The sequence below is a fragment of the Rhizobium sp. SG741 genome (genome assembly GCF_012275435.1).
Taxonomy (GTDB): Bacteria; Pseudomonadota; Alphaproteobacteria; order Rhizobiales; family Rhizobiaceae; genus Rhizobium; species Rhizobium lusitanum.
This window is the reverse complement of record NZ_JAAZQP010000011.1, coordinates 1-56,516: the sequence shown is the minus strand read 5'-3', so window position 1 is coordinate 56,516 and position 56,516 is coordinate 1. Positions and strand designations below refer to the sequence as shown.

The following is a 56,516-nucleotide window of genomic DNA, read 5'->3' as shown; positions in this document are numbered from 1 at the left end:
CCCTATATTTGGTCGGGTGAAAGTCAATATATATGTACTATTTATTTCTATGGTTCGCTGGATGTATTCCGCTCAAATCCTTTCAATGACAGGAAAATGAGGCATTTTCCTCAAGATTGACCGCTAGAAACCGCGATTATAACCAGAAAAATCATACACAAATATTGACTGGTATGATGTTTCTTTTTATTCAATATCGGCTGCCGATGCGTGGCAGACCGAGATTTTCAGGGAGAGAGACATGCGTTTGTTCAAAGCAGCCATCGTGGCTGGCACGTTAGCCGTTTTGGCGGCTGGCTCCGCTTTTGCAGAGGACGTCAAGATCGGCTTCATCGTAAAGCAGCCGGAAGAGCCGTGGTTTCAGGACGAATGGAAGTTCGCCGACCAGGCCGCCAAGGAGAAGGGCTTTACCCTCGTCAAGATCGGCGCCGAGGATGGTGAAAAGGTCCAGTCGGCAATCGACAACCTCGGTGCGCAAGGCGCCCAGGGCTTCATCGTCTGTACACCAGACGTTAAGCTTGGCCCAGGCATTGTCGCCAAGGCCGCGGCCAATCAGCTGAAGCTGATGACGGTCGACGACCGCCTGGTGGATGCCAACGGCAAGCCGCTCGAAAATGTTCCCCATATGGGCATTTCGGCCTCGAAGATCGGCGAAACTGTGGGGCAGGCAATCGTGGACGAGGTAAGGAAGCGCGGCTGGGATTTGAAAAGTGTCGGTGCGATCCGCGTTTCCTACGACCAGCTTCCGACGGCAGTTGATCGCGTCGAAGGCGCCATCTCCGTGCTGAAGGCAGCAGGCTTGCCGGCTGCGAACATCTATGACGCCCCGCAGGCGAAGACTGATACCGAAGCGGCTCTCAATGCTGCCACGACGGTTCTCAACAAGCATGCCGACGTGAAGTATTGGGTTGCTTTCGGCCTTAATGACGAAGCCGTGCTCGGCGCCGTGCGCGCGTCTGAATCGGTCGGTATCGCGGCCGACAACATGATCGGCGTAGGGATCGGCGGCGCGGATTCGGCGATCAACGAATTCAAGAAGCCTTCGGCTACGGGCTTTTTTGGCACCGTCATCATCTCGCCGAAACGCCATGGCTATGAGACTGCGCTCGACATGTACGACTGGATCGCCAACGGCAAAGAGCCGCCGAAGCTGACGCTGACCTCCGGTTCCCTAGCGCTACGCGGCGATTACGAAAAAGTCCGCAAGGGTCTCGGCATCGAATAATCATCCACACAAGATGATTTTTAATCCCGGCGGCGTCATCAACACCGCCGGGTTCTTCCCCGATGGAGCGATGATGGCCTTCCTCGAATTCAACAATATTTCCAAAGGCTACCCCGGTGTCCAGGCGCTTTCCAACGTCTCCTTCGACGTGGAGAAGGGTGCGATCCACGGATTGATGGGCGAGAACGGAGCCGGCAAATCCACGCTGATCCGTATTTTGTCCGGCGATCAGGCCGCGGATCAGGGTAGCATTCTCATTGGCGGCGAGGAACAGAGGTACGGGTCGACCCGCGATGCGTTCCATGCGGGCGTCATCGTCATCCATCAGGAGCTTCAGCTGGTTCCGGAGCTCACCGTTGCCGAGAATCTCTGGCTCGGGCGCTTTCCGAGCAGAGCTGGGGTGATCGACAGCAAGACACTGATCCAAACCGTTCGCGCCAAGCTCGACGAGATCGGCATCGATGTCGATCCTTCTGCCAAGGTTTCCGCGCTTTCGATCGGCGCCCGCCAGATGGTCGAGATCGCCAAGGCGGTGATGTTGGATGCCCGGGTAATCGCGTTGGACGAGCCGACGTCGTCGCTGTCGTCGCGCGAAAGCGAAATTCTGTTTTCCCTGATCGACAGGCTGAAGGCGAGGGGCGCGGTCATCCTTTACGTTTCGCACCGCCTGGACGAGATTTTCCGGCTTTGCGACAGCCTGACTGTCCTGCGCGACGGCAAACTTGCCGCTCATCATCCCGATATCGGCGAGACGACACGTGAGCAAATCATCGCCGAAATGGTTGGCCGCGAAATCACCAATATCTGGGGCTGGCGCGAACGGCCGCGTGGCGATATCCGCCTCGACGTCAAGACTCTGTCCGGTTCAAAATTACGCAATCCGATCAGCTTTTCTGTCCGCAAGGGGGAGATCCTCGGTTTCTTTGGGCTGATCGGCGCGGGGCGAAGCGAGATGGCGCGGCTTCTATACGGTGCCGATCATCGCCATCAGGGTACCGTCACTATTGACGGCGTTACCGTTTCGCCCGGCAATCCGAAGGCGGCGATCAATGCAGGCATGGTTCTGTGCCCGGAAGACCGCAAGTTCGACGGCATCATCCAGGGTCGGTCGATCGAAGAGAACGTCACGATCTCGTCGAGGCGACATTTCTCTCCCTTCGGGATATTGAACCCGAAGAAGGAAGCCTCCGTCGCCGATCAGTTCATCGCCAAGCTCAAGGTTCGCACGCCGTCCCGCAAGCAGGACATCATCAATCTTTCGGGCGGCAATCAGCAAAAGGTCATCCTCGGCCGCTGGCTTTCGGAGCAGGGCATCAAGGTGCTGGTGATCGATGAGCCGACCCGCGGCATCGATGTCGGCGCCAAATCGGAGATCTATGAGATTCTTTATGAGCTGGCGGCCGGCGGAATGGCGATCGTCGTCATTTCGAGCGAGCTTCCCGAAGTCATGGGTATTTCCGATCGCATCATCGTCATGTGCCAGGGCCGCGCCGCGGCCGATGTCGCGCGCGCCGATTTCGATGAGCGCAGAATTCTGACTGCCGCCCTCCCCGATAAGAATGCCGCCGGCACAATTTAATTCAGGAATTATAACGATGAACTCGTTGAAAAAAATCCTTCTCGGCGAACAGGGCCTCGTGGTGATCTTCGCCATCGCCTTTGTGATCGTCTCGATGTTCGTTCCGAGCTTCCTGACGGAGCGCAATATGCTCGGTCTGCTGCAGTCGGTGGTGACGATTGGCATCGTCGCGTGCACGATGATGTTTTGCCTGGCGTCGCGTGACTTCGATTTGTCCGTCGGTTCTACCGTCGCCTTCTCGGGCATGATTGCCGTCATGGTATCGAACTCGACCGGCTCGATCCCGCTCGGCCTCGTCGCAGCACTGATCTGTGGCAGCATTGTCGGCGTCGTCAACGGAGTTGTTATCGCCAAGTTCCGCATCAACGCGCTGATCACGACGCTCGCCACTATGCAGATCGTCCGTGGGCTGGCGCTGATCGCTTCCGATGGGCGGGCAGTCGGCATCAACGATCCGGCCTTCTATCAACTGGCTCTCTCCCGCTTTCTGACGGTGCCGACGCCGATTTGGATTATGGTCGTCCTCTTCGTCATCTTTGGTTTCGCTTTGAACCGCACCGTCTTCGGCAAGAATACGCTGGCGATCGGCGGCAATCCCGAGGCCTCGCGCCTTGCCGGCGTCAATGTCGTCAACGTGCGCATCTGGATCTTCGCATTGCAGGGCCTTGTGTGTGCCATTGCCGGCATTCTGCTTGCCTCACGCATCACATCGGGCCAGCCGAATGCCGCAACCGGGCTTGAGCTTTCGGTCATCTCGGCTTGCGTGCTCGGTGGCGTGTCGCTCGCGGGGGGCAGGGCGGCGATGACCGGCGTGATCGTTGGGGTCCTCATCATGGGTATCGCCGAAAACGTCATGAACCTGCTCAACATTCAGGCTTTCTATCAATACCTGGTGCGTGGCTGCATTCTTCTGATTGCCGTCCTTCTCGACAATTTGCGGTCGTCGGCCGCTGGGCGTGGTGCTCGATTGTGACGAACGATCAGATTCCTTGGGAGAAGTCCGCAGACCTTGCAATTGCGCATTGATGCCGGAGCGTGGCACCGCTCATGATCTTGGTCGGGCCAGCGGAAGGGAGTGCAGGTGAAGAGTACGCGTTTTGGATCTCCGCGAGCGACGCATGTTGATACGCAACCTGCGCAGGGAAGGCGTAGCGTGCGGGAGGAGCTGCTGAAGAAATTGATTGGACAGATCGTCTCCGGAGATATTGTCGAAGGTTCCCTGCTTCCCAATGAGGCGGAGCTTTCCGAGGTGTATGGTGTCAGCCGCACCAGCCTGCGGGAAGCCATGCAGTATCTGTCGGCATTGGGAATGGTCCGGTCGCGCACGCGCGCTGGGACCAATGTTCTGCCTCGTGAGAACTGGAACTATCTGGATCCGCTGGTTCTGGATGCGACGCTGGAGCTCAGCAATGATCGTAGCTTTTATGAATCATTGCTCGATGCTCGACAGCTGCTGGAGCCGGCCGCGGCAGCGCAAGCCGCTGCGAATGCCACGGCAAAGCAATTGGCACAGATTGCTGAGGCTTTCGAGGACATGGTAGCCGCAAACGCACGCGACAATGAAGCATGGAGCCAGGCAGACCTCGAGTTTCATACCGCGATCATCAATGCCAGTGGAAATTGGGTCTTTCGCCAATTCGCGACTGCCATCCGGGCCGCGCTGCTTGCGAGTTTCCGACTGACCAACCGCGCCAGCCAGTCGCATGAATATGCGATTGCGCGGCATCAGGACGTGCTGGATGCGATCCGAATGCGAAGGCCGGATGCTGCTCGCATCGCCATGGAGCAGCTAATCGGCACTGCGCGGATTGAACTCAGTGATGCACTGCGCGAGAGTAGGCCAGAGGGAAAATAGGAGCGCAAGCGCCTTAGCCAATTTCCTCTCCTCTCGTCACGCTGTTAAGTCTTGTGTTTTCTTGACCCATTTCGATCGAGTGAACCGCGAGCCAGTTCAAAGCTCCTGCGCCGGATGGGTTAGCAAATGTTGACGAGGGCGCTTTAAACACTGGAAGGCGACGGCACGGGTCGAAGCCCCGTTCACTAAAGCGGATCACGCGCGAAACTGGCCATGCCCGTTCATTACACCTTCACATCGACCCTTGGTGACTGTTACGATGCCGTCCGCATGACACATCTTTTTGTTGCATCGCATCATCGAATACTGATTTACAAAAGTATTACTATATGATTTTTTGACTGCGGGCCTGAGAAGATGGGCCTTTGGGAGGATATCATGAAGTTGAAGACTGCACTGATCAGTGCCACGATTCTTGCTACCTGCATGTTCACAGCCGCATCGGCAAAGCAGCTGGTCGTCGGCTTCTCGCAAATCGGTTCGGAGTCCGGTTGGCGTGCCGCTGAAACGACCTTGACCAAGCAGGAAGCCACAAAGCGCGGCATTGATCTCAAGTTTGCCGATGCGCAGCAGAAGCAGGAAAACCAGATCAAGGCAATCCGTTCCTTCATCGCACAGGGCGTTGACGCAATCTTGCTGGCGCCAGTCGTCGAAACGGGTTGGGATGCCGTGCTGAAGGAAGCCAAGGAAGCCAAGATTCCGGTTATTCTGCTCGACCGTACGGTCAACGCGCCGAAAGACCTTTATCTGACCGCTGTCACGTCCGACTTGGTTCACGAGGGTAAGGTTGCCGGCGACTGGCTCGTCAAGACGGTCGGCGATAAGAAGTGCAATATCGTTGAGCTGGAGGGCACGACTGGCTCCTCGCCGGCCATCGCCCGCAAGAAGGGCTTCGAGGAAGCCATCAAGGGTCACGACAACCTGAAGATCGTTCGCAGCCAGACGGGCGATTTCACCCGCTCCAAGGGCAAGGAAGTCATGGAAAGCTTCCTGAAGGCTGAAAACGGCGGCAAGGACATCTGCGCCCTCTACGCCCACAACGACGACATGGCCGTCGGCGCCATCCAGGCGATCAAGGAAGCAGGCCTTAAGCCGGGCAAGGATATCCTGACTGTCTCCGTCGACTCGGTTCCGGATCTCTTCAAGGCGATGGCCGCCGGCGAGGCGAACGCGACGGTGGAGCTGACACCGAACATGGCTGGTCCGGCCTTCGATGCGCTCGATGCCTATCTGAAAAACAAGAAGGAGCCGCCAAAGTGGATCCAGACCGAGTCCAAGCTCTACACGCAGGCTGACGATCCACAGAAGGTCTATGAGCAGAAGAAAGGCCTCGGCTACTGAGACGAGGGGCGACCGTACCGGGCGAACAATTCAGCCGATGCAGTCTCTTACATCGAATGCCGGCGCATCATCTGTATGCGCCGGCTATCGCTTTCGAATATTGGCTCAACCCAAGGACATTCACGCTTCATGGCTCACGACGTCGAGCGACTTCTGACAGCGACAGGCTTTTGCAAATATTTCCCAGGCTCGACCGCCCTCGATCATGTCGATTTCACTTTGATGCGCGGAGAAGTCCATGCGCTGCTCGGTGAAAACGGAGCGGGTAAATCGACCTTGATCAAATGCATGACCGGCGCCTATCGCCGAGATGCAGGCACTTTGGTACTCGATGGCACTGAGATTGATCCGCATGATACGCTCGCAGCCCAGAAGCTCGGTATTGGAACGGTTTACCAGGAGGTGAACCTGCTCCCGAACCTGAGTGTGGCGGAGAATCTGTTTCTCGGTCGCCAGCCGAGGCGCTTCGGCTTGGTCAGCAACCGCGTCATGAACGGCATGGCCAGGGATCTGCTGGCGCAATACGGCATAGACATCGACGTTGGCCGTCAGCTCGACCGGTTCTCGGTCGCCATCCAGCAGGTGATCGCGATCGCCCGTGCCGTCGATCTCTCCGGCAAGGTCTTGATCCTGGACGAACCGACCGCAAGCCTCGATACGCAAGAGGTCGCCATGCTGTTCGGCATCGTTAGGCGGCTGAAGCAACGTGGCTTAGGGATTGTTTTTATTACGCATTTTCTCGAGCAGGTTTATGAAATCTGCGATCGAATCACCGTTCTCCGCAACGGCCGCCTGGTCGGCACGCGGGATGCGGAAGGACTTTCACGGCAAACCCTGATCGCCATGATGCTCGGCCGTGAGCTTGCGCAGGCGGAGAGCGCCGCAAAGCAGGTTACCAACGAAAGCGGGCCGGTAAAGTATCGCTTCGCGAATTTCGGCAAGCGCGGCAAAATCAAGCCCTTCGATATGGAGGTGCGTGGCGGCGAAGTGGTCGGCATCGCCGGTCTGCTCGGGTCTGGCCGCACCGAGACCGCGGAGGTACTCTTCGGCGTCGAGCGGGCCGATAGCGGCGAGGCGACGGTCGAAGGCAACAGCGTTACGCTTTCCAGTCCGCGCGCCGCCATCAAGAACGGTTTCGGCTTTTGCCCGGAGGACCGCAAGACGGACGGCATCATCGGCGATCTTTCCATCCGCGAAAACATCGTCATGGCCCTGCAAGCGCGTCGTGGCTGGGCGAGGCCTCTGGCGCGCAGCGAACAGAACGCCATCGCCGATCGCTACATCAAGGCACTAGATATCCGCACGACCGACCGTGAGAAGCCGATCAGGCTTCTGTCGGGTGGCAATCAGCAGAAGGCGATCCTTGCGCGGTGGTTGGCGACCAATCCGAATTTCCTCATTCTGGATGAGCCGACGCGCGGCATCGACGTCGGCGCGCATGCGGAAATCATCCGCCTCATCGAAGATCTTTGCCAGCAAGGCATGTCGCTGGTAGTCATTTCATCCGAACTGGAGGAACTTGTCGCCTATAGCTCGCGCGTCATCGTCCTGCGGGATCGCGAGCACATTGCCGAGTTGACCGGCAGCGAGATAACCGCCGGAAATATCGTCGAGGCCATTGCCACCACTCAAAATACCCGTGAGGACGCATGATCTCGCAAATTAAGGCATCCCTGTTTCGCTTGATGCCGCAGCTCATTGCGCTGGCGGTCATTCTTCTGTTGAATTTCATTATGTTCCCGCAGTTTTTTCATCTGGAAATTCAAAATGGCAGACTCTACGGGAGCGTGATCGACGTGCTGAATCGCGGTGCGCCTGTCGCGCTGCTGTCCATCGGCATGACGTTGGTCATTGCCACCAAGGGGATTGATCTTTCGGTCGGTGCGGTCATCGCGATTTGCGGCGCGGTAGCCGCAGCTTCAATCGTTGCAGGCTATTCGCTTGCCTATACCCTGTTGCTGACGATCGGCGTGGGTTTGGCGTGCGGCCTCTGGAATGGCTTTCTCGTGGCTGTGCTCGATATCCAGCCGATCATTGCAACACTGGTGCTGATGGTGGCTGGCCGCGGCATAGCGCAATTGATTACCGAGGGCATGATCCTCACCTTCAACAATGACGGGCTGATCTTCCTAGGCAGCGGCGCCTTTGCTGCGTTGCCCATGCCCGTGGTAATCTGGGTGCTCGCGGCGCTTCTCGTCATCCTGTTGGTCAGGCGCACGGCGCTTGGCATGCTGGTCGAAGCGATCGGCATCAATCGGCGGGCAAGCACGCTCTCCGGCATCCAGACGCCGGTGCTGCTGATCGCCGTCTATGCGCTGAGCGGCCTTTGTGCTTCCATCGCCGGTATCATCGTTTCGGCCGACATCAAGGGCGCGGATGCCAACAATGCCGGTTTGTGGCTCGAGCTGGATGCGATCCTCGCCGTGGTCGTCGGCGGCAACTCGCTGCTTGGCGGTCGCTTCAGCATTGTCGGTTCGTTGATTGGGGCGATGATTATTCAGTCGGTCAATACAGGCATCCTTCTGTCCGGTTTTCCACCGGAGTTCAATCTGGTCATCAAGGCAATCATCGTTATCGTCATTTTGGTCATCCAGTCTCCTGCCCTGCAGTCCGCCACCGCGTTCTTCCAGCGGCGCCGAGGCGAGGGACAGATGGTCCATAAGGAGCAGGCGAAGTGAATTCGAAATATCTTCCACTGCTCGCGACCATCGTCATCTTCATCCTGGCCTATGCGGGTTGCGTGGCGGAGTATCCCAACATGCTGTCGACGCGGGTGGCCGGCAACCTGTTGACCGACAACGCCTTCCTGGGGATTGCCGCGGTCGGCATGACATTCGTGATCATTTCGGGCGGCATCGACCTGTCGATCGGTTCGGTCATCGCCTTTACCGGCGTTTTCCTGGCGATCATCCTGCGGGACACCTCGATCCATCCGCTGTTGGCTTTTGCTCTCGTGTTGCTGATCACTACGGTCTTCGGCGCCGGCATGGGCGCCATCATCCACTATCTCAGCATGCCGCCCTTCATCGTAACGCTGGCCGGCATGTTTCTGGCGCGCGGAATTGCCTTCGTGATCTCCATCGACAGCATCCCGATCGAGCATGATTTCTATTCGCGGCTCAGCGATCTCTATTGGCTGATGCCGGGCGGCGGTCGATTGACCTTGATCGGCGGCGTCATGCTGCTCGTCTTTGCCGGCGGCATTGTTCTCGCGCATCGCACGCGCTTCGGCGCCAACGTCTATGCTATGGGCGGCGGCGTGCAGACGGCCGAACTCATGGGTGTTCCGGTTGGCCGCACGACCATCCTGATATACGCCTTGTCCGGCTTTCTCGCCGGTCTGTCCGGAATCGTTTTTTCTATCTATACATCAGCAGGATATTCGCTTGCCACGGTCGGTGTTGAGCTAGACGCTATCGCGGCCGTGGTCATAGGCGGAACACTGTTGACGGGAGGCGCGGGGTTCGTTGGAGGAACCCTCATCGGAATCCTGATACAGGGCCTGATTCAGACTTACATCACCTTCGACGGATCGCTTTCCAGCTGGTGGACGAAGATTTTGATCGGCTTATTGCTGTTTGCATTTATTCTGATGCAGAAAGGCCTTCTTCTGCTTTCCCGATTCAATCGACGTTACGTCTAAGGGAAGGGCGGTGCGGTAACATCAGCGGAGGGTAGATGTGGAATGCGTTGTCACGGAAGTTGACTCGCAGTCCGGCGTACAAAATCCGTTGCCGCTGGTTCGACTCCGCTCGAGAGCGCCGATTGTGGCTTTTGATCCGCTCGACAAGGCGTTGCGCGAGACCTTTGCGGCGCCTCTGCTGGCTGAAGCTCGAACCGAGCGATGAGGTCGCGGAGATTCACAATTTGGTTGACCAAGCCGTTTGTGGCTACGGTCAATTCCGGGGGGCGAGGAAGCAGAGCCTAGCCTTTATCCCACCTCTGAAAGTTCTTTATCCTTCGGGCGGCAAAATTCGATCAACTGCTTTGAGCTCATTGGTCGTGCCAGAGCGTATCCCTGCAGTAAGTGGCAACCAAGATCTCTCAGGATCTTCACGTGCTCCATTGTTTCCACGCCCTCGGCAACGATGTCGATGTTCTGCGACCGGCCGATTTCGATAATCGAGGAGACCAGACGCCGTTGAGATGGAGACGCGACAATCGGCTTGATAATTTCCCGGTCGATTTTAAGCCTTCGCGGCTCGAGCCTAAGTAAGCTTATGATGCTGGCATGCCCGGTGCCGAAATCATCGATCTCGATTTCAATTCCAAGCTCTTTGAGAGCTGGAACTATGTGATTGAGAACAGGCTGAAGATCATCGAAGGAGATTGTCTCCAGCAGCTCGAAACATAGGCGACCTTTCGCGAAGGGAAGTTCGGATAGCTCGGCAAGCAGATTTGCCTCCACCAGCCGACGCGCAGAAATATTGACCGAAACACGCGGGATGCGCATTCCCAGGCTGTCCCATCTTGTAAGCTCGAACAGAGCCTTCTGCAGGATTAGCCTATCCATGTCGCCGGAACGTCCCAAATTTTCCGCGACAGCGAGAAATTTATCCGGGGCGAGCAGACCGTTTCGCGGGTGATCCCAGCGCGCAAGTGTCTCGACGCCGGCGATATCCAATGTGCTTGCATTGAACTGCGGCTGGAAAAATGCAACCAGTTCGTCGCAATCGAGCGCATGATTGAATTCATCCGCCAATTCCTTCGAACCGATTGCGGCGCTACGAAGCGCTTCGGTGAAAATGGCCGCGCGACCGCGGCCCACCTTCTTCGCCTCGTACAGAGCCAAATCGGCATCCAAAAGCAATTGGCTCAGGTCCTGCCCACGAGCATATTCAGTTTCCCAGGCGACGCCGACGCTTGCGCCGACCACACACTCCGAGCCATCAACGAATAGCGGCTGCTTGAGTGTATCGACAATCTGTTGGGCCAATTCGTTTGCCTTAGGCGCGGGATCGGCGCTCCAGGTTGCGAAGATGAACTCGTCTCCACCGATCCGAGCCGCTACGTCGTTTGGGCCGGCCAAATTGACAAGGCGCGAAGCCACTGCCTGCAAGACCGTATCACCTCCGGCATGCCCTTTCGTGTCGTTGATCTCCTTAAATCGATCGAGATCGATATGAATCAGTATCAGACAATCTTCTGGATCGGGCCTCGGCGATTGCGAGATCATCTGATCAATAAATCGGCGATTGGGGAGCCCCGTTAGTGCGTCATGCAATGACAGGTATTCGAGCCTTTGCCGCGCTCGAACGAGCTTTTTCTTGTGAAGGCGAAGTTTTTCAATGGTTCTTTGGCGTGATTTGGTCAGAAAGCCTACCCAAACAATTGGCGCAACAACACACAAAGACAACAGGCAAGCATAGAGCTCAAAAGTGGCCATGCCGCTGTTTTGGCCCCATCCGCCCTTAGGCACTGCGACAAGGGTCCATCGGCCATAAGTCATATCAACGGATGCCACGACCGGATTCTTCGAAAAAGTTTCCAGGTTGCCGAGAAAAACCTGTTTGGCCAACTTCGGTTCCGCTACGGCGCTGACGGCAATCTCAAGGTCGGTCGATTCAAGGCCACTATCTTGGTAGAGCCTTGGTATGTCTACGATTCCAGAAATAAGACCCCAGAAGATCTGGCTTGTTCTGTCATTGACATAAACCGGGCACCTGACCACGAAAGCCGTTCCGCCCTGCACGAGCTCCACAGGGCCCGTCAAAACGATATTGTGGGTGTTGCGCGCCAGCATTGCGCTATCCCGTTGCCTTTCGTTCGTTCGATAGTCGAGTCCGATCGCTTTTTCGTTTCCCTTTTCTGGATAAACCCACTTGACCACCATGCCGGGAGCTGCGGCGAAGCTTCGCAATTGTGAATCCGGCTGCAAGATCTCCGCGGCGAGTTTGGAGAAAGCGCTTTGGTCCATCGCCGGGTTGACTGTGATACCGGCCGCCAGGCCTTGCAACAGTTTCACGTTGCCATTGAGGTTCGTCTGAAGCCGAGATGATATGGTGGCAAGCTCACCGGCAACAATTGAGCGTTCGTCGGCTAGCGATCGTTCCAGCCTCCAGTTCGTTGCAACACAGACGACGAATACTGCAATAGTCGTCGCAAATATTGCCGGAGCAAATGCGCTGGTATGGCTTACTGCAGAATTCGCGAAGCCACGCAATATTTTTTGTTTTCTTCGAAACTTCATCAGATTGCCGGTATAGGAAACGGGCCTGCATCCTTACACAGTTTCTTTAAAGCAACGCTAAGTCCGCTAACCAACCTGCTATTGATGAAAGCTGTGTGTGTTGTTGAGAAATCGCCGTAAAGTTATCGGCCTCGGGTTAAAGTGCCCTCGCAAATTCTCTCGTCCGAACGAGAGCCGCAACGTCGCGTGGGGTAAATATCAAGCTGGCGTGCGATGAGACTCCGCACGCCTTTGCTCGCGCAGACGTTCGAGATCAGTTTCCCAAAAGCATCGTGGCCATTGCGTTTGCGATGGCGTGATCGCCGTAAGGCTTCGAGAAGAATTGGCTTCCCTCAGGAAGGCTGCTCTCTTTGAGGATGGCCCTGCCGGAAGCAACGATCAATTTTACCGGCGGCCATCGGCTACGGATGTAGTGGGAGAGCTTGATGCCGTCCATCGTTCCGGGCATTTCCACGTCGGTGAAGACGAGGTCGATATCGGCCCTCGATTCCAGAATGCGAATTGCCTCGTCGGCGTTGCTTGCCTCGAGCGCCTCGTAGCCGGCGGATCGGACCAGGTCGATGGCGCCCATTCGAATTAGCGCGCTGTCTTCGACCACCAGGATGACCGCCTTGCCATTAAACATATGTCACTCGGTTTTGTGTGAGCCGGGAACCCTGGACTCAGTTGATAACGTTTCGGTGAAAGGTCAGTTCTTATGCGGCCGCTGGGATTCTGGTTCGACGGTCGGCTTCCCCGCGATGACTTATGATCACTGCGGTTCCTGGGCTTGCGTCGTTCAACTTAATCTCACCCTGTAGGTTCCGGGCGAGGGCCTCGACGATGCCTGTGCCTAGTCCAGCCTTGGCAGCAACGCTGCCAGTGGGCATGCCTACGCCATCGTCAGCTACCGAAAGTGTCCAGTCGCTGCCGGTCGAGCGATAGTCGATCGCGATCCTTCCCGTCTGCTGGTCAATAAAGGCGTGTTTGAGAGCGTTGATCACCAATTCGGTCACGATAAGCCCCAGGCTGACGGAGACGTCCGCTTCGACGGCGCTGTCATCCACCGTCACCGATATCGAGAACCGGCTCTCGTCAGCAATCATCGATGCGCCGAGGCTCTCGCAAAGCTGGGTGAAATAGCTACGAAGTTCGACATTGCCGCCGCTCGATGTCGAGAGTTGTCGCTGAACCGCCGCAATCGACATCACTCGATGATGGGCGTTGTGAAGATGTCCGCGCGCTTCCTCCGACTGCACCCGACGTGCACTCTGCATAAGGACGCTCGCAATGATCTGAAGGCTATTTGCGACGCGATGCTGAACTTCCTGTATCAGGATGGCTTTGTCCCGGACGAGGTCATCTTTCAGTTTTGCTTGGGCGCGCGCGTCGGTCACGTCGGAGAGGGCCACCAGCAGCCGGATATGGTCCTTGTTGCCGTCGTCAAGGATTTGCGCATTGACGACCAGTTGGCGTGTCTTCTGGTTTGGCCGCATAAGGTCAATTTCGTAGGCCTCAATCATCGCACTTCCGGCTGCCGTCGCCTTCAGAAGAGAAGTGAGCTTGGGCATGGCCCATTCGCCGTTTCCAAGTTCGCTCAGCGCTCTTCCGGGAATTGTCGCAGGATCGATCTCGAAGGTTCGGCAGAACGATGTGCTCGCCGCAATGACCTTCTGGTCTGCAGACAGGAACAGCAACGGCTCGTTTGATGAAACCACGACGGCAAGCGTACTCGCTGCCTCGAAATGGGCAATCGGTTCTTTGGACATGAAAATGGCCCTCATGGGCCGAAAACTCGCGTAGCGAATCATCACTCGGCAGGAGCGCCCTCAATGCAAACCTTGGAATGACGCTCTAAAGCACGCTAGCACATCCGCTTCCGATCGGCATCACACTTTATTGCCGTAGCAGGATCTTAAGCCAATCGCGACTGGTTCGCCTCCTGCCGGGAAATCGACCACAAAGATATTCGATGGGACTGGGTCTACTTGCCGGAATGTTGAACGTCGTGCACCTTGCTTCCAACATTTGTTGCTGCGCTGGACTGGAGATCAGCCATCTGCATCGCAGCCGACAGAAGTTCCTCTCGGCTATGGAGACCACTGTTATAAAGCCTGGCAACCGCCATTGTCAGCTTGCCGACGGCGACTGGATCTTTCGAGATACCCCTCGCACTGGAAACCTCCCTTACGACGCCTGCGCAAAGCCGGGCATCCTCCCGCGACAACAGTTGCGTTGAATTCATCTTCCCCTCCGAAAGTGGCCCGCCCCTTGATGGGGCGGGCTAAGCGTATCACTCTTAGAAGTCCATGCCGGCACCGGCGGGGATCGCCGGAGCGGCTTCCTTCTTAGGCTTTTCGGCGATCATGGCTTCCGTTGTTACGAGGAGGCCGGCGACAGATGCCGCATCCTGAAGCGCCGTGCGCACGACCTTGGCAGGATCGATGACACCCTGGGCGTAGAGATCCCCGTATTCACCCGTCTGGGCGTTCCAGCCGTAGGAGAATTCCGTCTTCTCGCGCAGCTTGCCGACGATCACCGAGCCTTCGGCGCCGGCGTTTTCGGCAATCTGGCGCACCGGCGCTTCGATTGCGCGGCGAACGATCTCGACGCCGACACGCTGATCCTGGTTGGCCGTACCGAGATTGTCGAGTGCCTTGACGGCCCGCAGCAGCGCCACGCCGCCGCCGGGTAGAATACCTTCCTCGACGGCCGCTCGGGTGGCATGCAACGCGTCGTCGACACGATCCTTCTTTTCCTTGACCTCGACTTCCGTCGAGCCGCCGACACGGATGACGGCGACACCGCCGGCGAGCTTGGCAAGGCGTTCCTGCAATTTCTCGCGGTCGTAATCGGAGGTGGTTTCCTCGATCTGCGCGCGGATCTGCGCAACGCGGTCGTCGATCTCGGCCTCGGAGCCGACGCCATCTATGATCGTCGTATTCTCCTTCTCGATCGCTACCTTTTTGGCTCGGCCAAGCATGGTCAGCGTCACGTTCTCCAGCTTGATGCCAAGATCTTCGGAGATGACAGTACCGCCCGTGAGGATGGCGATGTCTTCAAGCATGGCCTTGCGGCGATCGCCGAAACCAGGAGCCTTGACGGCAGCGATCTTCAGGCCGCCACGCAGCTTGTTGACGACGAGCGTTGCAAGAGCTTCGCCTTCGACGTCTTCAGCGATGATGAGGAGCGGCTTGCCGGACTGGACCACGGCCTCGAGCACCGGCAGCATGGACTGGAGGTTCGAGAGCTTCTTCTCGTGGATCAGGATATAGGGATCCTCAAACTCGACCCGCATCCTGTCCTGGTTGGTGACGAAGTAGGGCGATAGATAGCCACGGTCGAACTGCATGCCTTCGACGACTTCGAGTTCGGTTTCGGCGGTCTTGGCTTCTTCAACCGTGATGACGCCTTCGTTGCCGACCTTTTCCATCGCTTCCGCGAGATAGCGGCCGATCTCCTCGTCGCCATTGGCCGAGATGGTGCCGACCTGGGCAATCTCGGAATTGTTGGAAATCTTGCGGGCGTTGGTCTTCAGTTCCTTGACGACTGCGTCGACAGCCACATCGATACCGCGTTTCAGGTCCATCGGGTTCATGCCCGACGCCACCGCCTTGGCGCCTTCCCTGACGATCGCCTGGGCAAGAACTGTTGCGGTCGTGGTGCCGTCGCCGGCAATGTCGTTGGTCTTTGACGCGACTTCGCGCAGCATCTGTGCGCCCATGTTCTCGAACTTGTCTTCGAGCTCGATTTCCTTGGCGACAGTGACGCCGTCCTTGGTAATACGCGGTGCGCCGAAGGACTTGTCGATAACCACGTTTCGGCCTTTGGGACCGAGCGTCACCTTGACGGCGTTGGCGAGTACATCGACCCCCCGCAGCATGCGGTCACGGGCATCGGTGTTGAATTTTACGTCTTTCGCAGCCATTCTGTTCACTCCTTTAATAGGCAGCAAGTTCGACTGGTGATTGGAAGCGCCTTAAGCGGCCTGCTTCTGCGTTGCCTGGGCCTCGATGACGCCCATGACATCGCTTTCTTTCATGATCAGAAGGTCTTCGCCGTTGATCTTGATCTCTGTGCCCGACCATTTGCCGAACAGGATGCGATCGCCGGCCTTGACGTCGAGTGCCTGCAACTGGCCGGCATCATTGCGCGCACCGGGGCCGACAGCGATGACCTCGCCTTCCTGCGGTTTTTCCTTGGCGGTATCGGGAATGATGATGCCGCCTTTGGTTTTCTCTTCGGATTCAACCCGGCGGACGAGAATGCGATCATGAAGCGGTCGGAACGACATGTTTTCCTCCAATGGACAAACAATGATGACGTTGTTCCCCGGCCGGACCGGATGACCAGTCCGGGCGGGCGCAAAACCTCGATCGAGCGTCTTGCGCGAAATGATCTGGTTTGTCGGATTTTCGATTTCAAGAGGTCAAAATAAAAAAATTAGCACTCTTCAGGAATGGCTGCTAACACACTGGAAAGGAACAACAACCTGGCCTCGAGCGTTCAAAAAATCATTGATGGATGCAAAAATTTACGCCACCTTCAGATTGTTACGAAACGGAGATGAAGCATGCGATTTTCATCGGATCTGGAGCGTCAGCTCAACGGTTATGGCCTTACCACCGCGCATATCCTCTACCGCATTCCCGATTTCGAATCCGTCCTTCAGACTTATGTCTGGCAGGACTATGATTTGGCTCCCGATTTCCCTGAGATGCAGAAGTTCCTCAACTACTGGCAGGCGAACCTTGACGGGCCGCTGCATTCAGTGCGCTACACCCATCAGCGTCTGATCGGACCCAGCGAATGGCGCCGCGTTGAAGGCGAGTTCAAGCTGCATTGAGGCTCGAGGGTCTCCATCCAAATCCGGACGTTATGGAGGCCCAAAGAGCTCAGTCGCCAAGGAATATACAAGCAAGAAAAAATTTTCAGACGAGGCTCTTGAACTCAAAAATCCGAAAAACCAAATCGATTGCCGCCAGCCGCTGAGAAAAGGGCTGGTCATGCTGGGAGCGCTGTCTTTCGGCGCTTCCGTATCCATGTTGCTTCAAGGAGGATATGGCTATGGCAACGACTTATAACTATGCACCCCTGTTCCGCTCGAGCGTCGGCTTCGATCGGGTCTTCGATCTTCTGGAAAATGCCCAACGCGGTCGTTCGATCAGCGATTGGCCACCCTATGACATCATCAAGACCGGAGACGACAGTTACCGAATTACGATCGCGGTGGCGGGCTTTGCTCAAGACGATCTCGACATCACCTTCCAGTCCAACCTTCTAACCGTGACGGGCAAGAAGGAGGAGACCCCTGGTGAGGGCTACCTGCATCGCGGCATCGACGGCCGGCCGTTTGAACACCGGTTTGAGCTTGCCGACCATGTTAGCGTGAGCGGAGCCGATCTGAAGAACGGTCTGCTTTCGATCAACCTTGTTCGCGAGATCCCGGAGGCGCTCAAGCCGCGGAGAATCTCCATTGAAGCCGCGCCCGCTTCGACATCGACTGCACCCGCACAGATCGACGCGCAGAAGGCAGCTTAATCCGCATTCTGTTGAGCAAGGGCGCCGTCATGACGGCGCCCATCAACATCTGGGTTGGGAAGGAGAGCATGATGAAACCCGATATGTTCCAAGAGCCCGTTTCTATTCTTGTCGGCCTCGGCTTTCCGGCCGAGATTCGTTCGGTGACGGAAGCTTATCGACATCTCATGGAATGGCCGGCCTCTTCTAGAGACCCCGCGCATTCAATCGCGCTCAAGGCCTGCGATGCGGCACTACGAGGTGAAATTGAAGCTGAGACCGTGCGCGGCCTATTTGCCGCCTTCGCCGAGAAACACGATCTCCTGGCGCCCGACGGCGATGTCATCGTCGCGTCCCGGCTGCGGCGGGACAGAGATCCGCACGTGCGTTGAGAGGCGTCGATGAAGGAGAATATCTTGAAACAAGCCGTCAGCGATGCCGTGGCGATTGGTCTGGCTGTTCTGATGTCGCGAACGTCAAGTTTCGGCGTCTCATTGACGTCGTGACGACAGTCCGCGCTTCCGAAGATGACAATCGGACGAACTTGGCGGACTGAGCGTTGGATATCCAGGGATCGATTCGAAGACGGTTTCGTACGGGGAGCGCTTAAACCGGTTCGATCCACGGGGTGCGTTTGCCTCGGTCAGCGCTTTGGCAGATGACGAACCATAGTCTCGATCCAGCGACGTGTTTCGTCGACTTGGTAACTGCCATAGCACCTCGACCAACGCACAAAATTTCCACGTCGTGAACGCTCACCGGGAAATGGATAGCCGCGAAGTTGGGGCAAACCTTTAACTCCGATCAATTTCGCGCCGGTTGCTGTCTTTTGCGCGAGATTGATTGTAGCGAGCTTCAATACCGCCGCCGGGTCCGGTAATCGGAAAGCTTTCAGAAGGTCTATCGAGGTAACGAAGCTAGGCCGGTGGATGGCGGTTTGCTCCGTCGACGCGACAAGCTCTATCGGCTGAGCCAGCCCGTGCGGTTCATGATCGGTGCCTGTTTCGGCAGGGTTGCTGCTGCTAGTGATGTTCGAGCGCGATTTGCCGGCAATGTTCGAGATAGGCTTTGTCATGGATCGACAAGAGCTCGGTTACGCACGTCCAGAGCCACGACGGTGCATCCGGCTTCCTCTTGCGCCCGCTGGTAAGTTCGCCCGTCCACGAACGCCACTCTTGCTCGCCCATCTGCCGGGCGTGAGCAAGGCCCACGACCCCGCCGAGATAGTGGCCGATTTCGCAGAGTTCTTTTGCGCCAAGACGTCCGAGGTCGATTTTCATATCCTGGGGCGCGATCTCGCGAACGAACACAGCCTTGTCCATCACCCTTGCCGCAACCATGCGATTGCCGAGATTGGGCGACAGAGCCTTTGCTCCCGCAACGACCCTTTCGGCATCGTCGCGCGGCATTCCGGATCCGGCCGCCGAAGGGGCGGCGGCACCCATTGCCTCCTTGATATCAAGCAACGAAACCGGCCGGTGCTTGCCGTCACCAACCAAAACAGCGCATCGCAGATGGCCGAGCGAACTGCAGCCCTTGACCCAGTAAGCTGCGTCAAGCACGGTCTGATCGCCCGATTTTTGCAGTTTTTCCGGCTCAAGGACGATTTCCCCCAGTTTCCTCTGCCGGCAAAGCGCAAGAACCGCGGCGCGTTCGGACCTGTGCAGCGGCCAAAGGCGCTTGTTGCGGGGGAGCAAGGGGTGTTTTGTCTGAAAATTCTCCATTGCGAGATCTCGCCAGCGCCTACGCAATGAATGTCTAACAAGCTTTCTGATGTCCTTCGGTTGGCGCAGGTGCGGTGTGTGCGCCTGACTTTCCCCGGATGCGGATTCGTATCCACCAATCAGGGCATCCAGCATTCTCGCAGTGGTCACACCAGGAAGGTCAGAATCCCGCGCGGCGGAGGCGAGAGAAAGCCCCAGCCTTATGAGATCGTGAGCGGGATTGCCAATGACAGCCTGATCAAAATCCCTAATCTGAACGGCAACGTCGCCGTTGCGATCCGCCAATGCCCCGAGATTGCCCAGATGACAATCACCACAGATCCACACGGCGGGTCCGTCAGGGACTGAGAAAGAGTGTCGGGCGAGCCAGTTGTAAAACAGTCTGGTGGTCCCCCTAATGTAGGCTTCCGGGGACCGTGCCATCTTGAGGTTTCGTCGGGCGATCAGGAGAGAATCGCGGTCCTTGGCGCTCATCCGTTAGCCCTCGCGTCGCACATCGTAAGGCGCGGCGTGCATCCTGATAGGCGGTAATTCAAAATGAGTGTCCGCTGCACGGCCATCCTCGCGAACGCTTGGAATAATTATCATAACGCCGCCTCATCGGAACAGTTCCGCAGGCCGACCGGCGTTGCCTCCGACCCCACTTCAGCGATCGACCGGCTGGGCGTTGCCTTTCGCTGACGCGGTAGGACATTGAAACTCACTTGTGAGCGTGGGCACGGAACAAACTTCGTTCGCTTCGGTTACCCCTCCTCAGGAAACAAGGAGGATCACCAATGGATCATACAAATCATGTTCGCCTCGCCACGACTGAACTGACGCCTGCCGTGCTTGAAGGAGCGACCATTTACGGCGCGGACGACCACAAAATAGGCACGCTGGATCACATCCACGGCTCCGGCGTCAGCGGCACCGCCGTCATCGACGTAGGCGGCTTCCTCGGCATCGGAGCAAAGCCCGTAGGCGTTGCGCTGACCGATCTGCAATTCATGCGCGACGAGGATGGCGATGTCCATGCCGTCACAAACTGGACAAAGGATCAGCTCAAGGACATGCCAGAGCACAAAGACTAGCGTTCTAAGCTCACGAACATCAAAGCCCGGCCATCGCGCCGGGCTTTTCCGTATCTCGGCGGCCTTGTAGAGCTCGGCGATCCGTAGGCAATTCCTGGGCGAAACAATTGAACAACCGCATTCAGTCGCAACTGTCGCTGATCGCGGTGATCGAAGCCGCGATCAATCCGTATTGCGTGGCGAACGCGGAGAAGGCTTCTTCGTTAACATCGAGCAGGACGATGTCGGTCTTTTGCCCGCTTGCTTCATTGATTTTCTGGAAATTCCTCACGGGGAGGCTCATCGTTCGCAATGAATGATAAGGCCTCCGGTCCCCTCCGAATGGCGATCCTTGGCGTCAAAGGATCGGTCTGCCGCCGGTAACCGCGATCGTGGCGCCAGAGACATAGCTGGATAGAGGATCGGCCAACATCACCTACGCCGTCGCTGAACCGCCGAAGAGTTCCGGTTCGATAACAGATCGCAGGACCCAGCAGCCACCACTTAGGCCAGATGGCGGCCACCTTCATCTTCAGACTACTACCAGGCGATTTCATAGAACGACGCCCCGCGGCTCTCTGGGTCACAGGAAGGGATATTCCTGTGTGGGACAACGTTGGCAACCAAGTGTCGTGGATCTATTTAGACGTTGAAGTTCGGCATTATGCCACGCATCGTTAGCGCATTTTCGCAGGCCGCTCCCGACGCAGTGTTGTCGAAAACGCACCAGCTGTCGGCGGCAAGCAACCCCGCAAAGGAAAGGATCTCCTGGTCGTCGTAGCTCGAATAGAGGATTTTTGGTTTGCCGTGCAGACGAACATAACGAGGCGGATGCAGAAAATCCGTAGTCCGCCAGACAGGAGCGGGATCTGCCAGTACCCGGTCAAGCGAATATCGGTCAATCAGAGCCCTTGCTTGGGCCGCCGCCCAACTTTCGTGTCGAACCTCAAGAACGATTGGGCCGGGATGCGCACTTCGCATCGTCTCGAAGGCGCGCTCGGCATCATACGGATCGAACATTAAAGTCGGTGGTATCTGGCAAAGCAAAGGCCCGAGTTTCTCGCCCAGCGGCAAGATCTTCTGGAGAAAGATTTCGAATGCTCCGCCGATGTCTCTTAGCTTGCGAACATGGGTGATCTCTTTCGGAATCTTGATCGCAAACCGAAAATCTTTCGGAACTGAATCAGCCCATCGACTGAAGGTGGCTGCTTTATGCTGCCTATAAAACGTCGAACTTATTTCGACGCCCTTAAACACCGCCGCGTATCGGCTAAGTCCACTTCCTTCTTCGGGAAAGCGGTCGGCGACTGCTTTTGGAATTGACCAGGCGGCTGTGGCAATGATCGGCAAGTTCCAGTTCCTCTCGATGGGCGGAAGCGCTTGAAGAAATTGCGTGATGCCTGTCAGTAACCGAGAAGCCGGGGCCGTTGTTCCAACTGTCCATCGCCGGCAGGCGGGCCTGAACACGGCGATACACCGCTCGGGCGACCTGGGCAGCCCGCGGACTCGCATCGATCTAATGCGACTGGCCGACAACAACGCCAGCTTCTCGAGAGGGCAGATTTACGGAGCCGCCGGCCTGAAGCGGCCGACCCTAATCCGACGTCGTTTATGGCAAACGACCATTCAGCAGATGAAGCGCCCCGGTCCTTACAGTCCGTAGTTGGGCAAAACCGTACGAAGCTCGAGATCGATAGCCCGCCATGACTTCAAGAAGGAAATTGGCTCCGCACTCCCGTGATCACAATACGTCGCTCGAGCAACATCGCCCCGACCAAGTGTCGGCTCAGTGCCGCGTTTTTGTGACGCTTCCAGATGGCCACGTTTAAACGGCACCGGGAATTTCCTCTGTCACAACTTCGAAACGCGACAGGGTTGCAGGGCCGAAGGCAGTTGTGAGCGCAACGTCGGTGGCGTCCCGGCCGGTCGCCATCAAGATGCGGCCAATGCGCGCCTTGTTGTGCCGGGCATCGACGGTATGCCAATGGCCTCCGAGATAGACTTCGAACCAGGCGCTGAAATCCATCGGGCTAGGATCCCTGGGGACGCCGATGTCGCCTAGATAGCCTGTGCAGTACCGTGCCGGGATGTTCATACAGCGGCAAAGCGTGATGGCGAGATGTGCGAAGTCGCGGCACACGCCGACGCGGTCATTGTATCCGCCAAACGCCGTCCGGAGGGGATTCGCCTTCTGATAGTCGAACGTGATGTGATTGTGTACGAAATCAAGGATTGCCTTCACGCGTGGCCACCCGAGGGGCGTGGACGAGAACTGCTTCCAGGCGAAGTCCGTCAGTTGGTCGGTATCGCAATAGCGGCTACCCAGCAGATAGACAAGCACCTCGTCCGGCAGATCCTTGATATCGTGCTGAAATGCATGTTGCGGCACCGGATCTGGAAGACCTCCGTCATAGATCTCGAACTCTGTTGAGATCGTGGTTATTCCGGGCGGTGCGACGATTCGGCTGCAAGCATTACCGAAGCCGTCAATGTAGGACCAAGCCTCGATTGGCCGATCGAAAATCACGACCTGTTCCGTAAGAAGATCCACGCGGCGGGAGGGGTGAATATTGAGGACCAACAACATGGGGGTGGCCTGCTGGCATTCATAAGCGAGGTGAAAGCCCGCGCGTATCTTCATCATTGTGTCCTTCGTACGAGATATCCGCCAGAAGCGATCATTTAGCGGTAACGCGCGGGCAACGAAGGTGTTCCGCTCACTCGTGGAGTCCTAATGCTGCGATCATCGGTCGTGACTTTCACCTGTACGGACATGTCGGCAAAATCGTGTGGACTTCCGGCGCAGCTTAATTCCCCACCAAACAGCTCTTGTCGCTCATCCTAGCTTCAAGGATCTGGGAGCCGGCGCGGATCTCAGTTGAGGACATACGCCGAAACAAAGAGAGAACATAGTCAATCTTCGCGGCGGTATCAGCAAGTCCAATTATATGGCTCCTGCACACTGGGAAACTACTAGCCCGCCAGGGCGTTTTGATTCTGTGAGGTTAATAGCAGGAGAAGGGCAATGGCAGACGACAGTACCACGACAATGTGGGCGACGTTTGACTCCCGCGAGGCGGCCGAGCTTGCCGTCGAACATCTGGTTGAGCTGCGCGGTATCTCAAGGCCGGACATTTTCATCCAATCTGCCACGACCGAAAATACCGCAGGCTCGGCATCGTCCGGTAGTGACGCCTCTCACGATGGAGAAGCGCGCACCGACGCCGCGCTCGAAGGTGAGATCGTGGTCGCCGCCGATCAGATCGCCTTCGTTCAACGCAATCACGGTGATGCCGGCGCGATCCGTGTATTGGGTCGCTAGGTCGCCAATGGAAGCCGGCGGGAAAGCCGGATCCCTTCTTTTGCCAGAATTGGAGGAGCTTGGAGTTTATGACCGACAATCTTTCGATGTACCGTGCAAAGCGCGATTTCAAGAAGACCGGGGAACCGAGTGGCGAAGCTCAAGTCAAGCCATCGAACCGCCGGCGATTCGTGATCCAGAAGCACGATGCTACCAGTCTCCACTATGACCTTCGGCTTGAACTCGACGGCGTCTTCAAATCCTGGGCCGTGACGAAGGGGCCTTCGCTCAATCCGCACGAAAAGCGGCTGGCCGTGGAGGTGGAAGATCATCCGCTGGACTACGGCGACTTCGAAGGCACGATCCCAAAGGGGCAATATGGCGGCGGTACGGTCATGTTGTGGGACCGCGGCTATTGGGAACCGGAGGGCAGCAAGTCGCCAGAAGAGGCTCTGAGGAAGGGCGACTTCAAATTCACCCTGGAAGGCAAGCGCCTCCATGGGAGTTTCGTCCTCGTTCGCATGCGGCATGACCGGGATGGCGGCAAACGGACCAACTGGCTGTTGATCAAGCATCGTGACGACTTTTCGGTCGAGGAGAACGGCGCCGCTGTCCTTGAAGAAAACGCTACGTCGGTGGCGTCCGCGAGGACGATGGAGGCAATCGCATCCGGAAAAGGCAGGAAGCCGAAGCCATTCATGCTGCAGAATGGCGAGGTCGAGGCGGATGCAGTATGGGACAGCAGTCACGGTCTTGCCGTCGAGGGACGCCACACAAGGACCAAGACCGCGAAAAGGCCGGCCGCCGCCAAGCGGATGAAATCCGCCATGCCGGATTTCATCCCGCCGCAACTGTGCGAAACCCTGGCTCGCCCGCCATCAGCCGACGGTTGGATCCATGAGATCAAGTTCGACGGCTATCGCATTCAGATGCGAATTGAGGATGGTGAGGTGACGTTGAAAACCCGCAAAGGCCTGGATTGGACAGGCAAGTACCCGGCCATCGCCAGGTCGGCTTCCGCTCTTCCAGATGCCATTATTGATGGAGAAATCTGCGCACTCGACGAAAACGGCGCCCCGGATTTCGCCGCTCTGCAAGCCGCGCTGTCGGAAGGAAAGACCGACGCTCTAGTCTACTTCGCGTTCGACCTCCTTTTCGTCGGGGACGAAGACGTGCGCGAGCTCCCGCTCACCGAACGAAAGGAACGGCTTGCGGCGCTCTTGTCGGGCGCCGGCGAAGATCCGCGTCTGCGCTTCGTCGAGCATTTCGAAACCGGTGGCGATGCCGTTCTCAGATCTGCCTGTCGTTTGTCGCTGGAAGGGATTGTCTCCAAGCGGGGCGATGTGCCGTACCAATCGGGCCGCACGGAGACCTGGGCGAAGTCGAAATGCCGGGCAGGGCACGAAGTCGTCATCGGCGCCTACGCAAAAACCAATGGCAAGTTCCGATCGTTGCTCGTCGGCGTCAATCGCGGCGACCACTTCGACTATGTCGGGCGCGTCGGCACGGGCTATGGCGCCAAGACCGTCGAGACGTTGCTCCCCAAACTGCGGGAGATGGAAACATCTAAATCGCCGTTCACGGGGATTGGCGCGCCGAAGAAAACTTCCGATATCGTTTGGCTGAAACCAGAACTCGTTGCCGAGATCGAGTTTGCCGGCTGGACGGCCGATGGCCAGGTGCGTCAGGCGGCCTTCAAGGGCTTGCGGGAAGATAAGCCGGCCGCAGAGGTCGAGGCCGAGAAGCCGGCCTCACCCGCCAAAACCGAGGTGCCCGACCCCGAGACGTCGAAACCTGCGCCAAAGCCCTTTCGGAAGGGCGGGAAGGTGGAGGTGATGGGCGTGATGATTTCCAGTCCGGACAAGCCGCTATGGCCGGATGCCGGTGATGGGGAGCCGGTGACCAAGGTTGATCTGGCGCGCTATTACGAAGCCGTCGGCTCCTGGTTGATCGACCACATCAAGGGGCGACCTTGTTCCATTATCCGCATACCCGACGGCATTGGGGGAGAACAGTTCTTTCAGCGACACGCCATGCCGGGAACAACGAACCTGCTGGAACTGGTTACGGTTCTTGGCGACAAGAAACCATACCTACAGATCGATCGGGTCGAAGGTCTTGCTGCGATCGCCCAGATCGGCGGTGTCGAGCTACACCCGTGGAACTGTGAGCCTGGTCAGCCGGAGGTGCCCGGCCGTCTGGTGTTCGACCTCGATCCCGGTCCCGATGTCAAATTCTCCACCATCGTCGACGCCGCCCGCGAAATCCGCGACCGGCTGGACGACCTCGGGCTCGTCAGCTTCTGCAAGACGACGGGTGGCAAGGGACTGCACGTGGTGACGCCGCTTGCCGTGCCGAAAGGCAAGAAACTCAGCTGGGACATAGCGAAGGGCTTCGCCCATGACGTCTGCGAGCAGATGGCACGTGACAATCCGGGTCTCTACCTGATCAAGATGGCCAAGAACCAGCGTGAAGGGCGCATCTTCCTCGACTACCTGCGCAACGATCGCATGGCGACGGCTGTCGCACCTTTGTCTCCACGGGCGCGGCCGGGCGCCACGGTGTCGATGCCGCTGACATGGACCCAGGTCAAAGCGGACCTCGATCCAAAGAGATTTACGGTTCGCACAGTTCCTGGGCTGCTTGCGACAAGCTCGGCATGGCAGGATTATTGCGACGGTCAACGGCCGCTTGAGCAGGCTATCAAGCGCCTCGGGAAGTCCAGACAGGTAGCTTGAGCGTTCGTGGCGGCCTGGCGACTGAACAGGATTTCGAATTCGTGCGGCAAGGCACCATGGAAAAGGAACAGAACGAAGCCACCTCAACTGAGCCGCGCGTTGGCGCAACGACAGACTTGCCTCACGATCGGATTACCGTGCAGCGCTTTCGTGAGTCTTTCCCGCGTGCACGCTGGAGTGACACCTTAAATGCCTGGTTTGTGCCCGGCCGGACCGCCGAGAGGCGAATTGGACGCTGGCGCGCCGAGATGGAAGCGGAGGCGGACGCTTTTGCCGACGAAAAGGGCAGGGATGCTTTCGCATTCGATCCAATCGAAAGCCGCTATCTCGAAGCGACGCCTTCGGCCTTTCAAATCCGGACACCCTACTCGCGCACTGTCGTGAACGAAATACGAGAAATCCCGTTCGCGCGCTGGGACGCGGATCGCCGGCTGTGGACTGTCCCTTACCGATCATACGACGAACTCCGCCGACGATGGTCCGCAATCGAGGCGGCAGCCGCGCGCAACGAACCCGAGGTTAGGAAAGCGCGCCGCGAGGCCACTAAGGGCACGGAGGAAGAGGAGATATCGAAGGCGAAATTGAAGGAGCGTAGGCGAAAACGCTATCCTGTTCCCGCTGACGATGTCCCGCCGTTCGAGCGTGCGGTCGGTACGCATGCCGGTGTCGTTATCTTCATCGGCACGGATGCCGAGCTGGCAGACCCCGCGACTGTCAGTGCGTTCTATTTTCCTGCAGGGCAGAATGAGGAGCATGTATGGGCGCGGTGGCGGCTCGGTTCTTTGGAGGAGCTGGTGATGACCTGGCCGGCACGAATGCGATCTGGAGAGGAAGAACTCATTCGAGGTTGGTGGTTCCCGGATCTGGAAGAATTGCGAACCGCGCGGCAAAAGGCCAGATCAAGACGGCGCGCCCAGTAGCGCAAGGAAGAAAAGCATGGCAAGTAAGTGGTGATAGCTGGGAGAGAAGCGCCCCGATTGGGCAGGCGGCAGATGCTGAACGAGCTTGAAAAGCTTCGAGCTCGCCGCAGATCTACCCGCGTGAAATGGTCAGGCTACCGTCCGGTCGGGGCATCCCGTTCGGCCACCGTTGAAACGGGGTTTTGGAAAATCTCGGCTGGTTCGGCAAGCGACTCACACCGGAAATGTGCGCGGATGAGCGTGTTGGCGATCAGGCCCTTAGCATGTGGGCGAATGAGAACGGTGGGCATCCGTCGGAACAGAATAGTCCGGGCAAGGGCCGCGACCTTTTTCATTTTATGCCGTCCCGCAGCCTATCGCTTAGTCTCGACTAAGTGTAGCCATTTCAATTGTCTCGATCAGATCTGTGGTTGGCGAAGGCTTTGACAGCCATACGCCGATGCGAGGGCTGGCTCCCGGTCGGCGACAGCGATGACGTCGCGGAGTAGACCATAAATGGGACGTTTCTCTTTACTAACATCTGAGCATTCCGTCTCGCAGGCGCGGATCGACGATGGCGAATACAGGGCTGCTTCGCTTGAGCCAGGCTTCCGCGTCTGCGCAGGATGAGATGGTTCGAATTTCTTGAAAGCCCACATTGCCGAGAGCGTCCTCAACGTCGAGCGCTATTAATGGCTCGTCTTCTAGCAGTAGGACAACCCGACCGCCACCTCTCCCAAATACCGCACGAAAGTACTAATGACACGCGTTGCCGAAATGAGGAGCGCGCTTGAAACAAGATCAACGTCGACGAAAATCACTTCTCGCCAACCCTTTGGAGGTCCAGGCATTTTGCGTTGGCATTGACGCTGGAAGGAATAGCACCGGACGAAGCCTCTTCTGTCCAAGATAATCTAGATCGATCGGCGTTCTCAACGCGTTGCGCCGAAGACCCAGGCGAGGGCGGCGACGACCGCCACTGCTGTTAATGGTTGCTTGCGGATCCGATCTTCGATTTTACGAACCGCGCTCCAACCATCAGCCTTGGCAGTACGTGCCGTCTTCGAAACTAGCGGTGAGCCGAACGCCGCCTGCTGCCGCATCGCGCTGTTGGCCGCCTCGGCATCGACCCGCACGACCGAAACCGCACTACGCGTGGCCGAAATCGGGTCGGACGCGGGAAAAGTGCCCTCGAGCCCGGTATCGAGCTCGCTCATTCGGGCGCGGGTCCGCTGCTCCTTTTGTTCCTTACGCATGGACTGGACCGCAGGCGATTGTTTGGACGTCGGCATAAATGTTTCCTCCATAACGTTTAGGTGGTCAGGGTAGCGATCGCGAAAGACGGCCCCTGCCGATGGGGGCGCAGATTTGCCGGTTTCGGAAACCGGCTTTCTTGGTTGTATGGCCATGGGACGGCCAGGCAATCGAGGAAGATCGCAGTACGCTGAACTTCGCATAGCCGCCCTCATGATCAGAGCCGTACCTCCTTACCGGGGTAAGCTGTCCCGATCGCGCTGACGACCAGTAGTTTTGCCGCCAATGCGATAAGACCCAGTGGTAAACGATGGATAAGTCTTCCGGCCACAAAGGCCGCACTAGCTGCCGCCGAAAGCTTCAGCCATGGATGTGAACCCATCTGCGCATGCGCGCAGCCATCAACCCATTCAACTTTGGCGTCAACGACCCTCGCCGCCTGAATGAGGATTGTGTTGACGCGCGCTCGGACAATCGCAATGTCGGTCTCGAGAGCTTGCAAACGCATTTCCAGTTCTTCAAGAGCGTGGGGCTCGTCTACGACATCAGCACCCTCCCCAAAAGAACGGTATTCGTCGAGAATTGTCGGTGCGCCGGCAATTTTGTTGCCTCCAATGCTGTCAGATTCGATATCGTTCGGGTTCATTGTGAATTCCTCAACATCTGGAGGGGTCTCGCACGACATATGGTGGCTCATCGCCAGGAATTGTCACGAAGTCTCCCGGCATCGATCAGCTAGCAAGGAACTCGTGCAGACCAACAATGTTCCGCCAATGCAAGAGTGCCCTTGCCCGCCGCCCACGAAGTCTGGCGATCGGTGGTGTAGAGCAAGCGCGCTACAGAACAGAAATTGGGTTACGTTTGCAACAGCGTAGCCCGGCGCATATCAGCGAAAAAGATTTTCCAGGCCGCTGTGATCCTCTACCGTACATCCATTTCTTTTGTTAGCTCGTTGATCGATGGGGCTCGTCGTTTCGCTGCCATCAGCAGATCCAATTCGATTGATGAGGGTCCGAACCGGACGAACAGGCTTTTGGCCGTTTCCGCCGTAAGTCCATACTTTTTCTGAAATTCTGCCAGAGAATAGGGAATACCGCGTATCGGCCGACGCCGCTTGCAAAGCTGCGCTTCCATCTGTAACCATCCCGTTCGTTTCACTCATCTAATGGATGGCCACATAGAAAGTTCCGTTCACCGCAGTGTTAAAAGTCTCCCTTTGAGGATGTGAACCGAACGTTTTTGGCCGCATGACATCACTGGTTGCTTGGCAGGGACCATACCATCGACAAAAGTAGCGAATTCAGGTCCTTCTCCCGCTCACAGTCCTCTCGAGCCGATCGATCCAATCATGCTTTTGAGAGTTTTTCTTGAAGGCAACATGGAAGAGCATGATGGACATCGATCCTCCAGTCGTCATTGGGGCCGGTCTCGGGTTGATGGCACCAACGCTTACATCCAGCTCTTTGGTGAGCGTCAAAAAGCGCGCTCAGGCATTGCAACTGGGTCTTCAATTCGGCGCGGAAAACGGCACCGTTCTGGGCATGGCGCTCGTCGGTTCGCTGGTGGTTCGTTCCGACGCCTTCGTCACTGGCGCGCATGCCGCGCTGATCATTTCAGCGTGTCTTCTTTTGGCGGCAGGGGTAGCTATTCTGTAGTGGTCACGTTTGGCTCTTGCAAGCGAACCGGCCGTGCTGACATTCCAGAAATTGGGCTTGTCGCTTCTGTAGCGTCGACCAAAAATCGTCCTCACCGCAACTTGTAGAAAACAGAAAACCGGGACCCTCCCATTCCAGGCCGGTTAATGCCCCGGTGGGATACACAACGACCCGCCTGGTAGTGCGATCCACCCGGCACAAGGCTAGAGTCAAGTGCAATGCAAGGTAGAAACTGCGAGCCCAAGCTCAGCTTTCTGCTATGCGTCCGGCGGTATATGGGACTCCACGCCAATAGTTCGCAGATTGTTGCGAACTTCGACGACGCTGGGCACGGACAGGACGAATACTTCAATGTCTCGGAACATTGACCTCGTTTCGACGCTGCCGTCCAATGTCACGATGCCGTTGTTGGCATGCACATCGATGCTGTCGGCATCGATCTCGTCGTCCTGATGGAGCCATTCGGTAATTGCCGCTTCCAATTCATCGCTGCCGATGCGATCCGTTGATAGAGGGCCGGCGGTGTGGGCGGAGTTTTCCTCAAGGCCCGTCGCGTTGGCTGCGTCTACGATGAGATACGTGTCGGCCTCTTCGTCGAAATTCGGCGGGTTGGCGCCATATCCCCGATTTTCCGTATTGGCCGAGCCGAGCCCACCTTCGTCAGGATACGGCCAGCCATCACGTTTGTCGCGGTCTTGATAATCGCGATAATCCTCTTCCCGTGACAGATTTTTCGATTTTCGAGACTGCGTCATGATTATCTCCTTTGTTCTGATCAGTTAAACAAAGGAGCCCCGATTTTGTTTCAATCATATCTGTCACGTGATGGCCAAATGGATGAATGATCAAGACCTGACATCCGACCTTCCAGGCTGACGCGAGGTCCGCTCATTCTGCGCCCCTGGCGCGCGAAACGGGATCATTTGTTCGTGCGGTCGAGCAGGATACGCATTTCGTCGAAGCGCCGCTTCCGGTCGGCATCGGCATCGCTTGCGGAATAGCAGACCTGGGACACGCAGAACCGCGTGAGATGGTAAGGTGGGTCGGACTTATCGAATTCACATTCGAAGCTGTCGATCATATCTGACTTGCTGGTTCCAGGTCGGGTGGAGTACGTCAAACGAGCTCCGGGCGGCTTCAATTCTGGAAAGGATTGGATGATTCCGACGTTGAGATGATCAGTCAAAAGGAAATTCTTGGCAACGACCTGGCATATGTTTTCGAGCTGAGGTGATTGAGCCTCTGCCACGGCTGGCGGCAACAGGAGGGTGGCCGCCACGATCAACGTCTTCAATGCTTTTTCTCCGATGTTCGGGCGTTCGGTCATTCTCTGGCGGGGCCAAAAATCGCTGCTAGTGCCTTGAATAGTACCCATGGATGATGGCCTTTCCGCAGTTCTAAAATGACTGCATATCGACGTTGAGCGCGCATTTTATAGTCTTTTCAAATGTCTGCTGTTGGAGCAGCTGTGCCGGTGATTGCGTTCAATGGTAATTGATGAGCGTCACCACTCCCGGAGATTCGCCTATGAACCGATGAAAGAACGATCCAACGTTCTTTCGGTTCCGGAGAAGCGGACGAAGACCGGGTTCTTTTCGCCCTTCCGCTGGAACAGATCGGCCGATGATCTCGTCAGAGGTGTCGCCATCAGGACATCCCTCCAAATACAGCATGTCTGCGCCAGTCGTCCGCGGAGTGAGCGAAAGCTTTTGGGGTCGGCGAGCACAATCGGAACAATGCTCCACAAATTGAGTTAGTCACGAGGCAACGGCACCAAGCAAGAGAAGTTGCGAAACACGTTCAATCCTTGCGGTGCGCGAATTGCCCAGTTGGATCACGGGGAATTATGGCTACTGACAAACATGAACAAATCCGCCGCCGCGCTCACGAAATCTGGGAGAACGAGGGTCGCCCCGATGGCGCTGCGTTGCGCCATTGGCTGCAAGCCTGCGATGAACTGGAGGAGGACAATGAGCACGAGACATTGCAAGACCTGCTAGATGCAGACGATCATGACGCTGAAGCCCTTCTTCATGCCGCCGGCGAAGCGTCGTCAAACCGGACGCGTAAAAAGACCGCAGGGCATTGATCGTCATGCAACATCTTGACCACGCGATCCAAATCGCACTCGAGGCCCATGAGGGACAGGTCGACAAGACAGGCCGGCCGTTCTTTGAGCATTGTCAGCGGATCGCGCTTGTCGTTTCCGGCAGTGAAGCTCGGACGGTCGCATATCTTCATGACGTCGTCGAGAAGGGAAGAGGTTGGACGCTCGACCGCCTGAGGGAAGAAGGCTTTCCGCCAACGATTGTGTCGGCTGTAGATGCAATGACGCGACGGATGGGGGAAACAGATGATGAGTTCGTGAGACGGGCAGCATCAAATCCGCTTGCGCTGCCCGTCAAGCGAGCGGATCTCGAAGATAATTTGTGGCAGGCAGAGCAGACCGGCATGAACCCTGAGAAATATCAACGGGGGCTAGATATCCTGTTCGGCGTGATAGACGGCTAAACGGCGCCTTCGCCCGCCTAAAGCACCCGGCAGCCCATACCTCAACGAAGGCGGGTTCCGTTGGAAAACATCGCCGGGCTCCATATTCGCGGACGTGAAGAGCTTCTCGCGGACGATGCCTGGCGAGTGCGAAAAGATGCGCGGTTGCTGACTGCCGACGATCGAAGAACATTGCGATGCGCCACGCGGCCAACGGAGCGAAGCTCGGCCCCATCAGCGTTAACCAGAGCTAGGTGCCACACTTTCCTCACCAGCCTCTGGCAGCGTGCCTACGCCCGGTGTCTTTGTCTCGTCGATCAGATGTTCGGATGTTCCGCCGAACTTGCTGGCTTTTTCTCGTTTTGTGCCTCAATTGCCTGTTGCGCCTTCTTGTCTTCTTTCGCCATTCCTCTGATCCTTCCTATTCGTAGCCCCTATTGGCCATCATCGATTTTCGTCTTCAGACCGGTTCGTCTATCTCGATCATGACGGGGGCGTGGTCGCTGGTGTGGTCCCAGCTTCTCGGATCTCGATAGACGTTGGCTGACCGTAAGAACGGCGCAATGGTGGGACTTAAGAGAAGATGGTCGATACGCAGTCCGGCATCGCGCTCAAAGGAATTCCGCCAGTATTTCCAAAAGGTATATATCCGCTCGTCCGGATGAAGATGCCGGATCGCATCTGTCCAGCCCTGTGCGACGAGGCCCGCATAGGCCTGACGTACTTCTGGGCGGAACAGTGCGTCGTCCCGCCAGCGCTCCGGGGCATAGACATCCATATCCGTCGGCATGACATTGAAGTCACCCACGAGCAGCGCGGGAACCTCAAGCTCGAGCAGGTCCGCGGCGTAGTCATGCAGGCGTCGGAACCAGGCGAGCTTATAGTCGAATTTCGGGCCGGGTGCGGGGTTGCCATTCGGCAGGTAAAGGCAACCCACGAGCAAACCTTTGACGGCCGCCTCGATATACCGGCTGTGGGTGTCTTCCGGATCGCCTGGAAGCCCACGCCGCGTGAAAACAGGCACCGTGCCCTTGGCGAGGATTGCCACACCGTTCCAGTTCTTTTGGCCGTGCCAGATCGCGCCGTAGCCGGCGCGCTCGAGCTCGCGATGAGGAAACCTGTTATCAGGTGCCTTGAGTTCCTGAAGGCATGCAACGTCCGGGATATCCTCTTCCAACCACCGAAGCAGAACCGCTAGACGCCCATTGATGCCGTTGACGTTATAGGTGGCTATCTTCAGCATGTTTTCCTCGTGCGTGACGCAGGGCCGTCGCATCCGCAGGTCCGTGTTGCGCGGCCCGCACTCGACAAGAAAAGGCGAGCGGGTGGCAATTTGTTCCGAGCGAAGGCACATCGTCGCGCCGGTACAAAGTAAGCGTCAACCGATAAGCCCTGAAGTGCTGCTATCACGAATTGCCGGTGCCGAGAGCAGATTGGACAGCTGCTACCAAGGAAGCCATCGAGTAGGGTTTAGTAAGCCATGCGATCGGCTGTGCCGGAGCGGCGCGAGCGCGGATCTCCAGATCCGAATGGGCCGTTGAGAAAATCGAGCGGAGGCCATATGTTTTAAACAGTTCGAGCGCGGTATCGACCCCGTCCAACGCTCCGGGGAGACGAACGTCCATCACCACCAGCGTAGGAGTTTCCCCGCCAGCAATTTGCAAGGCCTCTTCGGAGGAGCTTGCCAGCGTTACCTCGAAGCCGGCTGTTCTCAAAGCTTCCTCCATTTGGATTGAGATCAGGAAATCGTCTTCAACGATCATAATCCGGGTCGGCACGCCGGGGCTGCGATCGAGGGCCGGCTTGTCGACCCACTGTTTTGCCGGCAGTTTCTCGTGCGCGGGCATCAGGATGAGATCCAGCATGCAACGATGATGGGGTCCGAAGCCGTCGAATAAGCTTTCAGGAAAAATAAATGCTGCATCGTGTCCTCGGTTCAGTTGTGACAGAAAACTGACCACGCAACTGTCGTGCGAGGCCTTGAACCAGCTTCAATCCGGACGAACGGTGTCGAACAGATTCCCAGTCAAAGCCGGGACCATCGTCTTCCACAAAAAGGCAAATCTTGCCATCTGCCCTCAGGAGGCCCGCCTCAAGTGTTCTTTCGCGCGCGTTGCCACCGTATTTCAGGGCATTCGTCAGAAGTTCGTTCAATATGAGGGCGAGCGGCATTGCCGTATCGTTCGCCAGTACCGTATCATCGATCGAATATCGAATGGTGACCTGTCCTGGGAACGTCTGACGTGCGGTTTCGCAGATTGACTCTAGAAGTTCTCTGGCGGAAAAATGCGCGGCGTCCGTCGTGCTGTAAAGAACCTGCTGCGCCGCAGCCATTGCGGCAATTCGCTTGCTGGCATCGCGAAGAATTTCGCGCGCTTCGGTATTATCCGTCTTGCGACTTGCCAAGCTCACCAACGACTGGAGCATCTGCATATTATTTTTGACACGATGGTTCAGCTCGTTGAACAGCAAGCGTATCTGTGTTTCCGCCTCTTTTCGTTCGCTGATGTCGACCAGCATATTGATCCCGCCGATGACGGCGCCCGTTTCGTCGCGCAATGGTGTGGGGTGAGGGATGAAAGGTATCCGCGTCCCATCCGGCCTTTCCGCGACGGCCTCCACCCCCCGCACGATACGACCCTCTTTCACCGCAATCGCCATTGGGCATTGGTCATGGGGCAGCGGCGTGCCGTCGGGCCAATAGAGTTTCGAACTCACGCACCATTCGTCAGAGCCGATTATGGGGATGCGGCCTGCAAGTTCAACGGCTGCTTCGTTGTAGTAGGTGATCTTGCCGTTGGCGTCGGTGGTATAGATTGCTGCCGGTATCGCTGCGAGCAGATCTTTCATTTGCTGTTCGTTGCTTCGAAGCTTAGCCTCCGCAGCCTTGCGATCCGTGATGTCGCGCGCGATTTTCGAAGCACCGATAACCCTGCCGTGATCGTCCCGGATGGGCGAAATGGTCAACGAGATTTCCACCAGTGCGCCGTCCTTGCGTTGGCGCACCGTCTCAAAATGATCAACGCGCTCGCCACGGCGAATACGCCCGAGGATGAGGGGTTCTTCATCCAAGCGATCCGGCGGAATAATCATGGTGATCGGCTTGCCGATGGCTTCTTCCGGCGGATAGCCGAATAGACGCTCGGCACTGTCGTTCCACGACGTAATGATGCCGTTAAGATCTTTGCTCACGATCGCGTCATGGGACGACTCTACGATTGCGACAAGCTGGTTGGCGGCGCGTTCGGCTAGCTTACGCGCAGTTTCGTTGCGAACCCGCTCCACAGCAAATCCGAGTTGCCGGGCGACGGTCTGGGCCAGCCGAATCTGCGATTGGCTGAAGGCATGCGGAAGATCATAATAAGTCATGAACTTCCCCAAAAGGCGGCCTTGCGAGATGATCGGAATGAAGGCCAGTGCGCCAATCCCCTCACTGCGTATCGCATCCCTTAGTGGTCTAGGCAGATCCGCTCTCTCTATATCTTCGATTGTAATAGGCTCCGGATTGGTACTCTGCAAGGACCAGGGAGAATGACCCGCGACCGCTGACTGATAGGCGGGTGAAAGGCGACGTGAGGCGACAAAGTTCAACTCTCCTGTCTCGCTGAACAGTAAAACCGCAGAGCGGTCGCAACGGAGTGCTCGCCCAATCACACTCAGAGCGAGCTGGTAAACGTCATCAAGGGTCGCCGCGCGCTGAAGGCCATCGGTAAATTCATAGAGCGCAGACTGTTCTTCCACGTGGCGCAGGAGGGCGATTTCAGCTTCTTTACGAGCAGTCACGTCATGCTGGACACGCACGGCATATAGAAATCGACCCTCTACGTCCTTGACACTCTCCGAGGTCACCGCAATCCATAGTTTGGTACCATCGCGCCGAACGATGCGCTTCTCAATGGTATAGTGATCTATCTCTCCGCGCACCTGACGTCGGAATTCATGTTCGTCGATATCAGCGCTCTCCGCCAAGAACGGATCGAAGATCGAGCGATCCAGCAATTCGCTCGCAGGATAGCCGAGCAAATCTGCAAGGCATTCGTTAACGCGCCGAAGTTTACCATCTGCGTTGACTTCGGCGAGGCCGATGCCTGCGTGATCGAAGGTGGCGACGAGGCGCTGCTCCTGGCGCTTAACGGTGTCCTCTGCCTGAATGCGCCGAGTAATATCGTGAAAGCAGCTGATGGCCCCATCGATTACCCCATTTTCGCCCTCCACAGGCTCGATGTGAACCATCACCGAGATCACAGACCCGTCAGGCCGCTCAAGTTTTCCCTCTAGCCCGTGAATTGCTTCTCCCGTCCGCAGCACGCCCGCCATGGGCGCTCTTGCGGGCGAAATCTGCCGGCCGTTCAAGTAGAACTTGTGGGAGCCGCAAAACCGGTCGTCGTCAGAACCGATCGCCGGTACCCGACCCCAGAGTGCTGCTGCCTGCTTGTTGAACCAAAGAATGCGGCCCCGGACATCGCAAGCATAAATTGCCAAAGGCAGGTTTTCGATCAGATCCGGCTTCGGCTGTAGTGGGAATTCAGACCGCAAGACATGAGGTAAAGCGGACTCCACTACAATATCATTACGCATATCAGGAACCTTCGCTTGAACCCGTCTTTGCTGAAACGGCGCGTCATGTGGAAAGTTCCATTAAGGACGCGTCGCTGGCTGACGTGTTCATCCAAATTCCGGATCTCGTCAGGATCGTGGGGACCAGCAGCTCGGCAGGGAGGAAAACGCGATGGCACCTGCGTACCAAAGGCCACCGAACGTCAATCTCCCTGCGCCGAAAATGCATTCATAGCTCAGAGATCAACCTTGGCATTTTCTCCGATATCCGGCTTTGCCCTCGATATCGCGGCAGCGACCATTTTGATGTAGCTGACGATCGTGCCCGAGCAGTCCCAAAACTCCGCAAAGGACGGGGTGACTTTCAAAACCCTGATCGCAGGGTCATTCGGGCTGTCCCACCATATCTTCGCGGGTGGCCCCCATAACTCGTCGATCCACCGCCGATCCTTAAGAATCTCGGCTTGCCCGGAAACCGAGACATATTTCTGCCTTTTCGTGTCGGCGTAGGCCAGGCACACGTCGGGTCGCAACGCAATTTCCTCGTCCTTGTGAGCCTTAACATCGGTCAGGAAATAGATCGCGTTTTCTATGCGCTCAGCGTGAGCCGTCATCGGCCGCGCACGCAGCTCAGACCCATTTTGCGTGGCCAACATGCAAAAGCCGATTGTTTCGACGAGATCCCAAACGCGCGTCGCATCGTCCTGTTCGGTCATGTCGCTCTCCCGCTGTTAGAGATACCAAACCCCCAATGCCGTCTGGTTGTTCCCTTCCTCTGGGTCGCTGTCTTGAAGTCTCGCTACCTCGCTATCCGGTGATGTTACGTGGGCGGAAGGGGAGTGAAGGGCCGCGGCTGCGGGTCAGATCAACCTGCGGCTAGTCACGGTGTTCCGGCGCGCCGAAGTCCGATGCCGATTAGAAAGTGCGAACCTCCGTGGATGTCACGCTGGAAATCAGCAGGAACCGATCGGCACAAATCCCGAAAGTCGCCAGTCCGTCCGACAGTGGACAGGAACCTGACGAGGCCTTCGCGAGTTCTGCTTAATGATGTGATAGGAGAGATGAGATGCAGGTTACAGAGACACGCGTTGCGTTGAGCGATGGGTCGACAACGGTGGAATTCGTTAGCGAGGGATCCGAATTCGTTTCGGTCACCTTCAGTACCCCGAACGACGCCCTCGACGACTCAGGGGCGATCACCCACGCCAAGGCCCTTATGGTTCAGCTTGCCACTTTTGGCGACGAAAGAGACGGTAGCGTCAACCGCTACGATGCTTTGAGCAACGGCAATTTTGATGAAGGAAGTAGGGCCCCGGAGCCTGTTCCCAGTGCTCGGTCCAGCAAGGACGCGGATGTTTTTGAAGAAGAACTCGAACAGGGGCTGGAGAATAGCTTTCCCGCCAGTGATCCTGCCTCCGCAACCGTGACAAGTATTCCCTCGAGGCGATCGGGCAACTGATGGCGAACCGTGTCGCACTGGTGACTGGCGCGGGTTCCGGGATCGGACGGGCCTCGGCCATACTCCTAGCCTCCAGGGGATATTCGGTTGGCGTTCTCGGTCACAACCAAGAAGAGATAATAGCCACGGCTGCCGCGATTGCGGAGAGTGGCGGAGCAGCCATTGCTCTGGCCGCGGACATAGCCCTCGAAAATCAGATGAGAGAAGCCGTTCGCGCGATTGTCAGACAATTTGGCCATCTTGACGCCGTTGTCGCCAATGCTGGGATTAACGGTGTGTGGGCTCCAATCGACGATCTGAAGCCGCACGAATGGGACCAGACTGTCAGGGTGAATCTAACGGGAACCTACCTGACACTTCACATCACGGTCCCGGAATTGAAGCGCAGCGGCGGCGGCTCGATCGTCGTCGTCTCGTCAATCAACGGTACGCGCACATTCACCACGCCCGGTGCGACGGCATATACCGCGACGAAGGCTGCACAGGTCGCCATTGTCCAGCAACTGTCGCTGGAACTTGCCCGCCACCATATCCGTATCAACGCTGTCTGCCCCGGCGAAATTGAAACCAATATTGAGGCCAATACCGCGTTGCGAGACGAGGCCGAAACTGCGATCCCCGTTATCTGGCCGGAGGGTCAGGTTCCCATTACAGGCGGCGCACCCGGCAAGAGCGAGGACGTTGCCGAAGTAATCGCTTTTCTCGTCTCCGACGCGGCGCGGCATGTCACCGGAACGCCGATATGGGTCGACGGCGGCCAGGGGCTGCTGCGCTGATGGACGCCATCAATTTGAACAGACAATTTGCCTGGGGGCCAATTCTTCATGACGACGGTAGCGCGAGTTTTCGCTTGTGGGCGCCGGCCCTCCGGGAATTGAGCCTCCGAATAGACGGCCAGGTTCTTGCGATGGAGCGGAATATCGAGGGCTGGTTCGAAACGCTTGTCGAGACGAAGACGGTCGGCACGCCATACGGATTCGTGCTTCCGGATGGAAGGATCGTGTCCGATCCAGCGTCGCGCCAGCAGGCGACGGATGTTAGTGGCCTATCGATCCTTGCCGATCCGCATTCATATCGCTGGCAAAATCGGGATTGGAAAGGCCGTCCTTGGGAAGAGACGATAATTTATGAGATCCACATCGGGACATTTACGCGCGAGGGAACTTTCCGGTCGGCAATCTCAAAGCTGGAACAGCTCGCGAGTGTAGGCATCACTGCCGTTGAGATCATGCCATTGGCCCAGTTCCCGGGCGGGCGTGGCTGGGGCTATGATGGTGTCCTTCACTATGCGCCCCACAATGCCTATGGCTTACCCGATGATTTCAAGGCATTTGTGGACGCGGCCCACGGCCATGGCCTGATGGTTTTCCTCGATGTGGTCTACAACCACTTCGGTCCGGAAGGCAACTTCCTCGCGGACTATGCTCCCGACTTTTTCCATAGCGACAACCCAACGCCATGGGGACCAAGGATCGCATTCGAACGGGATCCCGTGCGGCGCTACTTTCTCGACAATGTCGTCTACTGGTTGAGAGAATTTCGCCTCGACGGGCTGCGCTTTGACGCTATCGATCAGATTGACGATAGTAGTCCTCTTCACATCCTGGAAGAGATACCGGAGACGGCCCATGCGGCAATCGGCAATCGGCGCCTCCATCTGATCACGGAGAACCCGGCAAATGGTGCCGAGCTGATCGCGGACAGGGCGGGTGGCGGACGCCTCTACACGGCCGACTGGAACGACGATTTTCATCACGTCTTGCATGTCATCGTCACGGGCGAGAACCAGGGCTACTACGCGCCGTTCAGAGAACATCCCTGGGAGAAGCTTAGGAGGGCTATGGCCACCGGCTATCTCCGGCAGGGAAAGCACATTCTTGGCGACCGACGCGTGCTGACTGAGGCGTTATCTCCAACGGCATTCGTCCACTTTCTGCAGAACCATGATCAGGTCGGAAACCGGGCGCTTGGCAATCGTCTTCATACCATGGTCGACGAGCGTGCCCTTCGGGTACTCACCGAAATCCTTTTCCTGTCTCCGCAGATCCCGCTTCTCTTCATGGGCGACGACCATCTAAGCTCGAAGCCCTTCCGTTTCTTTTCGGACTACCAGGGGGATCTCGCCGCGGCAATTCGGGAGAGCCGCCCGAAAGAGGCTGAAAACTTCGGCGGGCTGCCAGAAGGTATGCGTGTGAGTGATATCCCCGACCCCAGTGCTGCCGAGACTTTCCTGCAATGTAAGCTCGATTGGCAGGAGACCTCCGACGAAGGGCGCCGCGAATGGAGCGACTGGCTTCGACGCCTGATCGGCTTCCGGCGCGATCACATCGTTCCCCTCCTATTCCATGCCCGGGGATATGCCGGCTCGATTGTCACCGCGCCGGAGCGGTGTCTCTTTGTGGACTGGCGGTTCGTAGACGTTGTCCTGCATATGCGCGCAAACCTGTCGGAGGAGGACGTCATCTGTGACAGATCGGCTTCGGCGACGATTTATCCGTCCGAGCAGCGGACGGAATCTGGCTTGCCACCCTGGTCCGCGACCCTATTCATGACGAGGCTGTCAGAGCGGGAAGCCGTTAACGATGACGAGGTTCGTTAGATGAGCGACACCGAGATGATCAATGGATTTGAGCTTACCATGATCGATGTGGGACCGAGGTCTCTGCCCGTGGGTTACGGAGGCTCGGGGCCGCCGCTGCCGCTCACGGACATCCGCGCACGGCATATGACGTGGGGCCGCGTAGCTGATCTGCTGATTACATGCAGAATGGTCAATCGTTTGGGAATTCGTCATCCCTTGGTCGCGCCGGCCGTCAAGCCCGCAGACGAAGAGTTTCTGGAAGTAGAGAAAGAGAAAGGCGATCGGGACGGTCATGACAACCGATGCTGCCTTGACCGCGCCCCAATCAGTGTTGAATTCGGTGGAGAACTGATACGGCGAACGGTCTCCTCGGACTCGGCGCGCTGATCCAGGTCTGCGCCAGCTTGCCGAACAATTTCATCGCCTTCGAATACACGACCGGCGATCCCGACTGGTGGTACGACATCGTGGAGGGCCTGCCCCAGACGATCGTGAGGAGCGGCTTCGTCGATATCATCGACCGGCCGGGCATGGGCGTCGATCTCGTGCCGGAGAAGGCGAAACGCAATCTTGCGGAAGACGACCGCGATTTCTTCGACTGACGCGAATGTCTCGGCGGCAGTGGCTCGTCAAACTGCGCAATCGGGAAACGAGGCTGAAATCCGATTGACATTGCTGTTTTACGATTCCTATAGTTGGTCCGTTATGAACTAGAGGAAGTTCATATAAAAACTGGTTGACGGCGTTTCAGAGGAGTGAAGCGCTTGCAGCCAAAGGAGGAGGCTCATGGGAATCCGATGGAGCCGCGTCACCCCGCATTTGGCCGTTGCGCCTGCGGCCCTGCTGACGCTTGTCTTTTTCATTGGGGCAATCGGCTGGACCGTCTATCTATCATTCACGGCCAGCCGCCGCTTTCCGGACTATGAACTGATCGGTTTGAAACAATATTGGCGGCTGTTTCATGATCCATCATGGCTGCTGTCCCTGCAAAATCTGGTGATCTTCGCCCTTGGCAGCCTGCTGTCGATCGTCGTCGGCTTCATCCTTGCGGCGCTGATCGATAAGGAGGTGCACGGCGAGGGCTTATTCAGAACCATCTTCCTTTACCCCTTGGCGGTTTCGCTGATCGTGACCGGCCTCGTGTGGCGATGGCTGTTCAATCCCAGCCTCGGTATTGAGAACGTTCTTCATTCGCTTGGCTGGCAAAGCGCATCCTTCAACTGGCTCGCAAGCCAGGACACGGTCATGTTCGGCGTCATCCTTGCCGCCGTCTGGCAATCGACCGGCTTCTTCATGGCGCTGATGCTGTCCGGACTGAAATCGATTAACACCGAGATCTGGCAGGCCGCGCGTCTAGACGGCGTACCCTTCTGGCGCCTCTACATCGAGGTGATCATTCCGATGATGAAGCTCACCTTCCTGACCTGCATCATCTTGCTCTGCATCGGCGTGGTGAAGGCCTATGACATCATCGTCGCCATGACCAACGCCGGCCCGGGCGGCGCGTCCGTCATGCCTGCCTATTTTGTCATCGACGCCTACTGGCAGAAGCAGAACCTCGGTTTCGCCTCGGCGGGCGCGACCGTGATGCTGCTGACCACGCTCGTTCTTTTCCTGCCGCTCGTCATCGTCACGGCTATCAGGCAGAGGAATGCGACATGACGGCGATACCCCTGACATCGCAATCCGCTAACCAGGTGAAAGCCCGTCGTCGCCCGTTCATTCGGCCGCATCGCGTGGTGGTCTTCGTCTTCCTGCTGATGGCCGCCGCCTTCTTCGCGGTGCCGCTCTACGTCATCGTGGTGACGTCGTTCAAGACGATGGACCAAATTCGGCTCGGGCAGATCTTCTCCCTGCCCTCACCCTGGACGACCGATGCCTGGACCTACGCCTGGACGCAAGCCTGCTCCGGCATGAACTGCAACGGTGTGCGGGTGGGTTTCGTTAATTCGCTCTATATTCTTGCGCCGAGCCTCGTGCTGACGATTTCGCTCTCGATCATCACCGGCTACGGGCTTGCGCTCTGGAACGTCAAATGGGCGAACGGCTTCCTGTTTGTGCTCTTCATCTGCGCCTTCGTGCCCTTCCAGATCATCATGTATCCGCTGATCAAGATTGCCGGGACGCTGCATATATACGGCACGACCTTCGGCATCGCGGTCATTCACAGCGTCCTGTCGCTGCCCTTCCTGACCCTGATCTTCCGCAACTACTTCCGAGGAATGCCGCCGCAGATCATCGCGGCGGCGATGATCGACTCAGGCTCGTTCTGGCGGATCTTCTTCGAAATCGTGCTGCCGATGTCCGGCAACATCATGATCGTCGTGCTGATTCTGATGATCACCGGCATCTGGAACGACTTCCTGGTCGGCCTGACCTTTGGCGCACAGGATACGCAGCCGATGACGGTCGTGCTCAACAACATCACGGTTACGACCACCGGCGCCAAGAATTATGCCGTCGACATGGCGTCGGCGCTGCTGACCGCGCTGCCGCCGCTCGTCATCTATTTCGTCCTCGGTAAATTCTTCGTGCAGGGCATCACGGCCGGCGCCATCAAGGGATAGAGGCATGCCATCCATCGCATTCAACAATATCGTCAAGAAATTCGGCGCGCTCACCGTTATCGAGAACCTCAATCTGAGCATCGGCGACGGTGATTTCCTCGTGCTCCTCGGCCCATCGGGCTGCGGAAAGACCACTCTCCTCAATCTGCTGGCCGGGCTACTGGAAATCGATGGCGGCGAGATCCTGATCGGCGAGCGCGACGTCAGCTATCTCGACCCCAAGGATCGCGGCCTCGCGATGGTGTTCCAGTCCTACGCGCTCTATCCGACCAAGACCGTGCGCGGGAATATGAACTTTGGGCTCTCGTCCCGCGGCATCACCAAGGCGGAAGCGGAGCAACGCATCGCCTGGGCGGCAAAGCTGCTGCAGATCGGGCATCTGCTCGACCGCAAGCCTTCCCAGCTCTCCGGCGGCCAGCGCCAGCGCGTTGCCATCGGCCGGGCGCTGGTCAAGCAATACGGCGTCTGCCTGTTCGACGAACCGCTCTCCAACCTCGACGCGAAGCTGCGCAACGAGATGCGGATCGAGATCAAAAAGCTGCACAACCAGCTGAACAACACCGTCGTCTACGTGACGCATGACCAGATCGAGGCCATGACCATGGCGACGAAGATCGCGGTCATGAACAAGGGCGTCATCCAGCAGTTCGGCACGCCCGATGAAATCTACAACGAGCCCGCCAACCTGTTCGTCGCCGACTTCGTCGGTTCTCCGGCAATGAACGTGCTCGACTGCACAGTTCGGAGAAACGGCAGCGGGCTGGTGGCCGTGGAGGACAAGGGCAGCGCCGAGATCAACCTCGGCCACTATAAATGGAAGGGACAGGCGGCGGAGAGCGGCGCGGTCAAGGTCGGATTCCGCGCAGAAGAACTTTTGACGGAAGAACGAGGTGATGCGGGCGCGACCATTCGCTTCGATTGCCCGGTCGAATATTTCGAAAAATCGGGCGCCGATGCCTTCGCTTTTCTGACCATGTCCGGAAAGAGCATCGCCGTCCGCGTCGATGGACGCGATGCGAATCGCTATCGCGGCAGACAGAGTCTGCCCGTCTATCTGCCGCTCGATAAGCTTAATGTCTTCGATGCGCCGACCGGCCGGCGGCTCTAGCCAGAATTCAAAAGGCCAGGTTTCAAAAGGGAGGAATGACGCATGAGGAAATGGAAATTTCTGGCGGGGGTAGCGCTGCTGCTTGCAGCCACCACACTTGCAGGCAATGCGCGGGCGGACGATATCGTTGTTTATCACACATGGTCGAAACCTTCCGAAATCGCTGCACTCGGCGTGTTGCGTGATGCCTGGGCCAAGGACGGACACCAATGGAAGGATCTTTCGATCGCCCATGATTCCGGGGCCAATGTCAGCCTGATGAACATGATCACGGGCGGCAATCCACCTGCGATTTTCATGAACTCCGATCCCGGCATCTATCGCGATTTGAACAAGCAGAATCTCGGCATGCCGCTGACCAAGCTCTTCAACAGCATTGGAGCCACCAAAAACTTTCCGCCTTCGGTGCTGAACAACATTACTGTCGACGGTGAGATCATGAAAGCGCCGGCGACGGTGCACATCGACGGCATGATCTATTACAACAAGCATGTCGCCGATGCGGTCGGCATCGATCCGAAATCCTGGAAGTCGCTCGATGACCTGTTCGCCGCCTTCGACAAGGTGAAGGCCGCGGGCTATATCCCAATCGCTCAAGGCGGCGATCAATTCCAGAAGGCATATCTGCTGCAGGCACTTATCGCGGCTGAGGAGGGCCCTGATATCTACAACCGCTTCTACGGCGAAAAGCCCGACAAGAGCGTGCTCGACACACCCGAAATGCGCGCCGCGCTGAAGCGATTTCGACAGATCGCCAATCACACAGATCCGGGATCGCCGAACCGTCAGTGGAACGATACGACCAATCTGGTCATCACCGGCAAGGCGCTGCTGCAGATCCACGGCGACTGGATGAAGGGCGAGTTCCTGGCGGCGAACAAGAAACTCGGCACTGATTTCGATTGCATGAACATTCCCGGTACTAGGGCCGTCGTCGTGACCGTCGATTCCTGGGGGTTTCTCAACACCGGCAATGCGGAAACTGCCAAGGCACAGGAAGACTTTGCCAAGCTTGATGTCGATCCAAAACTGAACGCGGAATTCGTCCTGAAGAAGGGCGCAAGTCCGGTTCGAACCGACGCCGACACGACCAATCTCGATGCCTGCAACAAGCTCGTACTCGATACGCTTAAGGACCCGAACAAGCAGGTATCGAACCCCTTCAACACGGCCGACGCCGATTGGTACCGGACGATCTGGGAAGAGGCCGACAAGTATTGGAGCGATCCGAAGCGCACTGACGACGACTTCATCCATGCCATGCAGGATGCCTACGACCACATCTTCTGAGCTAAGCGCAAAAAAGCCGAGGCCGCCAGGCTAGGCGGCCTCGGGACCCATAGTAACGGTTAGAGGCCGGTCAAACGGTTTCCGCCCGCAGCTTTTCAATTGCCTTCAGCTGGATGCAATGGGGCGCCATTTCCATGACCTCGATCTGCGTGCCGTCGGGATCTTCGATCCATCCGCCGCGATTGCCATCAATCCCGCGTTTGGTCTGGCGCGGCTGGCTCGGTTGAATGCCAGCTTCTGCAAGCTCCGCGAACGTCTTGTCGATATCGTCGACCGTGAGGCAGATATGGAAGATGCCAATCACATCCGGTCCGGTTTGCGGCCGTTTTACGCCCTTTGGGAAAAGTTCGAGATACTGGTCGTCATTGATCCTGAGATAGACGATCCACGCCTCTCCCTGATCATTCAGCAGGCGCGTCATTTCGCGAAAACCAAGCTTTTTGTAGAAAGAAAGCGACTTGTCGAGATCGCTCACGCGCAGGGCGATATGCCCGAGATGTCTGAACAGATCCATGGCTCAGGCCTGTCCATTGATGCGGCGGATGGCGGCCGTCTGCATGGCGTCGGCGCCGAGCTGCATCAGCTCGATCCGGTTGCCTTCGGGGTCGGCGATCCAGGCCTGGTAGTTATGATCGACGCCAAGCTTCTTTTCGGCCGTCAGGGTAACGCCGCGACCGGTAATTTCCGCGATAGCCGCATCGATATCATCGACTTCAAGGCAGAGATGGTTGTAGCCGACATTAGCAAACGGCGGCGCGCTGTCGCCGACGCCCTCGGGAAAGAGTTCGATGAACTGCGTATCGGTAATGCGCAGATAGACGATCCAGAGACGGTTATCACGCTCCAGCCTGAACATTTCATCGAAGCCGAGTTTGTTGACGTAGAAATCCATCGAACGTTCGATGTCCTTCACGCTCACGGCAACATGCCCGATCGCTTTCACATTTTTCATTTTTCTTCCTCCTCCTTGAAATCCTCCGGAAGCGCGGCTTTTCAAAGAGCGCCTTGCTCCAGAGCAGCATCAGGCAACGATAGAATAGCTTGAGTATTCCGTTGCCTTGTTTACATTTGAACCGGATGAAGTTCATTTGCGAATTTATCGAAACTTTCGCTCCAGAGTCAACCGAAGCGAGCTACAATTGCGCCAAAGGCATGCATTGCTTATTGAACGCAGAGCATCCCCTCATCAGGCCAACAGGGTTCCGAATGCACGAGATCAGTGAAGACGCCGCCCAGAAGTATCGCATCCCGGTCATCGAACAGATGGTCGAGGTCTTCGCGCTATTGGAGCGCACCCCCGAGGGTGCGACGATCCGTGATGTGGTCAAGGCGGTGAAGCTTTCGCGGACGACGGTCTATCGAATGTTAAACACACTGAGCGCTCACGACTTCGTCCATCGTTCTCCCACTGGCAGTTATACACTTGGCCGGCGGCTCCTGACACTTGCCGCCCACGTCGCTCCGTCTGTGGCAAGCTACGACTTGCTGGCGATTTCACAGCCGTATCTGAATAGAATTTCGGAGGTGACAGGGGAGGGCAGCAAGCTCACAGTTCCCTCAGGTGACAATGTTCTGGTGGTCGCTGCTGCCCAGGGCCGCGGTCAGTACGCGCTGACTGCGTCGGCAGGCCAGCGGCTTCCCTTCCATGCTGGGGCTGCCGGCAAGGTCCTGCTTGCTTTCGCAGCGCAGGAGGATATTGCTCGCCAGCTGACAAAGCTCGAGAGTTTCACCAGCTTCACGATTTCCGACCCTCACCGGATGCTAAAAGAACTAGAGAACATTCGTGCCGCCGGATGGGCGCGGGATATGGGCGAGCAAATGTCCGGCGTTCATGCCATCGCCGCCCCGATCCGCGATTATCAAGAGAAGGTCGTCGCGGCGGTCAGCGTACCCTTCGTTGCTGGCGTCGATGAACGGCGAATTGAGGAAATCAGGCGCGTTGTGCTTTCGACAGCGGACGCAATCACGAGGGAGATCGCGCAGGCGAAACCAGCGGTCGTTTCGGTTGAGGCAGCCGCTGTCAACCCCAGCCTGCATCGCAAGACGGCGAAGAGGAATTAAAAGCGCTTCGGCGAGATCCGAGCCTCTCCTCTATCTGCCTGCGAATATCGTTGGCGAGTGGATGGAGCGCTTCAGCGGGTAACGAACCACAGGGCTGTAGCCCATCCGATTTATGACCAGGCGCATTAGCGGCCGCGCTGGAGTGACATGAGGTGGTCGTCAAGCTGTCGCGCATGCGATATCACGTTATCTCGTCAACGACGAGAGAGGGTGTGGTTTTGTGAAATCAGGCCAGCGTGCCGATCACGGCCTTCCTGTCAGACATTCGAACACGCTCCAATAGCATTGCTGCACGGACCAAATTTCAACATTTTGCATCTATGCGGCCCGGATCGAAAATAGCTTGATTGGTCCAGCATACCGCATAAGCGCAACGCGTCCCCTCGACGGGCTTGCGGCAGTCAACCTTTCGAGCCTCACGGCGGAGTTCTAACTCGCTCATAGTTATGTGCCCCTCGGCAGAGAAGGTAGCATGAAACCGCTGCTAATTAGAAATATGGCAAATGACTGGGCCATATAGGAAAACGCGATGGCAAACGCTCTCTACACGCGACTGCAGGCCACGGCAAAGCGCCAGATTGAGATTTCTGGCCAAAGCGGTAGAGGGCGGCGAAGGTCCCGAAATGGCATACACTGCCAAGCTCGTGCCGACGACGTGCGAGCAGCGCTGTGTCGACGGCACCACGATCCTCGCCGTGAGAGGCACATCTACAGTTCATCAGTCGGGATCGCCATCGTGCCTCCGGTCGGTGACATCGTTTCAGCAGGCGGCGTGGACGACCACATCGTTGCCGACGCTGACAACTATGATGGCGTGACCAGTACTATTTTCATCGTTCATAAAATATAAGTTGAAACATATGAGCGGAGTACTCCCTCTTGGATGGTTGTCGCGGCGTCTATTGTGGCGACAATTAATAAGAATGATCTATTAATGCCGTGGCCGACAAGGCGGACATTCATAATCACATGGCGCCACGGAGATAGCGCCGGCGCCCGCCCGTTCCATATTCCCGCCTCGCATGCCAGAGCGACACTGCCGTGATGTGAAAACATGTCCGTGTTCTCTTAGGGTGTTAATTTTTAGACGGCACGTTTACAAGCCTAGTAATTGAGCAATAGGGTATTGCCGGAAGCTTCGCTTGAGGCTCAGACTGCCCCATTTCAGTAGGCATTTTCGTGGCATCCTCATCCTCAAATCTTACCGATGGCCTTCTTATCAACGCTCTTAATGAGGTGCTGGTACGCTGGGGTTTAACGCTAGTAGCCCTCGTTAGGTACGGGGCTGACAAGCTGCTGTGTGTGGGTCGCCTCTGTGAGCGTATAGACCGGGCAGACTCATCCGATCGTCTGGTGATCGAGTGGCCCTGAATTCACAAAAAACAAGAGAGGGAACTGATGATAAGTATTTTCAAAACATTGAGAGAAGGGGTGCAGCTTCTGGCGGTAGTCATGCTGATCGCTTTTGGCGGCTCGCAGGCGGTTCATGCTGCCGGGTTGAAAATCGCGATGGTCATGCCTGGTCCGATCAGCGACAATGATTGGAATTCGGTCGGCTACAATGGGCTTCAGGCGGCTGCCAAGGCGTTGGGTGCAGAGGTTGCCTATTCAGAAAATGTCAGCGATGCGGATGCCGAGCGTGTTTTGCGCGACTATGCATCGCGCGGCTACAAGTTGATTTTTGCTCACTCGTTTTCCTATGGCGACGCCACCCTGAACGTAGCCGAGGATTTCCCGGACACAACGTTCATGGCGGGAACTGCCAAAGAGCTCGCCCCCAATGTCGGCAGTTATTCCAACCCCGATTATCAGGGCGCCTATCTGGCCGGCATGCTGGGCGCCGGGGCATCCAAGAGCAAGACCATCGGCTGGGTCGGCGGCATGCCGGCGCCGAATATGCTCGCCAATTTCCACGCCTACGAAGCCGGTGCCAAGGCGATGGTTCCTAGTGTGAAGGTTCTCCATAGCTTCATCGGCTCCTGGTTTGACCCGCCCAAGGCCAAGGAGGCCGCGATTGCTCAGGTCGAGCAGGGGGCCGACGTTTTATCCGCGCAGGGCGTCGGCGTGATCGATGCCGCAAATGCCAGGAATGTGTTTGCGCTCGGCGCCATGACCGATCAGAACCATCTTGGACCTAAAACCGTGCTGACGAGTGTTCTGTGGGATCTCGGTCCTCTTATCACAGCTGTCGGCAAAGCTGTCGAGGATAAGACTTGGACGAGCCAGAACTGGTCCTTCGGCATTCCGGAAGGTGCCGTCAGACTCGCCGATTTCCACGGGCTGGATGCCGGCGTTTCCCCGGACGTGCTGACGGCCGTCAAGGCAAAGTTTGATGCGATCAAGTCTGGCGCTTTCACTGTGCCGCTGGATACGTCAAATGCCGACTGAGAATGAAGGTTTTTCCGCAACTTCCGGCATCGCGTCGGAGGTTGTCGGGGAGGCTGAGACGAAAGCTGCGCCGCTGCTCGACATGCGGGGCATTCGGGTCATTTTTGGCAGTTTTGTTGCCAATGATGCTGTTGATCTCACCGTCAGGGCAGGCGACATTCATGCCCTGCTCGGGGAGAATGGTGCTGGCAAGTCGACCCTGATGAAGGTTTTGGCCGGTCTCCTGGTTCCCTCCAAGGGCGAGGTGCGGATCGGCGGAAAGAGAGAGACAATAGCAGGTGCTGCTGAAGCCATGCGGCTTGGTATCGGCATGGTCCATCAGCATTTCATGCTGGTGCCTCCGCTCACCGTTGCAGAAAACGTGTGTCTTGGTCTTTCTTCTGCCGGGAGGCTCATTCCCAACCTCAAGCAATGCGCCAACAATATTCGGGCGCTGGCAAAGGCCTATGATCTGGATGTTGACCCGAATGCCCGCATCGCTGATCTTTCGATTGCCAGCCAGCAGCGGGTGGAAATCTTGAAGGTGCTATATCGCGGCGCCCGCATCCTTATTCTTGATGAACCAACAGCCGTGCTGGCGCCGCAGGAAACCAGCGGATTATTTCGCATCCTGCGCCTGCTCGCAGCGGAGGGCGTGGCAATTATTTTCATCAGCCACAAGCTCGACGAAGTGATGGCGTTGACCTCGCATGTCACGGTGCTCCGACACGGCCGCGTCGTGGCGAGCGCCGCCACCGCGGATACAGATGCACGCAGTCTGGCGCGCATGATGGTTGGGGCAGATATCGCTTTGCCAAAGCTGGAAGACGCAGTCCCCTTGGGCGCTGTTGCCGAAGACGACAAAGGCCCCGTGCTTTCGGTCGAGAGCCTCGTCTGCCGTGATACAAGCGGCGTTCGGTGCGTCAGCGGTGCCAGCCTGAACGTAAGGTCAGGCGAAATTGTCGGCATCGCGGGCGTTGATGGGAACGGTCAACAGGAATTGGCCGAGGCGATCGTCGGCCTGCGCAAAGTCGAAGGTGGCTCGATCAGCATAAACGGCTACGCGGTCACGCATGGTTCTGTCGCGGAGCGGATCAACCTTGGTCTTGCCCACATACCGGAGGATCGCCACCGCACGGCATTGGTGGAGTCGATGACGATAAGCGAGAACGCCGTGTTGGAGCGCGTCGGAGATGCGCCATTCTCCAGAGGCGGTTGGATCGACAAGGCGGCGATAGCATCGCTTGCAGATACGATCATCAAGGATTTCGACGTACGCACTACGGGCCGGGAGCAGAAAATCGGAACGCTCTCGGGCGGCAATCAGCAAAAGGTCGTCCTCGGGCGGGCACTTTCGCGTGATCCCAGCCTGATCGTCGCCGTTCAACCCGTTCGTGGTCTGGATATTGGGGCAACCGCATTCGTTCATCGAGAGCTTCTCGCCCGCCGCGCTGCCGGGGCCGGAGTGCTTCTGATCTCGACTGAGCTCGATGAAATCCTCGCGCTTTCAGACAGAATTGTCGTCATGTTCAAGGGCAAGGCAATCGGCGAGTTGAAACGGGAAGAGGTGACCGTCGAACGGTTGGGTTTGATGATGGCGGGGCAGGTGACATGAGCGGAACAGAAGATGTTCAATTGAAACGGCCGTACGTTCCACCCGCATTGGTCAGCAGCACGGCTTCGGCATTAGCCGCCTTCATGGTGGGCGCAGTGTTGATCGCTGCAGTCGGCGTCAATCCGCTGACGGCATATGGTGCACTTCTCGATGCGGCCCTCGGCAGTCGCAATGGGCTGTCGGAGACCTTGGTGCGCACCGTACCGCTTGCGCTTTGCGGTCTCGGCATTGCACTTGCCTTCCGGGCTGGCGTCTTCAATGTTGGCGCCGAGGGACAGTTATACCTTGGTGGGACCGCGGCGGCTGCCGTCGGCGTCGCAGGCTCCGCTCTTCCCTCTGTCCTCCTTCTGCCGGCAATGATGCTGGCGGCGGCGCTGACTGGTGCGCTCTGGTCGGGGCTCGCCGCCTGGCTGAAACTTCGCTTTCGCGCTGATGAGCTGATCACCACGATCATGCTGAATTACGTAGCGATCGATTTCGTCTCCTTCCTTCTGCATGGACCGCTTAAGGATCCCAATTCGCCGTTGGCGCAGACAGCGCGACTGACCACAGAAGCGCGGCTTCCCACTCTTTTGTCTGGAACGCGCCTGCACGCCGGCGTTCTTATCGTCGTAGTCGCTGTCATTCTGGCACATCTGTTTCTCTGGAAACGGGTGGGTGGCTTCCGGTTGCGTGTGGTCGGTTTTAATCCGCGTGCTGCGCTCAATGCGGGGATCGATGTGCGTTACACTCTCATGCTCGGCTTTCTGATCAGTGGCGCGCTCGCCGGCCTTGCAGGGTTTGCCGAGGTATCCGGCGTGCAGCGGCGCATGATCGAGAACCTTTCACCCGGTTTCGGCTACAGTGCCATCATCGTAGCGCTGCTCGGTCAGACCAATCCTGTCGGTGTATTGGCATCTGCGTTCCTGTTTGCGGCGTTGCAGATAGGAGCGACGACTATGGAGTCGGCGGCGGGCGTGCCGAGCACGCTGACGACAGTCATTCAGGGGCTTGTCGTTCTGTTTCTCATCGGCAGAGCGGCGTTGCCGCTCGTCTCGGGCTGGCTTTCTCGCCGATTGCGGCCGGGGGCGGTAACATGAATATGTTGTCCGCTCTGAACGATCCGGTATTTGCTGGCTTTCTAGCGGCTTCAATGCGGTTGGCTATACCGATCATGCTCGCAGCCCTTGGCGGACTCTTCGCGGAGCGGTCGGGTGTCCTGAACATCGGACTGGAAGGCATGATGCTCATTGGAGCCTTCGTAGGTTTCGTTGTCACATTTGCAACTGGGCAATTGGCCATAGGTATTGTTGCCGCCGTGCTTTCTGGCGTCACCGCCGGCCTTCTGCTCGGCCTATATACGATAACGCTTGGCGCCAATCAGGTGGTGGTTGGGATTGCCTTGAACCTGCTGTCGGTCGGCGTTACTTCCTTCTTCTATCGCCTGTTCTTTGGGGCGGCCACGGATCGACCGCGGATCGAACCCTTCGCGCCTGTTGATTTCGGCGGGCTCGGTGATGTCCCGCTGGTCGGCCCGCTGCTGTTTCGTCAGGACATGCTGGCTTATCTCGGGCTCTTATTGATCGTTCTTACCTGGTTTGTGATGAAGAAGACGCGATTCGGGTTGAATATCCGTGCTGTCGGCGAGCATCCCGAGGCAGCCGAGACACTCGGCGTCGATGTCGTCCACACGCGGTATATCGCGATCGCTCTTTCCGGTGGACTGGCGGCACTCGGCGGTGCTTTTTTGTCGCTTTCAGCAACAGGCATCTTTCTCGACAACATGACGGCGGGTCGCGGCTATATCGCCCTTGCCATCCTCATTCTCGGTCGCAGACATGCCGTTGGCATTCTGTTTGCCGCTCTCCTCTTCGGCTCCGCGGATGCTCTGCAACTGCGAGCCCAGCTTCTGCCCATCAATGTACCACTGCAATTTCTCCTCATGTTGCCGTATGTCTTGACGATTGTGGTGCTTGCCGGATTTGCCGGCCGTCAAGGCACGCCTGCTGCCCTCGGGTTGCCCTTTCTCCGCAGTGGTTCGCAAAAAGGATAACTGACGATGCTTGATCTTCATGAAGCTACCTCGCCTGAAGTTGGGCAGGCGATTAGCAAGGGTGCGGTCGCCGTGCTGGCCGTTGGTGCACAGGAACAGCACGGTGCACACCTGCCGCTGTCGACGGATACGGTCATGGCACAGGGCGTGGCGCGGCGCATTGCCGAGGCAATCGGCGGTCTTCTGTTGCCGCCGATTGCCTACGGTGACGCATGGAACAACGAAGGATTCCCGGGCACACTGTCGCTTTCGCCAGACACCATGCGCGCGATCTTCATGGATATCGGTCGGGGACTTTCACGATCCGGCTTCAGGGCGCTCGTCATCGTCAATGGCCATTTTGGAAATCGAGAGCCGATCGCGCTGGCTGCCCGTCTGCTGAAGCAGGAGACGGGTTTTCCCGTCTTTCATCTGGATTATCCAGGTATGGAGCAGGCTGCAAACGATATCTGCGACAGCAAGCCCGCCGCGCCGACCTTCTACCATGCGGACGAAGTCGAGACCTCGATGATGCTGGCGCTGGCCCCTCATCTGGTGAGAATGGACAAGGCCGCAGCGGAATATCCGACATTCCCCGCGACGTTTGGCATGGAGGCGATCAGTCTCAGCACGTTCAACAAATCCGGCGTCTTCGGCGACCCAACGTCGTCCACGGCAGCCAAGGGTGAGGCGCTGATTGCGCGTATCGTTGATGAGAGCGTCAAACTTGTCGAGCTATTCCTCTCGGATAGATGACAAATGCAATCCGATCGCTGTTGCTTCGTTTCCGGCGACGCCGTGCATCCTCTTCGTCAACCGGATGGACGAACCGAGAGGGCGGCTGAGGGACGTGATCGCCGCGCTTCAAGACTACGCCAACCACACGCTTTTGCTTCGCCAGATCCCGATCCGCGAGGGGGACAGGATCATAGGCAGTTGCGATCTGATTTCGGAACGGGCGTGGCGCTATCGGGAAGGCCAGACTTCGGCGCTGATCGCAATCCCCGAAAGCGCGGCCGAGCGCGAGCACGAAGCGCGCAGCGAGCTCCTGGAACACCTGTCCGAATTCGATGACCGGCTTCTCGAAGAACTGATCGAAGATCACGAGCCGCCCAGCAACGCGCTCTATGCCATTTCATCGCGGCTTGTGTGACCATTCGCTGACACTCGGGGATGGTTATCCGGCATGGGTATAGCATGGTTAGTCGTTGAAGTATGTTGGAGGCTTGATGACACCAGTGAAAAGTTACTAACTTCTGCGCAATGTGTCGCCCACTTAGGGTTCCAATTGCCTCAAAGAAAATTGCCCTGCCAGGTGGGGCCAGGCAGGGCAACCACAGGAGTACTGTTGAGAGCGCGAGTCGGATGTGAACTGGAGTTTAGTAACTTGCGCAGCTCAATCTATCATTGTGTGACAGTTTTGTGAATGTGGCATTCGCATCAGGCGAGAGGGGAAGAACTCGCCGTTCGCACCAACTACTCGCAAACGGTTTCGCGCACTACTACCCGATGATGATGACGGTAGCCGTAGCGCCTCTCTGTCCAGCACCGGCGATGATACCTATAGCGCGGAGCGTCATAGTATCCATCATCTGCGTAGGTCGGTGGATCGCTGTAATAGCGTGGCGGCGGCGCATCATAGTCGTAGCGAGATCCGACTCCGTATTCAAAGTAGACCTGAGAGAATGCCGGCGATGCGGCCAAGGTCGTTGCGAGCACCAGCGCCGCGATTACAATCCTTTTCATGTCTTTCCATTCCCATTTACATACAGCTGTGACGCGCTATCCCGCGCCTTAAATGTAGTATGCCATGAGCGGCGCTCGTGAATACGGACCAAAGTCCCGACCAAGTAAGGACTTAGGCCCTAGAGCTTGTGAAAGCTCTGTTCGCTGGCGTTGCGTGGCCTCCTCGTACTCAAATCGTAAGATGAGATATCGTCTCCAACCGAATAAGTGGGCGGTGGCGACTGAGGGTTTATACGTACTCCCGCCTGCAAGATGAGCGTACGCATCCGAGTTGGGCCGCATTGTGCAGTGAGTGAGAGTGTGGATGCTCTGTCTATATAGACGGCAATATAGACGGTGTTTCACATATGGA

54 protein-coding genes and 4 pseudogenes are annotated in these 56,516 nt (G+C 57.3%); 35 read left to right on the top strand and 23 right to left on the bottom strand.

The window, feature by feature from the left end; all coding sequences use genetic code 11:
- The first annotated feature begins 241 nt into the window (after nucleotides 1–241).
- The 8 genes from FHT29_RS24850 to yjfF all read left to right on the top strand — a co-directional run bounded on the left by FHT29_RS24850 (nucleotide 242) and on the right by yjfF (nucleotide 9,643).
- Nucleotides 242–1,225 carry an arabinose ABC transporter substrate-binding protein gene (locus FHT29_RS24850; protein ID WP_047640597.1) on the top strand — a complete coding sequence of 328 codons (984 nt, stop codon included), beginning with the start codon at nucleotides 242–244 and terminating at the stop codon, nucleotides 1,223–1,225.
- Between the two features lie 73 nt (nucleotides 1,226–1,298).
- Nucleotides 1,299–2,804 (top strand): L-arabinose ABC transporter ATP-binding protein AraG, encoded by a 1,506-nt coding sequence (gene araG / locus FHT29_RS24845; RefSeq protein WP_047640616.1) that lies wholly within the window; start codon nucleotides 1,299–1,301, stop codon nucleotides 2,802–2,804.
- A gap of 16 nt (nucleotides 2,805–2,820) precedes the next feature.
- Nucleotides 2,821–3,777 (top strand): L-arabinose ABC transporter permease AraH, encoded by a 957-nt coding sequence (gene araH, locus FHT29_RS24840; protein WP_168596026.1) that lies wholly within the window; start codon nucleotides 2,821–2,823, stop codon nucleotides 3,775–3,777.
- A gap of 180 nt (nucleotides 3,778–3,957) precedes the next feature.
- Nucleotides 3,958–4,659 carry a FadR/GntR family transcriptional regulator gene (locus FHT29_RS24835; RefSeq protein ID WP_245297565.1) on the top strand — a complete coding sequence of 234 codons (702 nt, stop codon included), beginning with the start codon at nucleotides 3,958–3,960 and terminating at the stop codon, nucleotides 4,657–4,659.
- Nucleotides 4,660–5,037: 378 nt separating this feature from the next.
- A complete protein-coding gene (gene ytfQ, locus FHT29_RS24830) occupies nucleotides 5,038–6,000 on the top strand; it encodes a galactofuranose ABC transporter, galactofuranose-binding protein YtfQ (RefSeq protein WP_047555919.1) in 963 nt (320 codons plus the stop codon).
- A 129-nt stretch (nucleotides 6,001–6,129) separates the two neighbouring features.
- Nucleotides 6,130–7,653 carry a galactofuranose ABC transporter, ATP-binding protein YtfR gene (gene ytfR, locus FHT29_RS24825; protein ID WP_112442828.1) on the top strand — a complete coding sequence of 508 codons (1,524 nt, stop codon included), beginning with the start codon at nucleotides 6,130–6,132 and terminating at the stop codon, nucleotides 7,651–7,653.
- The gene (locus FHT29_RS24820) at nucleotides 7,650–8,678 is read left to right on the top strand and encodes an ABC transporter permease (RefSeq protein ID WP_168600265.1); all 1,029 of its coding nucleotides are present in this window, start codon (nucleotides 7,650–7,652) and stop codon (nucleotides 8,676–8,678) included. The genes ytfR and FHT29_RS24820 overlap by 4 nt, the downstream gene beginning before the upstream one ends.
- A complete protein-coding gene (gene yjfF / locus FHT29_RS24815; protein ID WP_168600264.1) occupies nucleotides 8,675–9,643 on the top strand; it encodes a galactofuranose ABC transporter, permease protein YjfF in 969 nt (322 codons plus the stop codon). The genes FHT29_RS24820 and yjfF overlap by 4 nt, the downstream gene beginning before the upstream one ends.
- Nucleotides 9,644–9,931: 288 nt before the next feature.
- Here yjfF and FHT29_RS24810 read toward each other — a convergent pair whose 3' ends face one another.
- The 6 genes from FHT29_RS24810 to groES form a co-directional block, all read right to left on the bottom strand.
- Nucleotides 9,932–12,190, bottom strand: a complete 2,259-nt coding sequence (locus FHT29_RS24810) for an EAL domain-containing protein (RefSeq protein ID WP_168600263.1) — start codon at nucleotides 12,188–12,190, stop codon at nucleotides 9,932–9,934.
- A gap of 253 nt (nucleotides 12,191–12,443) precedes the next feature.
- The gene (locus FHT29_RS24805) at nucleotides 12,444–12,815 is read right to left on the bottom strand and encodes a response regulator (protein ID WP_092575401.1); all 372 of its coding nucleotides are present in this window, start codon (nucleotides 12,813–12,815) and stop codon (nucleotides 12,444–12,446) included.
- 70 nt (nucleotides 12,816–12,885) lie between these two features.
- Nucleotides 12,886–13,938, bottom strand: coding sequence for a histidine kinase dimerization/phosphoacceptor domain -containing protein (locus tag FHT29_RS24800; protein ID WP_168600360.1), 1,053 nt, complete (start codon nucleotides 13,936–13,938; stop codon nucleotides 12,886–12,888).
- A 215-nt stretch (nucleotides 13,939–14,153) separates the two neighbouring features.
- Nucleotides 14,154–14,414, bottom strand: coding sequence for a hypothetical protein (locus tag FHT29_RS24795; protein ID WP_168600262.1), 261 nt, complete (start codon nucleotides 14,412–14,414; stop codon nucleotides 14,154–14,156).
- Nucleotides 14,415–14,468: 54 nt separating this feature from the next.
- On the bottom strand, nucleotides 14,469–16,097 hold the full coding sequence (groL, locus tag FHT29_RS24790) for a chaperonin GroEL (protein ID WP_168600261.1): 1,629 nt from the start codon (nucleotides 16,095–16,097) through the stop codon (nucleotides 14,469–14,471).
- A gap of 51 nt (nucleotides 16,098–16,148) precedes the next feature.
- Complete coding sequence (gene groES, locus FHT29_RS24785) at nucleotides 16,149–16,463, bottom strand: co-chaperone GroES (protein ID WP_037190968.1); 315 nt, start codon at nucleotides 16,461–16,463, stop codon at nucleotides 16,149–16,151.
- Nucleotides 16,464–16,742: 279 nt separating this feature from the next.
- On the opposite strand from groES, the gene FHT29_RS24780 reads away from it, so the two are divergent.
- From FHT29_RS24780 to FHT29_RS24770, 3 genes are all read left to right on the top strand, one after another.
- A complete protein-coding gene (locus FHT29_RS24780) occupies nucleotides 16,743–17,015 on the top strand; it encodes an usg protein (protein WP_037190967.1) in 273 nt (90 codons plus the stop codon).
- A 221-nt stretch (nucleotides 17,016–17,236) separates the two neighbouring features.
- Nucleotides 17,237–17,710, top strand: coding sequence for an Hsp20 family protein (locus FHT29_RS24775; RefSeq protein ID WP_047555755.1), 474 nt, complete (start codon nucleotides 17,237–17,239; stop codon nucleotides 17,708–17,710).
- 71 nt (nucleotides 17,711–17,781) lie between these two features.
- Entirely contained in the window at nucleotides 17,782–18,081 is a 300-nt protein-coding gene (locus FHT29_RS24770; RefSeq protein ID WP_047555928.1) for a DUF982 domain-containing protein, read from the top strand.
- A 630-nt stretch (nucleotides 18,082–18,711) separates the two neighbouring features.
- Here FHT29_RS24770 and FHT29_RS24765 read toward each other — a convergent pair.
- Nucleotides 18,712–19,887, bottom strand: coding sequence for a DUF2252 family protein (locus FHT29_RS24765; protein WP_168600260.1), 1,176 nt, complete (start codon nucleotides 19,885–19,887; stop codon nucleotides 18,712–18,714).
- A 302-nt stretch (nucleotides 19,888–20,189) separates the two neighbouring features.
- On the opposite strand from FHT29_RS24765, the gene FHT29_RS24760 reads away from it, so the two are divergent.
- Entirely contained in the window at nucleotides 20,190–20,486 is a 297-nt protein-coding gene (locus FHT29_RS24760) for a hypothetical protein (RefSeq protein WP_047555757.1), read from the top strand.
- A gap of 107 nt (nucleotides 20,487–20,593) precedes the next feature.
- Complete coding sequence (locus FHT29_RS24755) at nucleotides 20,594–20,785, top strand: hypothetical protein (RefSeq protein ID WP_168600259.1); 192 nt, start codon at nucleotides 20,594–20,596, stop codon at nucleotides 20,783–20,785.
- A gap of 38 nt (nucleotides 20,786–20,823) precedes the next feature.
- Here the strand turns inward: FHT29_RS24755 and FHT29_RS34635 are convergent.
- The 3 genes and pseudogenes from FHT29_RS34635 to FHT29_RS24740 all read right to left on the bottom strand — a co-directional run.
- Nucleotides 20,824–20,913 (bottom strand): annotated as a pseudogene (locus tag FHT29_RS34635) (NAD(P)-dependent oxidoreductase); the annotation flags it as partial.
- Between the two features lie 194 nt (nucleotides 20,914–21,107).
- A complete protein-coding gene (locus FHT29_RS24745) occupies nucleotides 21,108–21,815 on the bottom strand; it encodes a DUF72 domain-containing protein (RefSeq protein ID WP_168600258.1) in 708 nt (235 codons plus the stop codon).
- A gap of 475 nt (nucleotides 21,816–22,290) precedes the next feature.
- Entirely contained in the window at nucleotides 22,291–23,106 is an 816-nt protein-coding gene (locus FHT29_RS24740) for a transglutaminase family protein (protein WP_168596122.1), read from the bottom strand.
- Nucleotides 23,107–23,490: 384 nt separating this feature from the next.
- Between FHT29_RS24740 and FHT29_RS24735 the strand changes: the two genes are divergently transcribed.
- From FHT29_RS24735 to FHT29_RS24725, 3 genes are all read left to right on the top strand, one after another.
- Complete coding sequence (locus FHT29_RS24735) at nucleotides 23,491–23,787, top strand: hypothetical protein (protein ID WP_168596033.1); 297 nt, start codon at nucleotides 23,491–23,493, stop codon at nucleotides 23,785–23,787.
- 68 nt (nucleotides 23,788–23,855) lie between these two features.
- Entirely contained in the window at nucleotides 23,856–26,504 is a 2,649-nt protein-coding gene (gene ligD / locus FHT29_RS24730; protein ID WP_168600257.1) for a DNA ligase D, read from the top strand.
- Between the two features lie 56 nt (nucleotides 26,505–26,560).
- Nucleotides 26,561–27,424 (top strand): hypothetical protein, encoded by an 864-nt coding sequence (locus tag FHT29_RS24725; protein ID WP_168596035.1) that lies wholly within the window; start codon nucleotides 26,561–26,563, stop codon nucleotides 27,422–27,424.
- A gap of 236 nt (nucleotides 27,425–27,660) precedes the next feature.
- Here FHT29_RS24725 and FHT29_RS34630 read toward each other — a convergent pair.
- The 4 genes and pseudogenes from FHT29_RS34630 to FHT29_RS24705 all read right to left on the bottom strand — a co-directional run.
- Nucleotides 27,661–27,776: pseudogene (locus FHT29_RS34630) on the bottom strand (Ku protein); the annotation flags it as partial.
- Between the two features lie 559 nt (nucleotides 27,777–28,335).
- Nucleotides 28,336–28,695, bottom strand: coding sequence for a hypothetical protein (locus FHT29_RS24715; protein WP_168596036.1), 360 nt, complete (start codon nucleotides 28,693–28,695; stop codon nucleotides 28,336–28,338).
- Nucleotides 28,696–28,874: 179 nt separating this feature from the next.
- Entirely contained in the window at nucleotides 28,875–29,303 is a 429-nt protein-coding gene (locus FHT29_RS24710; RefSeq protein ID WP_168596037.1) for a hypothetical protein, read from the bottom strand.
- A gap of 275 nt (nucleotides 29,304–29,578) precedes the next feature.
- Nucleotides 29,579–29,791 (bottom strand): hypothetical protein, encoded by a 213-nt coding sequence (locus FHT29_RS24705; protein ID WP_037190950.1) that lies wholly within the window; start codon nucleotides 29,789–29,791, stop codon nucleotides 29,579–29,581.
- A gap of 257 nt (nucleotides 29,792–30,048) precedes the next feature.
- On the opposite strand from FHT29_RS24705, the gene FHT29_RS24700 reads away from it, so the two are divergent.
- Nucleotides 30,049–30,312, top strand: coding sequence for a hypothetical protein (locus FHT29_RS24700; RefSeq protein ID WP_037190949.1), 264 nt, complete (start codon nucleotides 30,049–30,051; stop codon nucleotides 30,310–30,312).
- A 257-nt stretch (nucleotides 30,313–30,569) separates the two neighbouring features.
- Here the strand turns inward: FHT29_RS24700 and FHT29_RS24695 are convergent, their stop codons facing one another.
- Nucleotides 30,570–31,067: a BON domain-containing protein gene (locus tag FHT29_RS24695; RefSeq protein ID WP_168600256.1), complete on the bottom strand. Its 498-nt coding sequence runs from the start codon at nucleotides 31,065–31,067 to the stop codon at nucleotides 30,570–30,572.
- A gap of 164 nt (nucleotides 31,068–31,231) precedes the next feature.
- The gene (locus FHT29_RS24690; RefSeq protein ID WP_246703106.1) at nucleotides 31,232–31,687 is read right to left on the bottom strand and encodes a hypothetical protein; all 456 of its coding nucleotides are present in this window, start codon (nucleotides 31,685–31,687) and stop codon (nucleotides 31,232–31,234) included.
- A gap of 471 nt (nucleotides 31,688–32,158) precedes the next feature.
- On the opposite strand from FHT29_RS24690, the pseudogene FHT29_RS24685 reads away from it, so the two are divergent.
- Nucleotides 32,159–32,362: pseudogene (locus FHT29_RS24685) on the top strand (DUF2934 domain-containing protein); the annotation flags it as partial.
- A gap of 44 nt (nucleotides 32,363–32,406) precedes the next feature.
- Nucleotides 32,407–32,823, top strand: a complete 417-nt coding sequence (locus tag FHT29_RS24680) for an HD domain-containing protein (protein WP_168596040.1) — start codon at nucleotides 32,407–32,409, stop codon at nucleotides 32,821–32,823.
- Between the two features lie 439 nt (nucleotides 32,824–33,262).
- Here the strand turns inward: FHT29_RS24680 and xth are convergent, their stop codons facing one another.
- The 4 genes from xth to FHT29_RS24660 form a co-directional block, all read right to left on the bottom strand.
- On the bottom strand, nucleotides 33,263–34,042 hold the full coding sequence (gene xth / locus FHT29_RS24675; RefSeq protein WP_168596124.1) for an exodeoxyribonuclease III: 780 nt from the start codon (nucleotides 34,040–34,042) through the stop codon (nucleotides 33,263–33,265).
- Nucleotides 34,043–34,208: 166 nt separating this feature from the next.
- On the bottom strand, nucleotides 34,209–34,667 hold the full coding sequence (locus FHT29_RS24670; protein WP_246703105.1) for a response regulator: 459 nt from the start codon (nucleotides 34,665–34,667) through the stop codon (nucleotides 34,209–34,211).
- A gap of 37 nt (nucleotides 34,668–34,704) precedes the next feature.
- A complete protein-coding gene (locus tag FHT29_RS24665) occupies nucleotides 34,705–37,380 on the bottom strand; it encodes a PAS domain S-box protein (protein WP_168600255.1) in 2,676 nt (891 codons plus the stop codon).
- A gap of 215 nt (nucleotides 37,381–37,595) precedes the next feature.
- A complete protein-coding gene (locus FHT29_RS24660) occupies nucleotides 37,596–38,075 on the bottom strand; it encodes a pyridoxamine 5'-phosphate oxidase family protein (protein ID WP_168600254.1) in 480 nt (159 codons plus the stop codon).
- A gap of 350 nt (nucleotides 38,076–38,425) precedes the next feature.
- Here FHT29_RS24660 and FHT29_RS24655 point away from each other — a divergent pair, with 350 nt between their 5' ends.
- The 9 genes from FHT29_RS24655 to FHT29_RS24615 all read left to right on the top strand — a co-directional run bounded on the left by FHT29_RS24655 (nucleotide 38,426) and on the right by FHT29_RS24615 (nucleotide 46,364).
- Nucleotides 38,426–38,818, top strand: a complete 393-nt coding sequence (locus FHT29_RS24655; protein WP_168600253.1) for a hypothetical protein — start codon at nucleotides 38,426–38,428, stop codon at nucleotides 38,816–38,818.
- Nucleotides 38,818–39,594, top strand: coding sequence for an SDR family NAD(P)-dependent oxidoreductase (locus tag FHT29_RS24650; protein ID WP_113119517.1), 777 nt, complete (start codon nucleotides 38,818–38,820; stop codon nucleotides 39,592–39,594). The genes FHT29_RS24655 and FHT29_RS24650 overlap by 1 nt, the downstream gene beginning before the upstream one ends.
- On the top strand, nucleotides 39,561–41,417 hold the full coding sequence (gene treZ / locus FHT29_RS24645) for a malto-oligosyltrehalose trehalohydrolase (RefSeq protein ID WP_348644885.1): 1,857 nt from the start codon (nucleotides 39,561–39,563) through the stop codon (nucleotides 41,415–41,417). The genes FHT29_RS24650 and treZ overlap by 34 nt, the downstream gene beginning before the upstream one ends.
- Nucleotides 41,418–41,786 carry a hypothetical protein gene (locus tag FHT29_RS24640; RefSeq protein ID WP_168596043.1) on the top strand — a complete coding sequence of 123 codons (369 nt, stop codon included), beginning with the start codon at nucleotides 41,418–41,420 and terminating at the stop codon, nucleotides 41,784–41,786.
- Between the two features lie 17 nt (nucleotides 41,787–41,803).
- Nucleotides 41,804–42,001, top strand: a complete 198-nt coding sequence (locus FHT29_RS24635; protein ID WP_246703104.1) for a hypothetical protein — start codon at nucleotides 41,804–41,806, stop codon at nucleotides 41,999–42,001.
- Between the two features lie 184 nt (nucleotides 42,002–42,185).
- Nucleotides 42,186–43,061 carry a sugar ABC transporter permease gene (locus tag FHT29_RS24630; RefSeq protein WP_168600252.1) on the top strand — a complete coding sequence of 292 codons (876 nt, stop codon included), beginning with the start codon at nucleotides 42,186–42,188 and terminating at the stop codon, nucleotides 43,059–43,061.
- Entirely contained in the window at nucleotides 43,058–43,966 is a 909-nt protein-coding gene (locus FHT29_RS24625; protein ID WP_051963186.1) for a carbohydrate ABC transporter permease, read from the top strand. The genes FHT29_RS24630 and FHT29_RS24625 overlap by 4 nt, the downstream gene beginning before the upstream one ends.
- Nucleotides 43,967–43,970: 4 nt before the next feature.
- Nucleotides 43,971–45,074 (top strand): ABC transporter ATP-binding protein, encoded by a 1,104-nt coding sequence (locus tag FHT29_RS24620; RefSeq protein WP_168600251.1) that lies wholly within the window; start codon nucleotides 43,971–43,973, stop codon nucleotides 45,072–45,074.
- A gap of 42 nt (nucleotides 45,075–45,116) precedes the next feature.
- Nucleotides 45,117–46,364 (top strand): ABC transporter substrate-binding protein, encoded by a 1,248-nt coding sequence (locus FHT29_RS24615; protein ID WP_037190931.1) that lies wholly within the window; start codon nucleotides 45,117–45,119, stop codon nucleotides 46,362–46,364.
- A 70-nt stretch (nucleotides 46,365–46,434) separates the two neighbouring features.
- Here the strand turns inward: FHT29_RS24615 and FHT29_RS24610 are convergent, their stop codons facing one another.
- Both FHT29_RS24610 and FHT29_RS24605 read right to left on the bottom strand, forming a co-directional pair.
- The gene (locus FHT29_RS24610) at nucleotides 46,435–46,878 is read right to left on the bottom strand and encodes a VOC family protein (protein WP_037190929.1); all 444 of its coding nucleotides are present in this window, start codon (nucleotides 46,876–46,878) and stop codon (nucleotides 46,435–46,437) included.
- 3 nt (nucleotides 46,879–46,881) lie between these two features.
- A complete protein-coding gene (locus FHT29_RS24605; RefSeq protein ID WP_037190926.1) occupies nucleotides 46,882–47,316 on the bottom strand; it encodes a VOC family protein in 435 nt (144 codons plus the stop codon).
- Between the two features lie 89 nt (nucleotides 47,317–47,405).
- Between FHT29_RS24605 and FHT29_RS24600 the strand changes: the two genes are divergently transcribed.
- From FHT29_RS24600 to FHT29_RS24570, 7 genes and pseudogenes are all read left to right on the top strand, one after another.
- Complete coding sequence (locus FHT29_RS24600) at nucleotides 47,406–48,425, top strand: IclR family transcriptional regulator (protein WP_246703103.1); 1,020 nt, start codon at nucleotides 47,406–47,408, stop codon at nucleotides 48,423–48,425.
- 1,398 nt (nucleotides 48,426–49,823) lie between these two features.
- The gene (locus FHT29_RS24595; RefSeq protein ID WP_168600250.1) at nucleotides 49,824–50,813 is read left to right on the top strand and encodes a BMP family protein; all 990 of its coding nucleotides are present in this window, start codon (nucleotides 49,824–49,826) and stop codon (nucleotides 50,811–50,813) included.
- Nucleotides 50,803–52,407: an ABC transporter ATP-binding protein gene (locus FHT29_RS24590; RefSeq protein ID WP_168596047.1), complete on the top strand. Its 1,605-nt coding sequence runs from the start codon at nucleotides 50,803–50,805 to the stop codon at nucleotides 52,405–52,407. Before FHT29_RS24595 ends, FHT29_RS24590 begins: the two co-directional genes overlap by 11 nt.
- On the top strand, nucleotides 52,404–53,486 hold the full coding sequence (locus FHT29_RS24585) for an ABC transporter permease (protein ID WP_168596048.1): 1,083 nt from the start codon (nucleotides 52,404–52,406) through the stop codon (nucleotides 53,484–53,486). Before FHT29_RS24590 ends, FHT29_RS24585 begins: the two co-directional genes overlap by 4 nt.
- A complete protein-coding gene (locus FHT29_RS24580; protein ID WP_168596049.1) occupies nucleotides 53,483–54,439 on the top strand; it encodes an ABC transporter permease in 957 nt (318 codons plus the stop codon). Before FHT29_RS24585 ends, FHT29_RS24580 begins: the two co-directional genes overlap by 4 nt.
- Nucleotides 54,440–54,445: 6 nt before the next feature.
- On the top strand, nucleotides 54,446–55,174 hold the full coding sequence (locus FHT29_RS24575) for a creatininase family protein (RefSeq protein WP_168596050.1): 729 nt from the start codon (nucleotides 54,446–54,448) through the stop codon (nucleotides 55,172–55,174).
- Between the two features lie 37 nt (nucleotides 55,175–55,211).
- A pseudogene (locus tag FHT29_RS24570) lies at nucleotides 55,212–55,568 on the top strand (elongation factor G); the annotation flags it as partial.
- 326 nt (nucleotides 55,569–55,894) lie between these two features.
- Here the strand turns inward: FHT29_RS24570 and FHT29_RS24565 are convergent.
- Nucleotides 55,895–56,164 carry a hypothetical protein gene (locus FHT29_RS24565; protein WP_092576071.1) on the bottom strand — a complete coding sequence of 90 codons (270 nt, stop codon included), beginning with the start codon at nucleotides 56,162–56,164 and terminating at the stop codon, nucleotides 55,895–55,897.
- Nucleotides 56,165–56,516 lie beyond the last annotated feature (352 nt).

Bases quoted from the DNA above. Each gene is read 5' to 3' on its own strand.
- FHT29_RS24850 (WP_047640597.1), top strand. From the start codon at position 242: ATGCGTTTGTTCAAAGCAGCCATCGTGGCTGGCACGTTAGCCGTTTTG.
- araG (WP_047640616.1), top strand. From the start codon at position 1,299: ATGGCCTTCCTCGAATTCAACAATATTTCCAAAGGCTACCCCGGTGTC.
- araH (WP_168596026.1), top strand. From the start codon at position 2,821: ATGAACTCGTTGAAAAAAATCCTTCTCGGCGAACAGGGCCTCGTGGTG.
- ytfQ (WP_047555919.1), top strand. From the start codon at position 5,038: ATGAAGTTGAAGACTGCACTGATCAGTGCCACGATTCTTGCTACCTGC.
- ytfR (WP_112442828.1), top strand. From the start codon at position 6,130: ATGGCTCACGACGTCGAGCGACTTCTGACAGCGACAGGCTTTTGCAAA.
- FHT29_RS24820 (WP_168600265.1), top strand. From the start codon at position 7,650: ATGATCTCGCAAATTAAGGCATCCCTGTTTCGCTTGATGCCGCAGCTC.
- FHT29_RS24810 (WP_168600263.1), bottom strand. From the start codon at position 12,190: ATGAAGTTTCGAAGAAAACAAAAAATATTGCGTGGCTTCGCGAATTCT.
- FHT29_RS24805 (WP_092575401.1), bottom strand. From the start codon at position 12,815: ATGTTTAATGGCAAGGCGGTCATCCTGGTGGTCGAAGACAGCGCGCTA.
- FHT29_RS24800 (WP_168600360.1), bottom strand. From the start codon at position 13,938: ATGTCCAAAGAACCGATTGCCCATTTCGAGGCAGCGAGTACGCTTGCC.
- FHT29_RS24795 (WP_168600262.1), bottom strand. From the start codon at position 14,414: ATGAATTCAACGCAACTGTTGTCGCGGGAGGATGCCCGGCTTTGCGCA.
- groL (WP_168600261.1), bottom strand. From the start codon at position 16,097: ATGGCTGCGAAAGACGTAAAATTCAACACCGATGCCCGTGACCGCATG.
- groES (WP_037190968.1), bottom strand. From the start codon at position 16,463: ATGTCGTTCCGACCGCTTCATGATCGCATTCTCGTCCGCCGGGTTGAA.
- FHT29_RS24780 (WP_037190967.1), top strand. From the start codon at position 16,743: ATGCGATTTTCATCGGATCTGGAGCGTCAGCTCAACGGTTATGGCCTT.
- FHT29_RS24775 (WP_047555755.1), top strand. From the start codon at position 17,237: ATGGCAACGACTTATAACTATGCACCCCTGTTCCGCTCGAGCGTCGGC.
- FHT29_RS24770 (WP_047555928.1), top strand. From the start codon at position 17,782: ATGAAACCCGATATGTTCCAAGAGCCCGTTTCTATTCTTGTCGGCCTC.
- FHT29_RS24765 (WP_168600260.1), bottom strand. From the start codon at position 19,887: ATGAGCGCCAAGGACCGCGATTCTCTCCTGATCGCCCGACGAAACCTC.
- FHT29_RS24760 (WP_047555757.1), top strand. From the start codon at position 20,190: ATGGATCATACAAATCATGTTCGCCTCGCCACGACTGAACTGACGCCT.
- FHT29_RS24740 (WP_168596122.1), bottom strand. From the start codon at position 23,106: ATGAAGATACGCGCGGGCTTTCACCTCGCTTATGAATGCCAGCAGGCC.
- FHT29_RS24735 (WP_168596033.1), top strand. From the start codon at position 23,491: ATGGCAGACGACAGTACCACGACAATGTGGGCGACGTTTGACTCCCGC.
- ligD (WP_168600257.1), top strand. From the start codon at position 23,856: ATGACCGACAATCTTTCGATGTACCGTGCAAAGCGCGATTTCAAGAAG.
- FHT29_RS24725 (WP_168596035.1), top strand. From the start codon at position 26,561: ATGGAAAAGGAACAGAACGAAGCCACCTCAACTGAGCCGCGCGTTGGC.
- FHT29_RS24715 (WP_168596036.1), bottom strand. From the start codon at position 28,695: ATGCCGACGTCCAAACAATCGCCTGCGGTCCAGTCCATGCGTAAGGAA.
- FHT29_RS24710 (WP_168596037.1), bottom strand. From the start codon at position 29,303: ATGAACCCGAACGATATCGAATCTGACAGCATTGGAGGCAACAAAATT.
- FHT29_RS24705 (WP_037190950.1), bottom strand. From the start codon at position 29,791: ATGGAAGCGCAGCTTTGCAAGCGGCGTCGGCCGATACGCGGTATTCCC.
- FHT29_RS24700 (WP_037190949.1), top strand. From the start codon at position 30,049: ATGGACATCGATCCTCCAGTCGTCATTGGGGCCGGTCTCGGGTTGATG.
- FHT29_RS24695 (WP_168600256.1), bottom strand. From the start codon at position 31,067: ATGACGCAGTCTCGAAAATCGAAAAATCTGTCACGGGAAGAGGATTAT.
- FHT29_RS24690 (WP_246703106.1), bottom strand. From the start codon at position 31,687: ATGGGTACTATTCAAGGCACTAGCAGCGATTTTTGGCCCCGCCAGAGA.
- FHT29_RS24680 (WP_168596040.1), top strand. From the start codon at position 32,407: ATGCAACATCTTGACCACGCGATCCAAATCGCACTCGAGGCCCATGAG.
- FHT29_RS24670 (WP_246703105.1), bottom strand. From the start codon at position 34,667: ATGCTGGATCTCATCCTGATGCCCGCGCACGAGAAACTGCCGGCAAAA.
- FHT29_RS24665 (WP_168600255.1), bottom strand. From the start codon at position 37,380: ATGCGTAATGATATTGTAGTGGAGTCCGCTTTACCTCATGTCTTGCGG.
- FHT29_RS24660 (WP_168600254.1), bottom strand. From the start codon at position 38,075: ATGACCGAACAGGACGATGCGACGCGCGTTTGGGATCTCGTCGAAACA.
- FHT29_RS24655 (WP_168600253.1), top strand. From the start codon at position 38,426: ATGCAGGTTACAGAGACACGCGTTGCGTTGAGCGATGGGTCGACAACG.
- FHT29_RS24650 (WP_113119517.1), top strand. From the start codon at position 38,818: ATGGCGAACCGTGTCGCACTGGTGACTGGCGCGGGTTCCGGGATCGGA.
- treZ (WP_348644885.1), top strand. From the start codon at position 39,561: ATGGGTCGACGGCGGCCAGGGGCTGCTGCGCTGATGGACGCCATCAAT.
- FHT29_RS24640 (WP_168596043.1), top strand. From the start codon at position 41,418: ATGAGCGACACCGAGATGATCAATGGATTTGAGCTTACCATGATCGAT.
- FHT29_RS24630 (WP_168600252.1), top strand. From the start codon at position 42,186: ATGGGAATCCGATGGAGCCGCGTCACCCCGCATTTGGCCGTTGCGCCT.
- FHT29_RS24625 (WP_051963186.1), top strand. From the start codon at position 43,058: ATGACGGCGATACCCCTGACATCGCAATCCGCTAACCAGGTGAAAGCC.
- FHT29_RS24620 (WP_168600251.1), top strand. From the start codon at position 43,971: ATGCCATCCATCGCATTCAACAATATCGTCAAGAAATTCGGCGCGCTC.
- FHT29_RS24615 (WP_037190931.1), top strand. From the start codon at position 45,117: ATGAGGAAATGGAAATTTCTGGCGGGGGTAGCGCTGCTGCTTGCAGCC.
- FHT29_RS24610 (WP_037190929.1), bottom strand. From the start codon at position 46,878: ATGGATCTGTTCAGACATCTCGGGCATATCGCCCTGCGCGTGAGCGAT.
- FHT29_RS24605 (WP_037190926.1), bottom strand. From the start codon at position 47,316: ATGAAAAATGTGAAAGCGATCGGGCATGTTGCCGTGAGCGTGAAGGAC.
- FHT29_RS24595 (WP_168600250.1), top strand. From the start codon at position 49,824: ATGATAAGTATTTTCAAAACATTGAGAGAAGGGGTGCAGCTTCTGGCG.
- FHT29_RS24590 (WP_168596047.1), top strand. From the start codon at position 50,803: ATGCCGACTGAGAATGAAGGTTTTTCCGCAACTTCCGGCATCGCGTCG.
- FHT29_RS24585 (WP_168596048.1), top strand. From the start codon at position 52,404: ATGAGCGGAACAGAAGATGTTCAATTGAAACGGCCGTACGTTCCACCC.
- FHT29_RS24580 (WP_168596049.1), top strand. From the start codon at position 53,483: ATGAATATGTTGTCCGCTCTGAACGATCCGGTATTTGCTGGCTTTCTA.
- FHT29_RS24575 (WP_168596050.1), top strand. From the start codon at position 54,446: ATGCTTGATCTTCATGAAGCTACCTCGCCTGAAGTTGGGCAGGCGATT.
- FHT29_RS24565 (WP_092576071.1), bottom strand. From the start codon at position 56,164: ATGAAAAGGATTGTAATCGCGGCGCTGGTGCTCGCAACGACCTTGGCC.